General features: G+C 65.1%; 48 protein-coding genes and 1 pseudogene (1 of these 49 running past the window's edge). 20 read left to right on the top strand and 29 right to left on the bottom strand.

What is annotated here, in order from left to right; genetic code table 11:
- The 4 genes in view from wecB to G315_RS0103130 are tightly spaced (at most 5 nt apart) and all read left to right on the top strand, a layout consistent with a single transcriptional unit that may run on beyond the window.
- Positions 1–485, top strand: the 3' portion of a protein-coding gene (gene wecB, locus G315_RS0103145; RefSeq protein ID WP_019611922.1) for a non-hydrolyzing UDP-N-acetylglucosamine 2-epimerase. Its footprint begins 670 nt before the window's first position; the window shows 485 of its 1,155 coding nt (coding positions 671–1,155); its start codon lies beyond the left edge, outside the window; the stop codon is at positions 483–485.
- Positions 486–490: 5 nt separating this feature from the next.
- The gene (locus G315_RS0103140) at positions 491–1,456 is read left to right on the top strand and encodes a polysaccharide deacetylase family protein (protein WP_019611921.1); all 966 of its coding nucleotides are present in this window, start codon (positions 491–493) and stop codon (positions 1,454–1,456) included.
- Positions 1,453–2,448: a polysaccharide deacetylase family protein gene (locus G315_RS0103135; RefSeq protein ID WP_019611920.1), complete on the top strand. Its 996-nt coding sequence runs from the start codon at positions 1,453–1,455 to the stop codon at positions 2,446–2,448. The genes G315_RS0103140 and G315_RS0103135 overlap by 4 nt, the downstream gene beginning before the upstream one ends.
- Before the next feature lie 2 nt (positions 2,449–2,450).
- On the top strand, positions 2,451–3,608 hold the full coding sequence (locus G315_RS0103130) for a GNAT family N-acetyltransferase (RefSeq protein WP_019611919.1): 1,158 nt from the start codon (positions 2,451–2,453) through the stop codon (positions 3,606–3,608).
- Here the strand turns inward: G315_RS0103130 and G315_RS0103125 are convergent.
- From G315_RS0103125 to G315_RS0103110, 4 genes are read right to left on the bottom strand one after another with little or no spacing between them, the layout of a single operon-like run.
- Positions 3,571–4,218, bottom strand: a complete 648-nt coding sequence (locus tag G315_RS0103125) for a GNAT family N-acetyltransferase (RefSeq protein ID WP_026182050.1) — start codon at positions 4,216–4,218, stop codon at positions 3,571–3,573. The two genes, G315_RS0103130 and G315_RS0103125, sit on opposite strands and share 38 nt — an antisense overlap.
- Before the next feature lie 37 nt (positions 4,219–4,255).
- Positions 4,256–5,224 (bottom strand): GNAT family N-acetyltransferase, encoded by a 969-nt coding sequence (locus G315_RS0103120; RefSeq protein WP_019611918.1) that lies wholly within the window; start codon positions 5,222–5,224, stop codon positions 4,256–4,258.
- Positions 5,221–6,456, bottom strand: a complete 1,236-nt coding sequence (locus G315_RS0103115; protein ID WP_019611917.1) for a pyridoxal-dependent decarboxylase, exosortase A system-associated — start codon at positions 6,454–6,456, stop codon at positions 5,221–5,223. Before G315_RS0103115 ends, G315_RS0103120 begins: the two co-directional genes overlap by 4 nt.
- Positions 6,453–8,066 (bottom strand): acyl-CoA ligase (AMP-forming), exosortase A system-associated, encoded by a 1,614-nt coding sequence (locus G315_RS0103110; protein ID WP_019611916.1) that lies wholly within the window; start codon positions 8,064–8,066, stop codon positions 6,453–6,455. Before G315_RS0103110 ends, G315_RS0103115 begins: the two co-directional genes overlap by 4 nt.
- A gap of 204 nt (positions 8,067–8,270) precedes the next feature.
- Between G315_RS0103110 and G315_RS0103105 the strand changes: the two genes are divergently transcribed.
- Both G315_RS0103105 and G315_RS0103100 read left to right on the top strand, forming a co-directional pair.
- Positions 8,271–9,704, top strand: a complete 1,434-nt coding sequence (locus G315_RS0103105; protein WP_019611915.1) for a putative O-glycosylation ligase, exosortase A system-associated — start codon at positions 8,271–8,273, stop codon at positions 9,702–9,704.
- 22 nt (positions 9,705–9,726) lie between these two features.
- Positions 9,727–11,553, top strand: coding sequence for a hypothetical protein (locus G315_RS0103100; protein WP_026338815.1), 1,827 nt, complete (start codon positions 9,727–9,729; stop codon positions 11,551–11,553).
- Between the two features lie 14 nt (positions 11,554–11,567).
- Here the strand turns inward: G315_RS0103100 and G315_RS0103095 are convergent, their stop codons facing one another.
- Positions 11,568–12,578 (bottom strand): glycosyltransferase family 2 protein, encoded by a 1,011-nt coding sequence (locus G315_RS0103095; RefSeq protein ID WP_026338814.1) that lies wholly within the window; start codon positions 12,576–12,578, stop codon positions 11,568–11,570.
- Positions 12,579–12,685: 107 nt separating this feature from the next.
- Between G315_RS0103095 and G315_RS0103090 the strand changes: the two genes are divergently transcribed.
- Positions 12,686–13,579 (top strand): polysaccharide pyruvyl transferase family protein, encoded by an 894-nt coding sequence (locus tag G315_RS0103090; RefSeq protein WP_018144807.1) that lies wholly within the window; start codon positions 12,686–12,688, stop codon positions 13,577–13,579.
- Positions 13,580–13,738: 159 nt separating this feature from the next.
- Positions 13,739–14,959: a hypothetical protein gene (locus G315_RS14525; RefSeq protein ID WP_155985170.1), complete on the top strand. Its 1,221-nt coding sequence runs from the start codon at positions 13,739–13,741 to the stop codon at positions 14,957–14,959.
- Between the two features lie 290 nt (positions 14,960–15,249).
- Here G315_RS14525 and G315_RS0103080 read toward each other — a convergent pair whose 3' ends face one another.
- From G315_RS0103080 to G315_RS0103065, 4 genes are all read right to left on the bottom strand, one after another.
- Entirely contained in the window at positions 15,250–16,815 is a 1,566-nt protein-coding gene (locus tag G315_RS0103080; RefSeq protein WP_018144809.1) for an asparagine synthetase B family protein, read from the bottom strand.
- 511 nt (positions 16,816–17,326) lie between these two features.
- Positions 17,327–18,148 (bottom strand): FkbM family methyltransferase, encoded by an 822-nt coding sequence (locus G315_RS14005; RefSeq protein WP_196801693.1) that lies wholly within the window; start codon positions 18,146–18,148, stop codon positions 17,327–17,329.
- A 228-nt stretch (positions 18,149–18,376) separates the two neighbouring features.
- Complete coding sequence (locus G315_RS0103070; RefSeq protein ID WP_231367504.1) at positions 18,377–19,276, bottom strand: hypothetical protein; 900 nt, start codon at positions 19,274–19,276, stop codon at positions 18,377–18,379.
- 73 nt (positions 19,277–19,349) lie between these two features.
- Positions 19,350–21,152 carry an ABC transporter ATP-binding protein gene (locus G315_RS0103065; protein ID WP_019611912.1) on the bottom strand — a complete coding sequence of 601 codons (1,803 nt, stop codon included), beginning with the start codon at positions 21,150–21,152 and terminating at the stop codon, positions 19,350–19,352.
- 262 nt (positions 21,153–21,414) lie between these two features.
- Here G315_RS0103065 and G315_RS0103060 point away from each other — a divergent pair, with 262 nt between their 5' ends.
- Entirely contained in the window at positions 21,415–23,022 is a 1,608-nt protein-coding gene (locus tag G315_RS0103060; RefSeq protein ID WP_019611911.1) for an amino acid adenylation domain-containing protein, read from the top strand.
- Positions 23,023–23,065: 43 nt separating this feature from the next.
- On the opposite strand, the gene G315_RS0103055 is transcribed toward G315_RS0103060, so the two are convergent.
- The 5 genes from G315_RS0103055 to G315_RS0103035 all read right to left on the bottom strand — a co-directional run bounded on the left by G315_RS0103055 (position 23,066) and on the right by G315_RS0103035 (position 26,932).
- Entirely contained in the window at positions 23,066–23,890 is an 825-nt protein-coding gene (locus G315_RS0103055; protein WP_019611910.1) for a GNAT family N-acetyltransferase, read from the bottom strand.
- Between the two features lie 80 nt (positions 23,891–23,970).
- On the bottom strand, positions 23,971–24,990 hold the full coding sequence (locus G315_RS0103050) for a glycosyltransferase (protein ID WP_019611909.1): 1,020 nt from the start codon (positions 24,988–24,990) through the stop codon (positions 23,971–23,973).
- On the bottom strand, positions 24,990–25,871 hold the full coding sequence (locus G315_RS0103045) for a hydrolase 1, exosortase A system-associated (protein ID WP_018144816.1): 882 nt from the start codon (positions 25,869–25,871) through the stop codon (positions 24,990–24,992). Before G315_RS0103045 ends, G315_RS0103050 begins: the two co-directional genes overlap by 1 nt.
- Positions 25,868–26,671, bottom strand: coding sequence for a hydrolase 2, exosortase A system-associated (locus tag G315_RS0103040; RefSeq protein WP_019611908.1), 804 nt, complete (start codon positions 26,669–26,671; stop codon positions 25,868–25,870). The genes G315_RS0103045 and G315_RS0103040 overlap by 4 nt, the downstream gene beginning before the upstream one ends.
- A gap of 9 nt (positions 26,672–26,680) precedes the next feature.
- A complete protein-coding gene (locus tag G315_RS0103035; protein ID WP_018144818.1) occupies positions 26,681–26,932 on the bottom strand; it encodes a phosphopantetheine-binding protein in 252 nt (83 codons plus the stop codon).
- 331 nt (positions 26,933–27,263) lie between these two features.
- On the opposite strand from G315_RS0103035, the gene G315_RS0103025 reads away from it, so the two are divergent.
- From G315_RS0103025 to G315_RS0103015, 3 genes are all read left to right on the top strand, one after another.
- Positions 27,264–29,093 (top strand): asparagine synthase-related protein, encoded by a 1,830-nt coding sequence (locus G315_RS0103025; protein ID WP_038031985.1) that lies wholly within the window; start codon positions 27,264–27,266, stop codon positions 29,091–29,093.
- A 274-nt stretch (positions 29,094–29,367) separates the two neighbouring features.
- On the top strand, positions 29,368–29,661 hold the full coding sequence (locus G315_RS14000; RefSeq protein ID WP_081612094.1) for a type II toxin-antitoxin system RelE/ParE family toxin: 294 nt from the start codon (positions 29,368–29,370) through the stop codon (positions 29,659–29,661).
- 9 nt (positions 29,662–29,670) lie between these two features.
- Positions 29,671–29,988, top strand: a complete 318-nt coding sequence (locus G315_RS0103015; RefSeq protein ID WP_019611906.1) for a HigA family addiction module antitoxin — start codon at positions 29,671–29,673, stop codon at positions 29,986–29,988.
- Between the two features lie 230 nt (positions 29,989–30,218).
- Here G315_RS0103015 and G315_RS0103010 read toward each other — a convergent pair whose 3' ends face one another.
- The 14 genes and pseudogenes from G315_RS0103010 to G315_RS0102945 all read right to left on the bottom strand — a co-directional run bounded on the left by G315_RS0103010 (position 30,219) and on the right by G315_RS0102945 (position 47,799).
- Positions 30,219–31,592: a phenylacetate--CoA ligase family protein gene (locus G315_RS0103010; RefSeq protein ID WP_019611905.1), complete on the bottom strand. Its 1,374-nt coding sequence runs from the start codon at positions 31,590–31,592 to the stop codon at positions 30,219–30,221.
- Between the two features lie 2 nt (positions 31,593–31,594).
- Positions 31,595–32,854, bottom strand: a complete 1,260-nt coding sequence (locus G315_RS0103005; protein ID WP_026338813.1) for a glycosyltransferase — start codon at positions 32,852–32,854, stop codon at positions 31,595–31,597.
- Complete coding sequence (locus G315_RS0103000) at positions 32,844–34,061, bottom strand: TIGR04063 family PEP-CTERM/XrtA system glycosyltransferase (protein ID WP_019611903.1); 1,218 nt, start codon at positions 34,059–34,061, stop codon at positions 32,844–32,846. The genes G315_RS0103005 and G315_RS0103000 overlap by 11 nt, the downstream gene beginning before the upstream one ends.
- A 13-nt stretch (positions 34,062–34,074) precedes the next feature.
- Complete coding sequence (locus G315_RS0102995; protein ID WP_019611902.1) at positions 34,075–35,970, bottom strand: XrtA/PEP-CTERM system amidotransferase; 1,896 nt, start codon at positions 35,968–35,970, stop codon at positions 34,075–34,077.
- A 249-nt stretch (positions 35,971–36,219) separates the two neighbouring features.
- Positions 36,220–37,344, bottom strand: coding sequence for a TIGR03088 family PEP-CTERM/XrtA system glycosyltransferase (locus tag G315_RS0102990; RefSeq protein ID WP_019611901.1), 1,125 nt, complete (start codon positions 37,342–37,344; stop codon positions 36,220–36,222).
- Between the two features lie 47 nt (positions 37,345–37,391).
- Entirely contained in the window at positions 37,392–38,942 is a 1,551-nt protein-coding gene (xrtA, locus tag G315_RS0102985; protein ID WP_019611900.1) for an exosortase A, read from the bottom strand.
- Positions 38,932–40,182, bottom strand: coding sequence for a TIGR03087 family PEP-CTERM/XrtA system glycosyltransferase (locus tag G315_RS0102980; RefSeq protein ID WP_019611899.1), 1,251 nt, complete (start codon positions 40,180–40,182; stop codon positions 38,932–38,934). The genes xrtA and G315_RS0102980 overlap by 11 nt, the downstream gene beginning before the upstream one ends.
- A gap of 45 nt (positions 40,183–40,227) precedes the next feature.
- A pseudogene (locus G315_RS13705) lies at positions 40,228–40,601 on the bottom strand (GxxExxY protein).
- Positions 40,602–40,713: 112 nt separating this feature from the next.
- Positions 40,714–41,781 carry a FemAB family XrtA/PEP-CTERM system-associated protein gene (locus tag G315_RS0102970; protein WP_018144831.1) on the bottom strand — a complete coding sequence of 356 codons (1,068 nt, stop codon included), beginning with the start codon at positions 41,779–41,781 and terminating at the stop codon, positions 40,714–40,716.
- On the bottom strand, positions 41,765–42,670 hold the full coding sequence (locus G315_RS0102965; RefSeq protein ID WP_018144832.1) for an XrtA system polysaccharide deacetylase: 906 nt from the start codon (positions 42,668–42,670) through the stop codon (positions 41,765–41,767). The genes G315_RS0102970 and G315_RS0102965 overlap by 17 nt, the downstream gene beginning before the upstream one ends.
- A 15-nt stretch (positions 42,671–42,685) precedes the next feature.
- Positions 42,686–43,765 carry an XrtA/PEP-CTERM system-associated ATPase gene (locus G315_RS0102960; RefSeq protein WP_018144833.1) on the bottom strand — a complete coding sequence of 360 codons (1,080 nt, stop codon included), beginning with the start codon at positions 43,763–43,765 and terminating at the stop codon, positions 42,686–42,688.
- 3 nt (positions 43,766–43,768) lie between these two features.
- Complete coding sequence (locus G315_RS0102955) at positions 43,769–45,244, bottom strand: TIGR03016 family PEP-CTERM system-associated outer membrane protein (RefSeq protein WP_018144834.1); 1,476 nt, start codon at positions 45,242–45,244, stop codon at positions 43,769–43,771.
- 22 nt (positions 45,245–45,266) lie between these two features.
- Positions 45,267–46,163, bottom strand: coding sequence for an XrtA-associated tyrosine autokinase (locus G315_RS0102950; RefSeq protein ID WP_018144835.1), 897 nt, complete (start codon positions 46,161–46,163; stop codon positions 45,267–45,269).
- 115 nt (positions 46,164–46,278) lie between these two features.
- Complete coding sequence (locus tag G315_RS0102945; RefSeq protein WP_018144836.1) at positions 46,279–47,799, bottom strand: XrtA system polysaccharide chain length determinant; 1,521 nt, start codon at positions 47,797–47,799, stop codon at positions 46,279–46,281.
- 367 nt (positions 47,800–48,166) lie between these two features.
- On the opposite strand from G315_RS0102945, the gene G315_RS0102940 reads away from it, so the two are divergent.
- The 7 genes from G315_RS0102940 (at position 48,167) to G315_RS0102910 (ending at position 56,129) form a co-directional block, all read left to right on the top strand.
- Positions 48,167–48,739: a PilZ domain-containing protein gene (locus G315_RS0102940; RefSeq protein ID WP_018144837.1), complete on the top strand. Its 573-nt coding sequence runs from the start codon at positions 48,167–48,169 to the stop codon at positions 48,737–48,739.
- A gap of 128 nt (positions 48,740–48,867) precedes the next feature.
- Positions 48,868–49,584 (top strand): acyl-homoserine-lactone synthase, encoded by a 717-nt coding sequence (locus G315_RS0102935; RefSeq protein ID WP_018144838.1) that lies wholly within the window; start codon positions 48,868–48,870, stop codon positions 49,582–49,584.
- Positions 49,585–49,586: 2 nt separating this feature from the next.
- Entirely contained in the window at positions 49,587–50,462 is an 876-nt protein-coding gene (locus G315_RS0102930) for a PEP-CTERM/exosortase system-associated acyltransferase (protein WP_019611898.1), read from the top strand.
- A complete protein-coding gene (locus G315_RS0102925; RefSeq protein WP_019611897.1) occupies positions 50,459–51,361 on the top strand; it encodes a ThiF family adenylyltransferase in 903 nt (300 codons plus the stop codon). Before G315_RS0102930 ends, G315_RS0102925 begins: the two co-directional genes overlap by 4 nt.
- A 4-nt stretch (positions 51,362–51,365) precedes the next feature.
- A complete protein-coding gene (locus G315_RS0102920; RefSeq protein ID WP_026338812.1) occupies positions 51,366–52,181 on the top strand; it encodes an outer membrane lipoprotein-sorting protein in 816 nt (271 codons plus the stop codon).
- Positions 52,159–53,871 (top strand): LysM peptidoglycan-binding domain-containing protein, encoded by a 1,713-nt coding sequence (locus G315_RS0102915; RefSeq protein WP_019611895.1) that lies wholly within the window; start codon positions 52,159–52,161, stop codon positions 53,869–53,871. Before G315_RS0102920 ends, G315_RS0102915 begins: the two co-directional genes overlap by 23 nt.
- Entirely contained in the window at positions 53,871–56,129 is a 2,259-nt protein-coding gene (locus G315_RS0102910) for an RND family transporter (RefSeq protein ID WP_018144843.1), read from the top strand. The genes G315_RS0102915 and G315_RS0102910 overlap by 1 nt, the downstream gene beginning before the upstream one ends.
- Before the next feature lie 356 nt (positions 56,130–56,485).
- Here the strand turns inward: G315_RS0102910 and G315_RS14615 are convergent, their stop codons facing one another.
- Positions 56,486–56,710: a hypothetical protein gene (locus G315_RS14615; protein WP_196801696.1), complete on the bottom strand. Its 225-nt coding sequence runs from the start codon at positions 56,708–56,710 to the stop codon at positions 56,486–56,488.
- Here G315_RS14615 and G315_RS0102905 point away from each other — a divergent pair.
- Positions 56,613–57,575 (top strand): PEP-CTERM sorting domain-containing protein, encoded by a 963-nt coding sequence (locus G315_RS0102905; RefSeq protein WP_026182054.1) that lies wholly within the window; start codon positions 56,613–56,615, stop codon positions 57,573–57,575. The two genes, G315_RS14615 and G315_RS0102905, sit on opposite strands and share 98 nt — an antisense overlap.
- Positions 57,576–57,671 lie beyond the last annotated feature (96 nt).

Below are 57,671 nucleotides of genomic sequence, written 5' to 3'. Positions count from 1 at the left end.
ACCCGGCGACCCTGGAACGCCTCATCGCCACCCTCGCGACCATCGCCCGTGAACTGCCCCTGGTCTTCCCGCTGCACCCCCGCACCCGCGACCGGCTGCAGGCCTCCGGGCTGGACCACCACCTGAGCGGGGCGCCCATCGCGGTCCTGCCGCCGGCCGGCTATCTGGAAATGCTGGGCCTGATGAAGGACGCGCGAGTCGTGCTCACCGACTCCGGCGGCATGCAGGAAGAAACCACGGCGCTGGGCGTACCCTGCATCACCCTGCGGGAGAATACCGAACGGCCCATCACCATCGACGAGGGCACCAATGTCCTGGTCGGACACGACCCAAAGCGTCTGCAGGCCGCCTTCCGCGACGTCATGGACCATGGCGGCAAACAGGGCCGCGCCCCGCAATACTGGGATGGCCGCGCCGGCGAGCGCATTGCCTCCGTCATCGCCCAGTGGCTGGGGCACGAGCCGCGCGCCCGCGCCACGGGCTGACCCGCATGCTGCTGCGCTCGCTGCTGTCCCTGATGTCGCCCGGCGGCTCCCGCGCGCGCCTGTCCATCCTGATCTATCACCGCGTCCTGCCGGCACCCGACCCGCTGTTGCCCGGCGACCCTTACGCCGATGATTTCCGCTGGCAGATGCGCCTGCTGGCCCGCTCCATGAACCCCTTGCCGCTGGACGAAGCCGTAGACCGCCTGCAGGCCGGCACCCTGCCCGCCCGCGCGGTCAGCGTGACCTTCGACGACGGCTACGCCGACAACGCCGAGGTCGCCCTGCCGATCCTGCGCGAGGCGGGCGTGCCGGCCACGTTCTTCATCGCTACCGGGTATCTCGACGGCGGGCGCATGTTCAACGATACCCTGATCGAGACCGTACGCCGCCTGCCAGCAGGACCCATCGATCTGACGCCGGAGGGTCTGGGACAGCGGCAGCTGGACACCATCGCCGACCGGCGGGAGTTGATCCGCGAACTGATCGGCCAGTTCAAGTACCAGCCCGCCGAGCAGCGCACGGCCGGCACCGAGGCACTTGCCCGGCGCTTCGGACTGAAACTTCCTGACGACCTGATGATGACTCGCGCGCAGGTCCGCGAACTGGCGGCGGCGGGCATGGGGATCGGCGGGCACACGGCCACCCACCCGATCCTCACCGAGGTGGACGCCACCACCGCGCGCGCCGAGATCCAGCGCGGCAAGGCCGATCTGGAGACCCTGCTGGACCGCCCGCTGCGCCTGTTCGCCTACCCGAACGGCCGCCCGGACCGCGACTACGCCGCCGAGCACGTGCAGATCGCGCGCGAGTGCGGCTTCGATGCCGCCGTCTCCACCGCCGCCGGCGCCGCGCGCGCGGCTTCCGATCCGTTCCAGCTCCCGCGCTTTACCCCCTGGGACCGCACGCCCCTGCGCTTCGGCCTGCGCCTGGCCCGCAACCTCGCCGAACCCCTGGAACGCCGCGCCGCATGACCACCCGTGTCCACATCACGGTCGACACCGAGTTCAGCATCGGCGGGGCCTTTGCCGACCCGCAGGGCCGGCGGCCGATCGGCCCGCCGTCCGTCTACTGCGAGCGCCATGGTCGCTCGGAAGGGCTGGGCTATCTTCTGGAGACCCTGGAGCAGTACGGCATTCGTGGCACCTTCTTTGTCGAGACCCTGAACACCTGCTATTTCGGAGACGAGCTCATGGGGGGCATCGCGCGCGAGATCGCCGCGCGGGGGCATGACGTGCAACTCCACCTGCACCCCTGCTGGACGTACTTCGAACAGCCGAACTGGTCTCAACAGCTGCAGACGAATCCGCCGAACGATGACATCACCCGCCGCAGCGAGGACGAGCAGGTTCGGCTGATCCGGATGGGCCAGGACACCTTCACCCGCTGGGGCCTGCCCGCGCCCACGGTCCTGCGTACCGGCGGGCTCAAGGTCGGGCTTGGCGTCTACGCGGCGATGCGCCGCTGCGGCATGGGGATCGCCTCGAACATCGGCCTGGCGATCTACCGCCCGCGCGAGCCCGAGCTGCACTTGTTCGCCGGGCATCACGATATCGACGGCATACGCGAATTCCCGGTCACCACCTACACGGACTTTTGCCTGCGGGGCGAGCGCCACTACAAGACCCTCACGATCACGGGATGCTCCTGGCCGGAGACCCGGACCGTCCTGAAAAAGGCCCGCGAACAGGGCGTATCGGATGTCGTGGTCCTCACCCACCCATTCGAGTTCGTGAAGCACCGAGGCGACGCCGCCCGGTCGCCGACCCTTGATCGCGTCAATCGTCACCGCCTGAAGCGACTGTGCAAATTCGTCGCGGAACAGCCCGGTCTGGAGGCGGCCTGCATGAGCACACTCGGAAACGAGCCGGCGGCCCCGCATGAAGACACCCTCGATGTCCCCGCCTACCGGGCTCTGGGGCGCATCCTCGTCAACCGCCTCAACCACGCCTCGGTCGGGGTGTGAGCATGGCCCGCTCCCCCAGCGCCGCCGCGACCCAGCAGACCGATCGTGCCCGCGCAGCGAACTGGGTCCTGCGCCAGGCCTCGCCGGGCGAGACCTTCACGCCCCCGGCGCCGGGCACGATGATGGAGCATGACCCGGAGTGGCTGCTCGCCATACGGCACCCCGGCCACGGCAGCGTGCTGCTGGCCGAGCGGGACTCCCGCCAGTTACCCATCTATGTCCACGACGGGGCCCTCAGCTTCGTCCTCGGTGGCATGGCCCTGAGGCGCATCGAGATCCGCCGCCATGTACTCACCGGCAACCTGCCCGACTGGTCGCAGGATGACCTGACGGCCGTCCTCGGCGAGCTGAAAGGCCACCTGGACCGGCGCGGCGTGGTGTTCCTGATCGGCGTGGTCGAAGGCGAACCCCTCTGGCAGGCGCTGCAATCGGCCGAGCTCCGCCGTCACTACCACGTACTGCAAAGCGGCGAGACGGACACGCGGCGTCTTGCGGACCTGTCAGGCACCTTCGATGCGTATCTCGGCTCGTTGCCACGCAAGGCCCGCCAGGACATCCGCCGCAGTGAACGTCGATTCAGCGAACACTTCGGTCAACGCGCACGCCTGGATGTCTTCTCCCGACCGGAAGAGATCACGGCGTTCCTTGATACCGTCGAGCCCGTATCGGCCCGCACCTACCAGAGCCGTCTGCTTGGACTGGGGGTAAAACGGGGGCACTGGATTGAGCGCATGTTGCAGGCCGCCGCCGAACGCGGCTACGCGCGATGTTACGGCTTGTTTGTGGACCAGAAGCTGGTCGCCTGGAGAGTCGGCTTTGTCTTTCAGGGCACCTATTTCAGCCACCACATCGGCTACGACCCGGACTGGTCCGAATGGCATCCGGGCATTGTCTTGCAAGCACGGACCCTCCAGGACCTCTGTTCGCTGTCACCAACCGTCCAGCGTGTCGACATGCTGCATGGGGACAACGCGGCGAAACGCAAACTCTCGAACCAGTCGCGCCGCGAAGGCAAGTTCTACCTGTTCCCCCGAAACGTGCGGGGGACCCTCCTCTACATCTCGCTGGGCAGCTTCAACAGGCTCTCTGACACCCTCTCTGCCCTCGCCGCACGCCTGAAATTCAAGGACCGGATCCGGAGGGTTCTGCGGCGGGTTTGAGGCGCGTGACGCCGAACCCCCGCCGGCGGGTACCGGGGGTGGCGACAAGGCGTCCGGACGTGGTCGCGACAATGATCCCCGCCGGCCGCCAGCCTGCGCGCCGGAATGCCCGGCGAGAGGCAATATTGGTGGAGCGGACATGACAGTACGCGCGCCCGTAGCCTTCCCGAAACAGCGTCTCGCAGGCATGCCGCACCAGTGCCTGGGCGTGCCCCCGCCCGCGCTCGGATTCCGGCGTGTACAGGAAGGAGACAAAGAACGCCTCGGCCGGCAGGGAGAACCGCAACGGAATCGGCGTGGAGACATCGAATGCGCCGAACTGCACATTCAGCTGCGACACGATCCGTCCGCCCGTCTCCAGCGCATGGATGCGCCCGCCCTCGCGCAACAGGCGCCGGGGTGAGCGGCCGGTGTGTCCCGCGATCGACCGGGCCTGATCCTCGGGCAGACCGTCGAACCCCGCCACATCACGAAACTGGTGGTAGCCGACGTCCGGTGCCCCCCCGTGCGGACTCCCGTCCGTGGCGTCCGCGCGCAGTTCGTAGAGCCAGTGGACCTGGAGACCGGTCAGTCGCTTGAGCAGCCACAGGGCGGATGCCTCGAACATCATCGGTGACAGGCGCAGTCGGCGCACGAGCGAGCGCCCCTCAGCCTGCTGCCGCCGCCCGGGCACGGCGCTTGGCCCGGCCCTTGAGCTGCAAGCGGCTCAGGACATCACTGGCCAGACGCGAAAGCTCCGTGACTGCCAGATACGAATACACCAGGGCACGGTTACGCCAGGACGGGCGCAACAGGTACACGTCGGCGCAATAGCGGGAGTCCTTCCCGAACAGGGACTTGTGCGCGCCTTCCCCCGGGCTGAAATCGAACAGGGCGAAGCGCTCCTCGTGGAACAGCGCCTCCAGCACCAGCCACTGCAGGACCGTGCCGGGCGACAGGTCGGCATGCTCCTGCAAGTAGCCGAGGAATGCGTAGCGCAGAATCCCGTCGTCGATCGGGCAGTACAGATAGGCAATGGGCTGCCCCTGCAGAAACAGCAGGTACCCGCGCACCCGCCCCTCACGGGCTCGTTCCACCAGTTGCTCGACGAACGCCTTGCCTCCGGGCAGACCGGCATCCAGCAAGCGCTCCTGATAGGTCCGGGCGGACACCTCGCGGGCGAGTTGATGAAACTCCTGGATCCCCTCCGGCGTGTCGTATTGGCGCCAGTCGACCGCGCCGCCGGAGGCCTCCGCCAGCTTGCGCACCTTGCGGCGCATGCTCGCGCGCGTCTTCGCGCTGAACCGTCCCTGATACGCGTCCCACCCGGTGGTCAGATCAATGAAGTGGCGCTGGTATTGCCGGGGCACGAAGCGCAATCGCCCCCGAAACCGCGAGACGCGCGGCAGGGGCGCCTCCACCGGCATGGAGCGGATCAGGCAGTCCTCGTCCGGCGCGGCCGTCAGGATCTCTTCGGCATGCTCGGCACGAATCCGGGTAAACGGAAGCTGCAGCACCTGCATCGTGCGCATCGGCTCCGCCAGGGTGCGATACCCGAAGCGGAAAGGCAGATACACCGTCTGCCGCGCCAGCGGCAGGGCCGGGCTTTCCGGGGGCGCGGCAATGGCGCCGTTCACACCAGGATCTCCACGGGTTCCGGATGGCTGAGGAAGCGCGTAGGGCTCGCGGTGTAGCCGTAAGCGCCCGACTGGAAGACCACGATCAGGTCACCCACGTCGGCGCGTGCCAGTTCCATCTGCTGGGCCAGCACGTCCAGCGGCGTGCACAGAGGGCCCACCACATTCACGACCTCGCGCTCGGTGCCGTGCACGCGATTGCCCACCACCACCGGATAGTTCTTGCGGATCACCTGGCCGAAATTTCCGGAAGCGGCCAGGTGGTGATGCAAGCCGCCATTGGTGACCAGGAACACCTGACCGCGCGACTCCTTGCGATCCAGAATCTCGGCCACGTAAATGCCCGCTTCGCCCACCAGGTAACGCCCCAGTTCGAGAATGATCTCTGCATCCGGGAGCGCATCCCGCACCGCAGGCAGACGGCCTTCCAGGTGCTCCGCGACCGGCCCGAGATCCAGCGGTTGATCGCCCGGGAAATAGGGGATACCGAAGCCGCCGCCGATGTTCAGCATCTCGACCGGCCCCGGGGCGGACTCGGCCAGACGCAGGGCAAGCTCGAACGTCTGCCCCTGCGCCTCGACCAAGGTCTCCGGTCGCAGGTTCTGCGAGCCTGAGAAGATATGGAAACCGCGAAAATGCAGCCCGAGTTCGCCAATGCGGGCCAGCAGGCCGGGGACCCGTTCGGCATCGATCCCGAAGGCCTTGGGTCCGCCACTCATGCGCATGCCGGAGCTCTTCAGCTCGAAATCGGGGTTCACCCGGACCGCGACCCGGGCCTGATACCCGGTACGCGCAGCAATCGCGCCGACCCGCTCCAGTTCGGTGGGAGATTCCAGGTTGATGGTAATCCCGGCCGCGACGGCGGCCTCCAGCTCCGGCACCGACTTGCCCGGTCCGGCGAAGCTGATATCAGCCGGGCCGGTCACGGTATCGAGAGCCACCTGCATCTCGCGCTGCGAGGCCACGTCGAGCCCGTCCACCTGCCCGGCCATGTGTTGTACGACCGCCGGCATCGGGTTGGCCTTGATCGCGTAATGCAGCGAGAGGCCATCCGGCAGGCTGCGACGCAGCAGCGCGACCCGGCGGGTCATTGCGTCCCGGTCATAGGCATAAAAGGGGGTCTGTCCGATGCGTGCGGCCAGATCCACGAGCGACTGCCCTCCAAGCTGGAGGCAGTCGTCCACCACGCTGAACTGGTCCATCGGGCTGTGGTCGGGGCGGGTATCGTTCACGCCGGCACCCCTTCCCGGAACAGGTCGCCAAACTCGCTGGCAAGCGCCTTGCGGTCGATCTTTCCGTTGGCGTTGCGCGGCAGCGGCTCGGTACACAAACCGACATGCGCCGGCAGCATGAAACCCGGCAAATGGGGGCGCAGCGCGTCGATCAGGTCATCCGCCCGCAGCCCCGGGGCCTGCGGCAGGGCCACCAGCACGATCGCTTGCCCCAGGCCCGGGTGTTCCACCCCCAGCGCGGCGGCCTCCGCCACCAGCCCTGTGGCATAGACCGCTTCTTCCACCTCGTTGGGGCTCACGCGGTACCCGGAAGTCTTGATCATCTCGTCACGGCGCCCAACGAAATAGAGGAACCCATCCGCATCCATGCGTACCGTATCGCCGGACCACACCGCCATCTCGGTCAGTGGCACACCGGGCGGTTGGCCCGGCGCAGGGCGGAAACGCTCCGCCGTGCGTTCCGGATCGTTCCAGTACCCCATGGCAACCAGCGCACCCCGGTGAACCAGCTCGCCCGGCTCGCCGGGGGCGCAGGGGCTGCCGTCCTCGCGCACCACCTGGATCTCCGCATTGGGGATCGCCCGGCCCATGGAGCCGGCACGCTTGTCCAGCTCGGCCGGCGGGAGATAGGTGGAACGAAATGCCTCGGTCAATCCGTACATCAGGTAGCAATCGGTGCGCGGAAGTTGTTCGCGCAGGGCCGCGAGTGTCTCCTTCGGCATCGCACCGCCAGAGTTGGTGATATAGCGCAGGGAGGCGCGTGCCGCTTCCGGCCATTCCAGGCGGGCGAGCTGGATCCACAGAGGCGGGACGGCCGCAAGGCCGGTGATGCTGTCGCGCTCCACGGCCCGGATTACGTCGCGCGGCAGCAGGTAATTCAGCAACACGGCCTCGGCCCCGATCCGGAAGGCGGTGGTCAGCTGGCTCAGGCCATAGTCAAAACTGAAGGGGAGCACCGCGAGGATGCGGTCATCCGGCCGGTTGTCCAGATAGGTCGACACGCTCTGTGCGCCCGCGACCATATTGCGGTGCGAAAGCACAACCCCCTTGGGGCGTCCGGTACTCCCGGAGGTGTAGAGGATCGCGGCCATGTCGGTATCGATCACCCGGTGCCCGCTCAATCCATCGCGATCCGGCGCGGCGTCCCAGGCGTCCACTCGCACATGCCCGCCCCCGGCATCGCCCGAGTCCTGACCCGAGTCCTGGCTCGGCTCCTGCCCCACCACCAGCACCGTGTGCAGGTCGGGGCACCCGGCGAGGCCGGCACGCAGTGCCGCCAGGCGGTCCGCGGAAGTCACCAGGATGCGCACATTGCAGTCGCGCAGGATGTGCGCCACCTGTTCCGCCTTGAGTAGCGGGTTGACCGGAACGAAGACACCGCCGGCGCGAGCCGCACCGAACAGGGCGTGAACCGTCTCCGGCCGCTTTTCGAGGTAGACCGCGACGCGTTCCTGACGCTCCAGGCCGCAATCCAGCAGGCGCGAGGCCGCGCGCTCGATACTGGCCGCCAGCGTCGCATAGTCCTCGACGCCATCCCGATGGCGCAGGGCCGGTACGGCCGCCGAGCGCTCGGCTTGCATCAATACGGAATCGTGCAGGAGAAAGGACATTCGGCGCCAAGGGTGTCGGGGACTGACGGGTCGATCATACCCCACGCACTTCGCACCGCTGGCTGCGGCCTGGCCACAGCGTTAGTAGTCCGTTCGTCGGCCCGGCCTTACATGCGTCTCGCCGCGTGTAACATTCGAAAAGACGCGCCATGAGCCATCCCTTTTCCGTCCGTCCCGGCCACAGCGGCGCGAGGTTCGAACTGCATGCGTGATTACCTGCTCGCCCTGATCGTCGTCGTGCTCGTTCCCCTGATCGTGCGCTACGCGTGGATCGGCATCCTGGCCTGGTTCTGGGTCGGGCTCTTTGCGCCCCAGTGGCATGCGTGGACCTTCATGCGCGGGGCCCCCCTCGCCACCTACCTGGGCGGGGCGACCCTGGTCGCACTGTTCCTGGCAAAGGATCGCAAGCCGTTTCCGTTCACCCGCGAGACGGTGATGCTGTTCGCGCTGGCGGCGTATTTCGCGATGACCAGCCACTTCGCGGTGAATTCCAGTGGCGCCTGGGACTTCTGGATCCACTTCATGAAGATCCTGCTGATCACCTTCATCACGCCCCTGCTGATCTACGGCGAGCGCCGCATTGTCTGGCTGCTGCTGGTGATCACCGCCTCGCTCGCCTTCTACGGATTCAAGGGCGGCATCTTCGCCCTCCAGACGGGCGGGGCCCACATGGTCCTTGGGCCCGTTGGCTCCTACCTTTCCGGCAATACCTACATCGGCCTGGCCATGCTCATGGTGCTGCCACTCATCCTGGCAAGCGCGCGCATGTTCCATCACCAGTGGGTCGACCTCGGATTCGACCTGCTCCGTCGATTCTCGCGCCCCATTAGCTGGTTCCTCTACGGCGTCTTCTGGCTCACCGCCATCGCGATCCTCGCCACCCACTCGCGCGGGGCGTTCGTGGGCCTGCTCGCGATCGTGCCCCTGCTCTTCTGGCACATGCAGAAGAAGTGGCTGATGGTCGGCGTCGGCTTTTTCCTGATAGCGGTGGTGGGCGTGACCGCACCGGAGCCGCTGGTCGAGCGCTGGCAGACGATCGAGACCTACGAGGAAGACACCTCCGCCATGCAACGCATCCAGTCCTGGGGCGTGGCCTGGAACATGGCGATGGAACGCCCCCTCACCGGCATGGGGTTTCGGAACTCAGCTCTCGGTTATGACTGGTGGATGGGCTATGCCAATTTCGAGGGCAGCTGGCGCCACGTACTGTCTCCCCACAGCGTGTATTTCGGGATCCTGGGACAACACGGGTTCGGAGGCCTGGCCGTATTCCTGCTGCTAATGGCCTTCACCTTTCACACTCTCAACCGGGTCCGGCGAACGGCGCGCCAACGGACAGGAGAGATCTGGCTGTCGGAGTACGCCTGGGCCCTGCAGATTGGGCTCGTAGGCTATCTGATATCCGGCATCTTCCTGGATGTCGCCTACTTCAACCTGCTGTATGCCTTTATCGCCCTGGCCGTCATCATGCGCAGGGAACTGGAACAGGCCCCACAAGCGGCCACGGCCCCGGCATCCGATCCGCCCACGGAGCCAGGCCTCGCCTCCGGCCCCGATCCCGACCCCGAACCAGTCCGCGCAGACAAGGACACGGTGATGTCCGGCACCCTGATGGGGCCGTCGTCGCCCAGGGTTTAAGTCGATTGTGATTACCGACCTGATGGGGGCCACACCAATCATCCCTTCCTCCGCGCCTGCGGCTTCCGAGTTGGGCCGGTGTCTAGAGACGCTCGCCACTGCACTACGTACTCACATCCGGCCCGGCTCTGGCTTGCACGATCCAGTTGATGAAGCCCCTACACCCGCAGATCACTACGGCCAAACTGGTGCCGCCCTCGCGCTTGCAATCCAGGATGGCCCCGACTCGCGAATGTGGCGGTACCCCCTGGAGGCGTGGGAGGCCCTGCCCGCGCGAAAGACCGGGCACGCCCCGTTCAACCGCTTCCTGCTGAACCTGCTCGCGGAACACCTCGAGCGATCCGGGGCACCGGCAAGCGAAGTGGCGCACAGCAGGGCATTGGCTCAAGGCTGCAAGTTGACGCGCCGCTACCCATCCAACAATTGGACCTTGCTGGCCCGGCTGTGCGAACTGCAGGAGGCCAACGGCAAGGCCGAACCCCGGGCGCATGCGCGCCTGCGCGGACTCCTTGACCGCTGGACAACCCCTTCCGGCGCCTTCGTTGATTACCCGGCCCGCCCCGGCACACCGGCACGCGGGGCCACACCCGCGGCCTATCATCACAAAGCGTTGTTCGTGGCGGTCATGGCCGCGGAGCTTGGCGAACCGGAAGCATGGCAGCCCACCATCGAGCGCCTGCTGCGATGGAGCCTCTACGTGTGGGACGGCCACGGCCATGCTGGCGGCCTCGGCCGGAGCAGCCATGCGCTCTTTGGAGATGCCTGTCTGGTAGCGAGCCTGCTACTGCTCGGGGCCGCAACTGACGCACACCAGGACACCGCATCCGGACGGATGTTGAGCGGCCTTCTTGGGCGCTGGTCCGACCAGATTCGACCCGATGGCTTCCTGGCACTGAACCCCGCCGATACCGCCAGTTCGGGCACAGGCTGGGACCCCTACATGCATCTGTCGGTCTACAACGCCTGGGCCGCGGCCATAGTCGCATCGGCGCGCTGTCGCACGAACCGCCCTGATCGCGAGCATGCCGTCTACCTCGATGCGCTCGAGGCCGCACAGCCAGCCCACACGGGGACCGAGCTTCTCCGGGCTGGAACACTGTCTGCTACCGTTGCCCTGGTCGCTACCCACGGGCAGCCTCCACAGGCCTTCAGCCGCGACGCCGTGGAGCTGCGCTATGCCGGTGGCGTGCCATTGCACGTGACCTGGCAGGGGAACGTGCTTTGTCCCGCGCCTGCCCGAATACCCGTAAAAGCCCTGCTGGACGCTCCCGCCCTGGCGGGCTGGACGCCCGTGTTCCTGATTGACGACCGCCTGTTCGGACTCACTGACTTCGAACAGTGCGAAAACGAGGCTTCGGAAGAACGCTTGCGAGTAACGCTCTCGGGACACCCGCGCCCTTTGCTTCGCCTTGCCGACACAAGCCCCCCGGCGCGAACCCTGGCCGCACTCGACTGGCGGTTGCTGGATGGCGCGTTAGGCCGGCGCGCCGCCCTGCGGAGAGCGCCATACCGGGACGTCGTCGGCACTGTCACCCTGATCATTTCCCTGAAGAGGCCTTGCATCGTGCAGCGCCTGAACCTCGAATACGGCGGTCGGCAGACGCTCACCCTCCTGAACCCGGGCGGACACGCTGTCACCGACACGCGACGGGTGCATCGCCGGTTCAGACAAGCCGTGAACGGAGCCCAGCGCGACTGCTCATCGGGCGACTGGCACGAGACGCCCTTGCCCTCCGCCATTGCCGGTGGCATGGGGTTTTGCCAGAGCCCCGCAAGCATCCTGAAAGGCACTTACATGTCCGAACTGACACTCGAATGGCCCAGTCGGCACCGGGACGCGCCATGCTAGCCGCCCAACATCGCTTACGCCGTTGGCCGCCCACCCTTTTGTCCAAGGCGTCCGAGGGCAAGGCGCAGAATGTTCGGCAAGAACAGGCCAGCCCCAAGCGGATCTCGACGCAGCGTCGCCCTCACCAAAGACCAGTCCAGGGGTTTACGGTGCCTCAGCTGGTGCAAGACGGCCGCGACGAAAGAACGCCGCGAGTCCGCCAGCTGCCCCCGCACAAATGCCCGCTGCTTCCCATCCAGCCGAATCTCTTCAAGAACCATGCGCGCGAGCGCGATGTAGTTGGATGTCAGGCGAAGATAGCCTTCCGTCTTCCAGCCCGACTTGTCGAAGATATTCACGCCCTCGCCTTCGTCGGCATAAATACGGGGCGAAAATGCCACGCGTCCGATCGATTGCCCCAGGGTCAGTTTGAACAACCGGTCCTCACCCTGAAAAAGACTCTCGCGGAAACGGACATCGGGAAACCGGTCAAGTCGGTACGCCATGGTCGTGGGACCAATGATATTGGTTCGCCGAACCAAAAGGTCAAAGAAATCCCCAACGTATTCGTACAAGTCGTGTTCCGGATCCACCACGCGGTGCTCCTCGGGACAGATATTGTCGTTCCGAGTATCCGACCACTGGAAGCGCGATGTCGGGATTCCGGTTCGTCGACTGTTTCCCACAAAGATGTCGAATCCTTGGTCAAGGGCTCGCACAGCATCTTCCAGAAACGGCCCTATCCATTCGTCATCGGAATCCAGAAAGGCGACATAGCGGGTGCCTGGAGCGACATGCTCGAGGCCCCTATTTCGGGCAGCCGCTGGCCCCGCATTCTCCTGGTGAATAACCTCGACCGGACAATCCTCCAGGAAATCGCCGATCTCCTCCTCGGCTGGAAGTGGCGACCCGTCATCGACCACCAGGACCTCTATGTCAACTCCCGCGGCGTTGTCCAGAACCGAACGCACGCACTGGCGCAGAAGTCCCCGCTTGCGCTGGAAATACGGTATGACCACTGCAATCTTCGAAGGGCTCACGGACAATTTGATATCTCCACGACGGGGACCGAAAAGCTGCCTTTTGACACCTACATCCCTCTAATACAACCCCAACATCCGGGGCGCTCCCCTGGATTGTGCTGGAGCTCGAGATGTATCTCTATAGCTATCGTAAACGACCCAACTTTGGCGACGCTCTCAACGACTACCTTTGGCCACGTTTCATCCGAACGCCACTGGAGGCTGAGCCAGGCTCCAACGAGGTGTTTGTAGGCATAGGGACGTTGCTCAATGAGCGCCTGCCCGCCTCGGGCGTTCTCCACATTTTCGGCAGCGGCCTCGGCTATGGAACGGTCCCAGCAGAAGCCGTCGCGCGCTGGACGGTGCACTTCGTACGGGGCCCCTTGACCGCCGCCTCTCTGAACCTGGACCCGAAACTCGCCATCTCTGACCCCGGCATCCTCCTCCACCGCACCGAAGACCTCAACCCGAAAAAAGATATCGACTGCGCCTTCATGCCGCATCACGCCCTTTTCTCCGAACGAATGCGCCAGCTTTGCGAGCAGGCCGGCGTTCATTTCATTCATCCGGAAGCCCCTTGCGACAGCGTAATCGATCAGATCGGCCGGTCCCGCAAGCTCATCTGCTCCGCCATGCACGGCGCGATCACCGCCGAAGCACTCCGTGTTCCGTGGCTCCCCGTGATTACAAACCGACAAATGCTACTGAGCAAGTGGCACGACTGGTCAGCGAGCATGCAGACTGAAGTCCACTTTCAGAAGCTTCCGACGATATGGTCTCACGCCAACCGGTATCCCCATGGTTGGGTCCTTGCGAAACTCAAGGGAAACACCTTTTCCCGAAAAATGAAACAACTCTCACGGAAAGGTAATTTCCAATTGGGGCCCGATCGCATTCTTCTGGATCGCATCCAGCGCATAGAGAACAAGATCCACGACTTCAACTCACAGATATGCAGCGAAGTCGACGGCGCCGAACAACCCCCGAAAGGCGCCTCTAAATTAAAGGCGGATTGCGCTAAATAACCCCCCCTCAAACAAAGACGCCATTCCAAACCAAGAAACACCAGATGCTCGTACGATAGAAACTACAATACACGCGACCGACCCCGACACGCTGCGCAAGCACAAACAAAAAAGGGCGGTTTCGATTGAAATTCAACACCACCCATGGGGACGACCGCCATGACCATCTACGTCGAACGAACGGAGCAACGGGAAGAAGATGGCTGGGCCATTTTCGAAACAGCAGTTCGCCATCCACAACTGCCGAACAGCCTTTACTTCCGTACGTTCAGCCGTTATTCCGGCCACATATCCGAAGAATCCGACGCGCCCGCGCTAGCCCTCCTGATGCCCGCCATGGCTTTAGGTGAAGACATACACCTCTCCACAACCGTGTCCGAGAAACTTCTCCGGAACCTTAACGGCCCAATTCAGACCATCCTCCTCGCCATTGCCCCCTACCTAACACGGGTGAAGGTGAAGGCGACCCCCGCGCCACGCACTCCTCACCATGGGGACGGGCTGGTTGCGACGGGATTTTCTTCCGGCGTCGACTCCTTCTGCACCCTAACGCAATACCATCGTGCGAACGCGCCGCAGGGCTTTGCGCTATCCTTTCTGACCTACAACAACGTAGGATCGCAAACCAAATCCAACACAAAAGAGTTCCTCGAACGATATAACCGCCTAAAACCAAAGGCCTCCCAAGAGGGGCTCGAACTTGTTCCAATTGACTCGAACATGGAAGAATTTTTCAAAGTATCTGATGAACTCGACTTCGTTCAGACACATTCCGTACGAAACAGTGCGACAGGACTCCTTTTCCAACAGCGAACGTGCCGATTTCTATACTCGTCAGCCTACCCGTACGACGCTACATTCGTTGGAGAAACGCGTCTGATCGCGCGCGCAGATCCCGTTTTACTACCCCTTCTCGGAACCGAATCCATCGAAGTACTTCCGGTTGGTGGCGAACTCACGCGGGTGGAGAAAACGGTGGCCCTCGTAGAGAACCACACGGCTCGGACAGGCTTGGACGTATGCCTAATTAATGAAAGGGGGGAGAACTGCTCGCGCTGTGAAAAATGCATGAGGACACTCCTTTGCCTTGAAATCACAGGAAATCTCGAAAAATTCAGCGAATCGTTCGATCTTAAAGTTTATGAGAAGGAGCGAATTCGATACATCGCGAGAACCATTCGAGGACAAAGGACTTACGATAAGGAGCTACGAGATGCGATGAAACGGTACCGGTTTCGAGCCCCGCTAAAAGCGCACCTCATCGCAAGCTCCAGGGTTATCGAGATGCGATACAAGATACGGCAAACAAGGCGGCTGGCTCAGCATACAATCGGTGCCATTCGGCGAAGATTGGGTAACCAAGCGTCAGCCAACAGCTAACCGAGCTTCACCGGGGAAGTCGTAGAGTATTTTAAACATCTAAAATCAGACAGATTATTTTTCCCGCGTCTAATTGCACACCATACGTGAAAGTGTTTTTATGTCGCGCAGGAGTGAAAAAACATAGTTCCGGAAAATTGAACGCAGGGTGAGATTGGCAATTTACGGTTACGTTGGTCCGTTGAAAACGCAACCCCCTCCCCCGGCAGAGCAGCAGGGCCTATGGACGCCGAGCTTGTCCCAGGGAACGCTACCCTGTAGGAGATCATCAACAAATCTCTGAGTTCGGCTCAGAGACCATGGATTCCTCCCGCTGCCCGTTCCATTTCTAGTCTTCTTAACAATGGCTGAAGATACCAAAGCTTCCCTGGATGCCGGGCAACAGAAGAACGTGCCAGCATTGCCGCGAAGCGCCCAGTCCTCACTAGACGGGAACGCATCAGCCCAGGGTTTCTGGCCAGATACAGTAGTGTCTCGCGCGCCGCCTTGCGGTAATACCGATCGAGATCACGCTGTCTTGGTGGCGTCGTGCTTCGAGATTCATAAGGTACGTGCGCGTATTCCGGGTAGCTGCGGCGAATTGTCTCGTCATGCAATCCCTGGCGCGCGTAGGCAGGGTTCAGCCCCATCAGAAAGTCGAACAAATCATGGTCGAGAAACGGGCAAAATACCGTTTCGACATTTCGCAAGAGACCAAAGGGAATGAGCCCGATGCATCGACGAGTGCGATTCCAGAAGACGAACGAGAGCAGTGGATTCGGTGCACTGCAGTGTTGAGCCAGCTCCTCGGCCAAGCGGTCGATTGCCACCGAGCGCGAAATCCGTTTTTGAAAGTCGGCCTGAGAACATGACTGAATAAACTCCTCATTTCCTGATTCGCCCAACAGCTGCTCAGCTAACCGTGATGTCTGGCCAGAAACGAGTAGCTGCTGCTTCTGCTCCGTAAGCGTATGTCCTGCCGACAGCACGTCACCTCCAATGCCGTCGTAAATACACTTCGTCTCACGATGCGAAAAATAGCTGGCCAGGGCTTCAAGCCAAGTGTGCCCACTCGCGCAGAATTCGGTCCGCTCAATATCCTGCAGGGTTGCATCGAGATAAGACGGTGGATAGTCCACCTCGTCATGCGGCTGACCAGCGGCCCGTGCGAGATCGCGTGCAATGATCCGGTCCTCGTCATCGATCGGCGGGTACCCCTGAACCGTCACGGCTCTCCCCGGAGCATGGCCCTGAGCCAGTAACTCTAGAAAGATATGGCGTGAATCCCTGCCCCCGCTGAGTGCCAGATCAAATCCGCCATCGGGAGGAACCCTGCGGCTGATTGCTTGCGCGAACAGGCCGGCATACTGGTCGACGGCCTCGTCAAAATTTCCCACCTTGGGCGCTACGTTGGATGCCCCGGAAAAACGCGGTTCCACGGAAATCTTTCCCTTTGCCCAGATAAGCCGTACGCCCGGGGGCAAAACCCTCACGTACTCGAAGGGGGTATCGTTCGCTAGGAAGATTCCCAGCCTCTGAAAAACCGCCAACGCCCCGAAGTCGAGTGTTTTGGGGAAGGTGCCTGCCAGCACATGCCGAATCGACGGCGAAATCCGTATCTCGTTCCCCCATGTGCTGTAGAACAATGGATACATCCCGTACCGATCGTTTTCTACGATCAGCCTTCTCCCGTCCCAGTCCCAACGGCCGAAGACTCCGTCCATTTCTCTACCGAGACCGCGGTCGAGCTCATGACCCAGACGCACGTGCTCTTCCCCCTCAATGCAAACACCCGACGCGGTGCTTCGAGCGACGAAATATGGCTCGGGCCTGGGTTTGCTCTTGCAAAGCCGAAAGTCCAAAGGCTCCTGCTTCATAGAAATCACCTCACGGGCAAGAAAGGCCCACGTCGCCTTTGCTTCCGCTCGCCCAAACACGAGCCACAACCGAATGAAGCAGCTGACTCCACGATTGCTCGAACGTCTGCATAGAAGAGGCAGCCCGCCCATGGAAACGTTTTAACCAAGCGGGGCAAAGAGCTTCCATCCGCTTGCAGCTTCGCAGAGACGCCTTCACATCGATACCCCGATCCGTGAAGAACCACCAACCGAAAGAAGAGTCGAGACGAACAATCGAGCTATGGCACACCGTAAGGATCCACACTAATCAAGTCCTCCTCATACGTGCGCGACTTTAGTTCGAGAGCCTGGCACGGAACGCCGCGAATCCGCCACGCTGCAACCCTTTACCCGCTAGAGCAGGGAGAGGCTCTATTCGCAGCGGATCCACTCTGCCGTGACCCCGAACGTGACCCCGAAGCCCGAACGAGCCCCTAAACCGAACCACACATGGATCTAGGTACATCATCATGTTCCAAAGGACCGCCAACTACTTCTCCGCATGAACATCCCGATGCGCGCCACTACCAATGTCCGTGAACTGCTTGAATCCGATATTTTCCAACTTCCGTCTTAGTTCAGGAACAGACACCCACCTCTCATCCACCTCATACACGATATCGGATATGCGAGGACAAAGTTGCGTCGATTGAGCAATCGATGAAATCACTGAAGGCTCATGCCCTTCAACGTCGATCTTTACAAATATTGGGAGCATCTCGCCACTCACGTACTGCTCCAAATCAGAGAACTCGTGCAGCTCGACGACCTCCCCCTTCTGCCCGTCACTCCAGCGCTCTAAGCTACTCGCGCCGCTATGGTTGGGATTGGATGATACCCTCGCATTACCACGACGATTACTGATAGCCCAAGGCAGCGCCACCACGTGAGCCGACACGCCATTCAAGATAATGTTCTTCTTTAGGGTTTCAAAAGTATCCTTTATCGGCTCTAACGAGATCGCCTTACGACACTGAGGGTTCCGAGCCGCAAGAATACTATAAAGCCCTTGGTTGGCACCGATGTCAATGAAGAAAAACGGTGAGTCCTGTTCAGACAGAAGGTCCGCGAGGCCGGTACCATAGGCACCGTTCACATAAAACCGAAACGTCAGGTCGCGCCAATTTGGAACAAAGTCTACGCCGTATGGGCTACCCACCTTTTTGACACCGACCCAGTCACACCAACGCTGACGCCAACTCGATCGGACTTCAGTACGCAGCATTCGAAAACGCCAACGAACAGAATGGATGACACCCATCAGTCCGTATTTACGATGCGTGGATAGGCTGCGGGTCCAGATGTTTTTCATTTTGGAATGCATCGTCATTAACCAGCGCGGATGTTAGGCGTTGAAGGCGTTAAAAAGACCAGAGCCGCTACGCAATGCAGAAATGGACTTGCCCCACGGGTTGGATCACGCATTCATAGAAATCGAGTTAAATTCACATAAGGTATGCAAAGCAGCACCCCACAAGGATCCGGTATGGTCTTGGTGCCCCCCCCTGTGGGGTCAATCTTCGGGCCATTTCCATGCGGGTCAGTCCCGGAGAAACCGAGTAAGCCCCAAACGGCCACATACCTCGAGCAAGTCGTAGTTGTGCAGCAAATTCCGACTCAAGTCGCGGCGGACGTCCATTGGACCTTGTGGTTCGTACAGCTTGTTGCCGATACGGGTGCAATGGCCCTCATGCAGCGATTTGGCACGAATGGGTTTAACCTTCCCCCCGCACCGTTCGTTCCAAGCCAGGATACCGCCCCCGTGATCCCAGCTGTAGGCTCGCCGTGCGACGCGTTCCCTTTCGTCGTCGGGGCCGTTGGGATGATCGTCTATCCACTTCCACCAGCCGCAGCCATTGGCGAATTGATCAGCGCTGGCACCTCGGGTGGTACACCCGATCAGCTCCCAGAAACGCCCCCTTTTGCCGCTCGGGATCCGGCGAAACCAGCGGTTTCGGACGTCCACGGCCGCAGTGGCTCCATCTGGCAACTGGCGGAAACGCTGGGCCAACTCTCGGAAGAGCGGCTCACGGACCAAGAGATCGGAGTGCCAAAAGGCTAGCCGAGGGGCAAACAGGTAGACGAGTTCCATCGGGAACGCCATGTGGAGCATGGGGAAGTCGAGGCCGGCGTTAAAATCCACGAGAATCGCGCCCTCCACTAGGGGAGGCTCCCCCACGCGTGGATCAAAACCTACCACAGGGGTCCAACCGACTGATCGGACCATCCTTTGCTGGACCAAACACCATTCGTCGGCCACATTCCAGCAAAGCCATGGGTAGTCCACCCCTTCCAAGGCTTTTGCCCATGGTCCTTCAGCCAGCGCTTGCGCGGCCCGCAACTCATCTGCACAAATGGCACGCCAAACGCCTTTCCCCGCTGCATATCGGCGGCCTTCGGGATCGTCCTGGTACAACGTTTCCGTGCTCAGCACTCCCATGGACTGCTAACCCCTTTGACTCGCCATTGATCGCTTACTCCATCCAAGCGTAAGTCGGAAATTCACCTGCGACTCACTCAACCCCGGCCGCAAGCTGGTGAAAGAGCGTTCCGGCGCTCGACAGTTCTTCATAAGAACCGTCCTCCGAAATGCGGCCCTTATGTAACACGTAGATCCGGTCACAGGGCTTCACGGTGGTAAGCCGATGCGCCACCAAGATGATCGTCTTGGCTCCGGAGAGATTGTGGATTGCTTCCATCACCGCCCGCTCAGTGGCGTTATCCAACGCGCTGGTAGCTTCATCAAATAGGAGCACATCGGGGTCGCGATAAAGGGCGCGAGCGATACCAATGCGTTGCCTTTGCCCGCCGGAGAGGCGAGTGCCACGTTCGCCGATGACGGTTGCGTAACCGTTCGGGAGCTCCTGGATGACGAATTCGTGCAGGTTAGCCAGGCAAGCAACTCGCTCCACAGCTTGCTGGTCAATCTTGTCTTCCGGAACACCCAGGGCGATATTAGCTGCCACACTTTGGTCAGCGAGAAAGATGTGCTGCGGGACGTAGCCCAGGGCTGCCTGCCAGCGACGGATGTTGGCTCGTGTCAGGGGTTCGCCATCGATCAGGATAGTGCCCTGCTCGGGTTCCAACAGACCCAGCAACACGTCGACCAGGGTGCTCTTTCCGGCACCGGACGAGCCCACGAATCCGACCGTGGTTCTGGCGCGAATCTCCAGAGAGATGTCTTTCAGAGCAGGGTGCTCGTGTTCGGGATACCGATAGGTGAGACCTTGCACCTTGATGGACCGAGTCGGAGCCAGCGGAGCGAGTCGATCGTTGCGCGAAAGGGGAGGCGTACTGTCAGAGAACTGGCCAAGGTCCCGAAGAACGCTGTCGACCGCGGCCGCATTGAAACGCAACGAAGCGACCTGCTGGAAGATCTTCTGAAACGCCGGGATCAACTGGCGTCCGGCCAGCGCGTACAGGCCGATCAGGGGCAAGGCCTGAGCCAGCCCACCGTCCCCCGCCATCAGATAGAGCACCAGGACGAGAACCCCGCCGAATGCAATCGCCTCGATCGCGTATTGCGGGAGGCTCTGCAGCAGGACCGCATTCGCCTGGTGACTCGCAAACCGCTTGGATGGTTTCCGGTACCGCTCCAGGTAATCACGCTCCCGCCCCAAAAGACGGATCTCCTTGGCACCGGCAAAGGCCTCGGCCGCGGCCGTGAAACGCTCGCGATTGGCCTCCACGCGGTCCAGGCCGATGCGGTTCAGCCACGTCCGCGACGCCACATAAATAACCGCATAGATGCCACCGAGGCCAGCCGCTGCGATCAAAGCCAGCCAGGGCTGCACCACAACCAGAAGTGCAATGATGAAGGCCGCGAGTAACAGCTGGCTCACGAGCTTCAGCGCGGGCATCAGCGCGCCATTGATCGCCTGGGTGGTTTCCTGCAGTACCGTTTTCGCCAGATCACCGGAGTTTCGATTAAGGAAGAACGTGAACGGACGGCTGAGGTAGTCCCCCATCAGGCGCCGGGAGAGCTCGTACTGCTGCATGTGGGTGAACCGCGTAATGGCCCACTGGTTGAATGCCTGAAGCGCGGTACCAGTCATGAACAGAACAAAGGCCGCAAGACCCAGGAAGTACAGGAAGCGACCGGTCGACTCGAAGCCAAGCCATTCGTAGGCGAAGCGCAGCATCTCGTTGTCATGGACCATGCCCGGATCGGACAGTACCGCCAGAAACGGCATGACCGAGGCGATGCCGGCGGTCTGCATGAACGCCGTGGCGATCATCAGGATCAGCAGCAAGACGACCTTGCCGCGATCGCGGGGGTCGAGCAGGGCATTCAGCTTGTACAGGGTTTGCAGCATGGTTTCGCCGAACCGGGATCCTTCGCACGAGGGGCCGTGTCGCGGCCCCGTAGACAACCGCCATCAGGCGGCCGTTAGCCAGGCCTGGTGGCCGGCTTCTCGTTTGGATTGTACGAGATGGGGCGTTCGCGGATGCTGCGCTGAAGGCACCGTGGACGTGCCTGGGCACGACTGGCCAGATGAACCGCCGGTCCGGGCCGACCCAAAAACCCCCGGGAGCCGCAGCAGTAAAGGGTTCCCGAGGAGAGCGAGGACTGCATCCATGCCAAACGCCAGGATAACGAAGGGTTTACTGACCGGCTTCCTGCGCTCCGTCGAACGCTTCCCGGAACGCCCCGCCCTGGAGGTCGAGGGTCGTGCCCTGAGCTACGAGGAGCTGTTCGCGGCCGGCGCGGATATTGCGGACACGCTGCAGCAGAGCCCGACCGGGCCCGGCCGGGTCGGCGTACTGGCCCAGCGCTCGCTCGCGATGTACCGGGGGATTCTGGGCACCCTGATGGCCGGCCACACCCTGGTTCCCCTGAACCCCGGGTTCCCCACGGAACGTACGGTGGCCATGGCCGAACAGGCCGATCTGTCGGCGCTGCTGGTGGATACCCAGGGTCTTGAACGGCTCGATGAACTGCTGCAGGCATTCTCCCGGCCGCTCCTGATCCTGTTACCCGATACGCAGCGGCTTGAGGACCTGCAAACGCGCTGGCCCCGACACGACGTCCGGGTGGCCGGCGATTCCCCTCGGCCCGCGGATTGGGCGCCAGCGACCGTATCCCCGGATGACCTGGCCTGCCTGTTCTTCACCTCCGGCAGCACGGGCGTCCCCAAGGGTGTGGGGGTTCTGCAGCGCAACGCAGCCCGTTTCGTGGAGATGTCGCAGGAGCGCTACCGCGAGTTCGGCATTAGCGAGACGGACCGCTTTTCGCAGTTCTACGACATCACCTTCGATTCCTCGATGTTCGACCTGTACGTGTCGTGGGCCTTTGGCGCCTGCCTGTGCTGCCCCTCCGCCAAGGAGTGGTTCAACCCCAACCGCTACATCGCGGACAAGACCCTCACGGTAATCGACATCACCCCCTCGGCCGGGCACGGGATGAATCGCCGCAACGGCTGGGCGCCGGGACGGTTCCCGGATCTGCGCCTGTGCCGCTTTGGCGGGGAGGCCCTGTCAGCGGAGCTGGCCGAGGCGATGGCGTCCGCCGCCCCCAATGCCATTGTCGACAATGCCTACGGGCCCACCGAATGCACGGTGGATGCCTGCTACTACCGCTGGGACGGGGAGCGCTCGCCGGCGGAATGCGAGCACGGCATGGTCCCGATCGGCTATCCGGGCAACCAGGTCGGACTGCGCGTGGCGAACGAGACCCTGCAGCAGGTGCCGGTCGGGGCCGAGGGCGAACTGCTGATCAGCGGTCCGCAGGTGACACCCGGGTACTGGAAAGACCCCGAGCGCACGGCGAAGGCCTTTGTGCACCTGGACGATGGGCGCGTGCACTACCGCACCGGAGATCTGGTGCGCCGCCCGGCCCCGGGCGAACCGATCATCTTTCTCGGCCGCCTGGATCACCAGATCAAGATTGGCGGGGTGCGGATCGAGCTCGGCGAGGTCGAGGCCGCACTGCGCGAGGCCGCCGGCACGGACCAGGCCGTGGCCGTCGGATGGCCACGAACGGAAAGCGGCGCCTCGGGGATCGTGGCCTTCGTGGTCGCGGAAGATATGGACGAATCGGCCATCCGCGACCGGCTCCGCCAGCGACTGCCCACGGTGATGGTGCCCCGGGCCATCCACTCGCTGGACAACCTGCCGCTCAACGCCAATGGCAAGGCCGACCGAAAGGCACTGATCTCGACCCTGGAAGAGACGGCGACCCCGTAACCACGAGGCTGCGCCGAGCCTCTGGCCAACGTCTGTTTCCAGGCTACGCCGGCGCGACCACTCCAGGCACAGCCAGGTACGTATGCCGGAGATGCAACACCTCGAACCCCTTGCGGAGGTGATTTTGATAGGACGGGTCCGGCCTGTCCGGTGTCCCCACGGCGGTATCCGTGATCACCGACGTACACCCGTGCAGCGACGCGTCCCTGAGGCAAGCGGAGATGAGCGCCCCATGCAGGCCACGCCCACGGTAGTCCGGGCGGGTTGCTTCCCACCCGGCCCAGGCCACCCCGTCCCCGAGATACAACAGGCCGGTTGCCACCACCGTTCCATCGTCGAGCGCCAGCCACTGACGCCATTTGGGTGATCGCGGCAGTTCCGCCAGAAGGGCCTTTGCCTCCTGCGGCACGGAGAACGCATCGACCGCCAGCGCGGCGCCGGCATCTTCGTCTTCTGGCCGCCAGGGGCGGATCTCGAGATCGCTCTTCCCCTCGGGGACGTCGCTGCTGGCCCGCATCAGGACCGCAGATGCCGCCCCCCGGCGAATCCTGCGATCGCGTAGCCATTGGAGAACAGACTCCGGGCGGGCATGAGGGCTGAGCTCGATTGCCCAGGGAAGGTCATGCTCGGCGTACAGGGCCGCTAGTTCATCAATATGGGCCTCGGTTGCCGGGCCTGAGACGCCCAGTCTCAGCACCCGGTTAAAGACCAGCATCTTCTTCAGGCCCGGGGCGATCAGGGCAACATGCGTCCCGCTGCGGACCGCTCGAAAGCCCGGGATGCCCGCACTTTCGGCCAGCTGCATCATGCTCTCGTAGGCCTCGGCCTCGACCAACTCGGCCTGGGCGGAAGATGGATCTTCAGTCATGGCACCTCCTCCTGTCTCCGGCTTGGGTCTTGCCGAGGACCCTTAATCAGCCCGGACGATGCCGGGCCCGGCCCAATGCCTCACCGCGCCTTGCGTCTCCCTGCCACACTCTTCCCGGCACTCAGGACCAGGTAGGCCCAGGTGGACACGGACCAGGGGTCCCGAAGCGTCGACTGCAGGAACGACCGTGCCGCCAGCCTCGGGTCCCCCTCCCAGTAATGGTGATAGCCGAAACTGAAGCAGGTCTCGGCAAGGCGCCTGCGAATCGCGCCGCGTGACGTCTGCTCTCCGCCCGGGCCAACCCGACCCCAGCGGCCGAGCGCCTTGCGGACGACCTCGAATTCATAGTTCGTGTCGGGGTACTTGGTGATGCAGCCCTCGCCATGAAGCCGGTAGAGAGCCGTCACGAGGTTCAGCTGGTGGATCTCGGTCAAGCGCGACGCCCGCAACCAGTAATCGTAGTCCTGCCCTCTTTTGAGATCAGGGTCGAACTGTCCGACACGTTCCACCAGGTCGCGTCGCATCATCACCGTGATGGTGTGAGGCAGCGAGCCGAAGAGCAGACGGTTGTAAAGCCACCCGGACCCACGATCCACAAGCGGTTCGCCGTCAGGGTTCATCGGGTACGCGCTCTTGGCCGCGTCGGGTTTCAGGAACGTGCCGGACGGATCGGGCTTCCATGTGGCCCAGGCGGTAAAGGTCATCCCGATCCCGGGATGCTGGTCCATGTAGTCCACCTGAGCCGCGACCTTTCCCGGCAGCCAGACATCGTCGGAATCGATAAAGGCGATGTAGTCACCGCCCGCCCTCGCGACGCCGGCATTGCGGGCCACGGCCGCCCCCTGGTTCTGCTGGGTCAGCAGTGTCAGGCGGTCACCATATCCGCGCAGGATGTCGAGCGTCCCGTCGGTCGAGCCGTCGTCTACCACGATCAGCTCGATGCTCGGGTAGTCCTGATCCAGAACACTGTCGACGGACTCGGCAATATATGCGGCCGTGTTGTAGGCCGGCATGATCACCGAGACCAGGGGCTTGCGGTCACGACCCTCCGGCGCGGCCGGGGCCCTGCTGCTCGTCCGGGCTTGCTCCACGGACGACATCACTCCCGCCCTCGTTCCGGCAATGTCTGTAGCCAGTCATGCGTCCACAGCGCCACCTGGTCGCGCCACACGCGGCGAGAAAAGGTGTGGTTGGCACCGGGCAGTTCGCGCAAGGTCACGCGCGGCTCCTGCAACAAACCACTCCATGCCGGCGCGTTCGTCGCCACGTCGCGAAACTCGGCCGCGGTCAGGTCATCGCCGCTCAGGATCACCAGGACGGGCCCCTGGAAGCGCCGCCAGCCCTCGGCCATCCGGTCCGGCAGGGGGCCTTTGTCGATGCGATCCGGGCTTGTGTTGTCGGGCTCGCCGGAAGCCCCACCGGAACCAACCGCAGTGCCGACCATGCGCCCCAGGGAGCGCAGGGACACCCACGGGTTGAAACGCCCCTTGAGGGCCCCGGACCAGAAATCGCGCGAGAACAGGCGCTGGAGGTAGTAGGTCTTCAGGTAGGCCCGCGCCAGCCCTTCCTCGGTGCGGGCCCAGGGGTTGACCAGCACCAGGCCTGTCACACGGGGGTCGCGCCAGGCATAGAACAACGCCGCAGAGGCCGCGCCACACAGACCCCATAGGGTCACCTCGCACATCCCCGGCACCTCGCCCGCAAAGGTATCGACGGCCGCATGCAGGTCGTCGTGCACGTCGTGGAACGTCCGCTGGGCACCGGAAGAATCGCCCATGCCGCGGAAGTCGAAGCGGAAAACGGGTATCCCCTGCGCCGCGAGGTGTCGGGCCAGGAGCAGGAACTGGCGGTGGCTGCCTACCCGGTACTGTGGGCCGCCCACGGCGATCAGCACGCCACGCCGGGCGCCCTCCGCGCCGGGATGCAGGATCCCCAGGAGTTCGTCCTCCCCCACGTGGAAGACGACGGCGCGCTCGCTCATGGGAGAGCCTCCAGGCGTTGCATGGTCGCCTCCAGCAATTGCGGCACCTCGACGATGTCCTGGGTGGACCAGAAGGCATCGCCAGCAACGACCGTCGCGGTGACCGCGGCGCCCTCCTCGCGCCAGCGCTCGATCAGGCGTTCGCTCGCCGGCGGCAGCGGTGCGGTGTCCTGCGCGGCCACCTCGAACCATTCGATCGCCTCCGCATGCGGCCGCTGCAGACGGGCCGCCGTTAGGCGCGCGGCCAGCCCGGGCGCCAGGGTATACCCGGCGACTTCCAACGGCTCTCCCGCATCCAGCTGTGCCCGCAGCTGGGCGGTACCTTCCTTCTGCCCACCCATCAGCCCGGCGGCCATGCGCAGGCGCAGGAACTGGGTCAGGTGCTGTTCTCCATTCGGGACCGGGGCCCAGAAGATCGTGGCCGTCGCCGGTTGCGCACGTGTAGCCAGGAAGTCACCCGCGAGCAGGCAACCCGCCCGCAACCCCCAGACCATGAACGGCGCCGGGCAGCGCGTCTCGAGGTATTCGCTGCAGCGTGCGAGGTCGTCCAGCCAGAGATCCCAGTCCGCGTCGCCAAAGTCACCGCCGCTGTCGCCGCACCCGTAGAGGTCCGGGATCAGCACCGCATAACCTGCCTGCGCCAGGCGGCGCGCTTGCAGGTTCACCATGCGGCGAGCCTTGTTGAGCTCCTCGGCCAGGGGCGGGACAAACAGCACAGCACCCCGGATGGAGGGACCATCCGGCAGATGGAGCACATGGAATACCGGCCCGGCCTTGCCCTCCAGGAACCCGGCTTCCATGCCGCGCGCCTAGCTGTCGAGCTTGGAGTCGATGAAATCGACCAGAGTGCCGAGCGTCTCGAAGGTCTCGGCGCTGACATCGTCATCATCGATCACGATGTCGAAATGGCTCTCGATCGAGGTGATCAGCGAAACGACCGCCATCGAGTCCAGCTCCGGTACGCCACCCAACAGCGTGGTGTTGCGGTCGAATTGCTGAGCGCGTCCGTTCAGACTCAGGGCACTGTCCAGCAGGTTCTTGGTGTGATTGAGGGTCGACATATGACGGGTTCCTGAAGGTCGGGTATCCCTGCCCGGCCGGGATGCGGGATTGTCCGGCAGGTTACCGCATCTGCACGGGCTGTCCAGATCGCCGCCGGCAGACCGCGCCCCCTGCGTGATCGGCACGTTAAGCCCCTGGGCCTCGGACCACCTCGCACACCCGGACCCGCACGTAGAATGAGCTCCAGCACGGCATGGATTCGTGCTCGCGAGCAGTGCGCGCGGCCTCGCCCCGCGCATCCCGCGCCTTGTCAGCAAGCAACAACGACTCGAGCGCGAACGCATACATCAATCAACATTTCCCTGGCCCGACCAGGCAACAGGCGGACGGATGGCGGGACTTTGTGGATGGTTCGCGGTGAATGCCGCATCACCGGCCGGCACCCTTGAGGCCCAGGGGCAGGCGCTCCCGGGGCTCTCTGGGGCGCCGGACGCCCAATGCACGAACCGCTTGGGCGGCTGCCGGGTCCGGGGCGGCTGGATCGCGCAGGATGCCGACGTCATTGCCGCCATCACTGGCCATCCGCAATGGCGGGACCCTGCCCTGGCCCGACGGGCGCGAGAGCACGACCCGGCGCAAGCCCTGCTGGAGGCCTGGCGGCAGCACGGCACCGGCCTCTTCGAGCAGGTTGGCGGCGACTATGCACTGGCCATCGTGGATTCCGGGCACGGTCGCCTGGTGGCCGGCATCGACCGCCTGGGCCAGACACCGCTTCACTTTGCGCACCTGGATGGCGGCGTGGCCTTCGGCACCAGTGCCGGATGCGTGGCCGCACACCCGGCGGTTGCCACCGAGGTGACCCGCGAGGGGCTCTACCACTACTGTTTCTTTCACATGCTTCCGGCCCCGGTCAGCCTGTTCTCCGGGCTGGAGAAACTGCCGGGCGCCCACCGCCTGACCCACAACGGCGACCGGGCCGAGGTGTCCCGCTACTGGCGCCCGCGCTTCGAGGAAGACAGCGCGGCCACGCCCGAGGCCCTGGAACATGCCCTGCACGAACACGCGCAAGCAGCGGTGGAACGACGTGCGGACACCCCCCGCCCCGGCGCCTTTCTGAGCGGCGGCCTGGACAGTTCGACGGTGGCCGGGATGCTCGCCGGCATGCACCCCGGGGCCGACAGCTTCAGCATCGGCTTTGATGCGCCCGGATACGACGAGATGGAGTACGCGCGCATCGCCTCGCGGCACTTCGGGACCCAGGCGCACGAGTACTACGTGACGCCGGAGGACGTCGTCGACGCCGTGCCCCGGATCGCCGGCAGCTACGACGAGCCCTTCGGTAATTCGTCGGCCCTGCCAGCCTATTTCTGCGCCCGCATGGCGGCCGACGCCGGGATCACCCGGCTACTGGCCGGGGATGGCGGCGACGAGCTGTTCGCGGGGAATGCGCGCTACGCCAAGCAGGGCGTATTCGAACACTGGGGCCGGATCCCCGCGCCGCTACGCCACCACCTGCTGGATCCGCTGTTCACCCGCCTGCCGCGCGGCCTGCCGCTGGCCGGCAAGGCCCGCAGCTACGTGGAACAGGCGCGTATCCCGCTGCCGGATCGACTGCAGACCTACAACTACCTGCACCGCCTGGCGCCGGAGACGATGTTCGCACCCGAGTTCCTCGCGGCCGTGGACCGCGAGGCCCCCTGGGAGCTGATGCGCGGGATCTACGCGCAGCCCCAATCGGCGTCGTCCCTCAACCGCATGATGTACCTGGACTGGCAGCAAACCCTGGCCGACAACGACCTGCGCAAGGTGACCGGGATGTGCCAGCTGGCCGGCGTCGATGTCGCCTTCCCGATGCTGGACGACGATCTGGTCGAGTTCTCCTGCCGCGTACCATCGGACCTGAAGCTGCGCAACGGCCGGCTGCGCCACTTCTACAAGGAGGCGTTTACCGGTTTCCTGCCCGACGCCATCATCGACAAGAAAAAACACGGCTTCGGCCTGCCGTTCGGCGTCTGGATGCAGGAGCACGCGCCGCTGCGGGAGCTGGCATACGACAGCCTGCTGCGCCTTAAGGGCCGCAATTTCCTCCGCGACGACTTCATCGACGAACTGATCCGCCTGCACCGCGAGGGCCACGCGGCCTATTACGGCGATTTCGTCTGGATCCTGATGATGCTCGACCTCTGGCTCGAGTCCCACCCCGCCGCCCGCCTGGCATGAACCACGAAGAGCACGAAGACACGACGCAAGGGCGGGTCACAGGAAGGCGGGAAACGCGCGAACGCTCTGGACGAAATGGCCCGCGATCGACCGCTTGGGGCTCCCGACTGCAACGGTTTCCATATCCCCGTCATCCGGGCCGCAGCACACCACCATCGTCATCCCGGCCGCAGCGAAGCGGAGACCCGGGATCTCCAGGCCGTGACACCCACGCCGCCCTTCGTCCCGCCCTTTTCAGGCTGGAATAGCATGGAACCCGTGATACCGTGTTTCCATGATTGCATGCTTCAAGGATCGAGGCACTGAGGATATCTTCAACGGGCTTTCGTCGAAGGCTGCTCGCAAGGTCTGCCCACAATCTGTACGGCGGGTTGCCGCAAGAAAGCTGGAATTGCTGGATTCGGCCATGAACGTTGAGGAGCTAAGAGTCCCACCGGGTAACCGACTGGAGGCCCTGGCGGGAGAGCGAAAAGGCCAATACAGCATTCGAATCAACGAGCAATGTCGGATCTGCTTCGCCTGGACAGACTCCGGGCCCGACCAGGTCGAAATCACGGATTACCATTGAGGCACAATCATGGTCCGCATCCCTACCCACCGACAGCCGACCCACCCCGGTGAAATGCTGGCGAAAGAATTCCTGGAGCCGATGCATATCTCCCAGCGCCAGTTGGCGGACGCGCTCCATGTTCCGTATCAGCGCATCAACGAGCTAGTGAACCAGAAGCGCGGCATTACGCCAAGCACGTCGCTGCGTCTAGCACGCTTTTTCGGCATGTCGCCCGATTTCTGGTTGAACCTTCAGGTACGCTGGGATTTGTTCAAGGCGGAGCAATCGGAGCAGGCGGACCTGGAACAGATCCGGGAATGCCGTTCGTGTAAGCAAACTGCCTGAGCCGGGTTCCCAGTAGCGGGTAGGATGTGTTGAGCGCAGCGAAACGCATCTCGGCCTCCAACCACGCCCACGCACGAGACACCGGCTTCCCGGTTCACCTCCACGCGCCGCACTGGGGGCTATCATGATCACCCGGCACGTCCCATCGCCACCGTCACGAATCTTCCCGTTTTCCCCGCTTCCTGTGAACTAGCCCTTCTTCGTATCTTCGTGCGCTTCGTGGTGAGTACTCAGGCGTTCGGGGCTGGCTGGTCGGCGTCGGGAACGCGGCAGACAACATGGCGGTGCTTGCCGTTGGGCTCCGGCGGGATGGCATCCACCGCCCGCACATCCACCTGGACCGCCTGCCCCAGCGCGTCGACCAATGCACGGCGCAGGCGCCCCTCGGCGGCCGCCGGCAGTGCCGCGACCAGGCTCAGCAGCACCTCGACGTGGTGTCGGTCGTGCTGGATGACCTTGTAGGCGCGCAGCCCGGGCAGGTCGCGCATCAGGTAGTTGAAGCGGCTGCCGTGGATCCAGGAACCGTCCGTCGCGATCAGGCCGTCGTTGGCACGGCCGTCGATGTCGCGCAGCAGCGGCAGGCCGCGCCCGCAGGGGCAGGGACGCGGGTCCAGGGCACCCCGGTCCCCGGTGCGATAGCGGATGAACGGGAATTCCGGGCCCACCAGGTTAGTGATGACGATGTTTCCGGTCGCGCCGGGCGGCACCGGTCGATCCTCCGCATCCAGGATCTCGACGATCAGGGCCTCGGCCGTGATGTGCATGCCCCCCGCCGGACATTCGCGGGCGATGAACCCGGCGTCGCGCGCGCCGTACTCGTTGGCGACCCCACAGCCCATCGCCTCGCCGATCACCGCGCGCCACTCCGGGCGCAACACCTCGGAGGTCGTGAAGACGACACGAATCCCGAGATCATCCAGCCGCTGCCTCCGCTCGCGCGCCCGCCAGGCCACGCGGGACAATGCCGACGGATACCCGAACAGCATGCGCGGACGCCGCTGGCGGATCTGCTCGATGATGCGGTCGAGCCGCGCCGGATTCAGGTCGCGGGCCGGCACCAGGTACGAACGGAACAGGCGATCGCGCCAGGCACGCATGCCGTTCTGGGCCTCGTTCTCGACGGCGGATCCCCACAGGACCAGTTCGCGGTCGCCCACGTCCACGCCCCACCAGCGGGTTGCCCGCCACTTTGCGGCGATATCCATCCCGATGCGATCCGCGCCCAGCCAGAACCTCAGAGGCTCGCCGGACGACCCGCTGGTGTGCTGCTCTTCGAGGTTCTTCGCGCCCTCCGCGCGCCAGGCCGAGCCCTGTTCGCGGATCAGCGCCTTGTCGACGACCGCGAGGCGCTGAAGGTCCGCGATGCCGGAGAACGCCGCAGGCGACCAGGCCTGTTGCGCAAACCACTCCCGGTAGAACGGCACCTGCCGCGCGACACGTTCCAGAAGCCCCTGCAGCCGCTGCTCCTGCAGGCTCTGCAGGGCCGCCGGCGTCCACCACTGAGTGGCTTCCAGGGCCTTGTGCCACGCCACCGTGGGGTGACCCTTGAGCCGCTCCTGCAGCGGGAACAGGCCGCGCGCCACCCATTGGGTATAAAGCCCCATGTTCAGCCGGACCGCGCGGTCCCGGGGGCCGTCGCGGTATCCGCGGCCGCGATCTGCTCGAAGGCTGCAACCAGCTCCGGGATCCGCGTCTCCCAGGCATTCGCCCGCGCATGCGCCAGGATGGCCTCGCGGTCCCATTCGCGCTCGAGCGCCTCCAGCAGGGCGTCGCGCAGCGCGTCATGGTCACCATACGGGACCACGATCCCGACCTGATCGGAATTCACCACCTCGGCGTTGCCCCCAACCCGGGTGGTCACGATCGGCAGGGCGCAGGCCGACGCCTCGAGGAAGACATTCGCCCAGCCCTCGAACCGGGTGGCCAGGACGAACACGTCGCCGGCCGAATAGACGAAACGCAGGTCTTCCGGCGATACCTGCCCCAGGAACCAGACCCGGTCTTCCAGACCCAGGCTCGTTACCTGCTGGCGCAACTCGGCCTCGTTGTTGCCCTCGGGGGTCGCGCCGCCGGCAATGACCAGGTGCAGGTCGGGTTGCGTGCGCAGCAATTCGGGGAGGGTCGCGATCACCCGGTGAAAGCCCTTGCGCTCGGTCAGCCCCCCCACCGACACGAGGAAACGGCCCTCCTGCGGCAGACCCAGGCGCTGGCGGGCCCCGGCCCGGTCCTCGGGATGGAAACGCGTCAGGTCCGCGCCGTTGCCGACGACCTGCACATGCCCGGGGGCCTGCCCCCAGGCGATCGCATCCTGGCGCAGCGAGTCCGCCACAGAGAACACCCGCGCCGCCGCGCTCATCGCCCGGTTGATCTGGCGCCGATGCAGGGCGCTGCCGGCGAAGCGCGTCAGGCTGCCGCGCAGGGTGATGGTGTAGGGGCAGCGCAACCAGCGCGCCAGCCAGCGCGCGGCCACGCCATCGGGATAGACAAAGTGGGCGTCGATCAGCTCAAACCGGAAATCGCGCCGCAACCGCCGCATCAGCCAGAAACTGCCCAGCGCCAGGAAGAGCCCGTCGGTCCACTTGAGCACGCCCGGAAAACAGAAGAACCGCGGGTGATAGACCACAATGCCGTCCTGCTCCTCGTAGCGCGGCAGCGGCGGGCGCGAGTGCGGCCGGAGACGCCCGAGCAGCCCCTGGAAGGGGAACCACGGGGCCGGCGCCACGACGACCAGGTCCAGGTGTTCGGCCACCCGCCGCATGCGTTCGCGCACGAACAGCCCCAGGTTGGGTTGCGCCGCGCTGGGGTAGACGCGGGTGAACACCACCATGCGCGGACGCCGGCCAGCGTGACGCCGGTCACCGGGCATGGGCGGGCTCCACGACACCCCGCAGACGTTCGTAAATCGCCTGGTATCGGGCAACACTCCTCGCCCAGGTGCGTTCCTGCTCGACAAAGCGGCGCCCCGCGGCGCGTACCGCATCCCATTCGGGCGCGCGGGCCAGGGTGTCGAGCACCGTGTCCGCCAGCGCCCCCGGGTCGTCGGCGGGGAACAGCCAGCCGGTTTCGCCGTGCCGGATCAGTTCCTGGTGTCCGCCGACATCCGAGGCCACCAGCAGTCGCCCCTGGGCCATCGCCTCCAGCGGCTTGAGCGGGGTCACCAGCTCGGTCAGCCGCATCGAGTGCCGTGGGTACACCAGCAGATCCACCAGGTCGTAGTAGCGCTGCACCTGGTCATGCGGCACCCGACCCGCAAAGACGACCTGCTCGGCGATGCCCAGGCGCCGGGCCTGCTGCTGCAGGCGTTCCGCCTGCGGCCCGCCACCCACCAGCAGGATGCGGACATCCGGGGCCTGCGCCCGGATGCGCGGAAAGGCCTCCAGCAGCAGGTCCAGCCCCTCGTAGGCATAGAACGAGCCGATAAATCCCAGCACCCGGGCATTGGCCAGCCCGAGCTGCGCCTTAAGCTCGGCGTCCGGCGCCCCGCCCAGGCGGAAGGCCTCGGCATCCACCGCATTCGGGATCACGGTGACGCGGTCCTGCGGGATGCCCCGGGCGACGATGTCCCGCCGCAGGCCTTCGCAGATGGTCGTCACGTGGTCCACCCGGCGGAACACGTACGACTCGAAGCCGCGCGTCATGCGGTAGCGCAGTCCGTGTTCGCGGCTGGTCCCGTGATCCACCGCGGCATCCTCCCAGAAGGCCCGCACCTCGTAGACCACGGGGATGCCGAGACGCCGCCCGACCCGCAGGGCCGGCAGGGCATTGAGAACCGGGGAATGGGCATGCAGCACATCCGGTTGCACCTCCCGGGCCACGGCCTCCAGGCGCCGGGTCAGGGCACGCATCAGCCCCCATTCGCCAAGCCCTGGCAGCGTCCCGGGGCGATAGCGCGTGCGGTAGAAGTGCAGGCCGTCGACATCCTCCTCGTCCGCATCCACCGCACCCTGCTTGGGGCTGGTCAGGTGAAACGTCTCCCAGCCGAGCCGGTGCTGCTCGCGCAGGATGGCGGCCGTGCGGAAGGTATACCCACTGTGCAGCGGGATGGAGTGATCAAGGACATGCAGGATCTTCATTGCCACCCCCGCATCAGGCCGTCGACCGGGCCAGGAAGCCCTCGAACATCAACAGCGACCACAGGGCCGGGCTGTGGTCGCGGGCGCCACTGGTGTGCTGGTCCACGAGGGTCTTGAGATAATCCATGTCGAAGATGCCGGAGTCGGCGATGCGCGGCCCCAGCACCTGCGCCCGCATGCGTTCACGCAGCGGTCCGCGAAACCACTCGGCGACCGGGACGGCGAAGCCCTTCTTGCGCCGATAGAGGATTTCCTCCGGCAGGTAGGGCTCCATGGCCTTTTTCAGCACGTACTTGCCCTCCGCCCCCCGCAGCTTGAGATCCGGGGGCAGGCCCGAGGTCCACTCGACCAGCTGGTGGTCGAGCAGGGGCACCCGGACCTCCAGCGAATGCGCCATGCTCGCGCGGTCGACCTTGGTCAGGATGTCGCCCGGCAGGTAGGTCTTCATGTCCAGGTACTGCACCAGCGACAGCGGGTGCTCGGTGGGAGCGCGCGCCGCATGCCGACGCAGGACCTCCACCGCGCTGTAGCCCTGAAGCGAGCGCCGGAACGCTGGCGAAAACAGGTGCGCGCGCAGATCGTCGCGCAGGATGGATACCCCCTGGAAATAGCCCTCGACCGAGTCCCGCGCCAGGGCCTGGAAGGTGGCGCGGGCGCGGAACGGGCGCGGTGCCCAGTCGGCCTTGGGATACCACCGCGCCAGGGTCCCGAACACGGCCCGCCGAAGCCCCAGTGGCAGCGGCGCGCGCAGGCGTTCCTCCGCCAGGTGATGGCGATAGCGCCGATAGCCGGCCAGGTTCTCGTCGCCGCCGTCCCCGGACAGCGCAACCACGACCTGCCGGCGTGCCTGTTCGCAGACCCGATAGGTCGGCAGCGCGGAACTGTCGGCAAACGGTTCATCGTAGAGCCCGCTCAGGCGGTCCAGCAGCGCAAAGTCGTCGGGATCGACCTCCTGCGTGCGGTGATCCGTGTGGTAGCGCTCGGCGACCATCCGCGCGTAGCGGGATTCGTCGTAGGCCGGATCGGCGAAGCCGATGGAACTGGTGCGCACCGGGTCGTCGGACAGCCCCGCCATCATCGCGACCACCGCGCTGGAGTCCACCCCGCCCGAGAGGAAGGCCCCCAGCGGGACCTCCGCGACCATGCGGACGTCCACTGCCTCGCGCAGGCGCGCCGTGAGTTCCTCGGCGGCGGTCGCTGCATCCGCCACACCACTGTCGCCGAACGGGATGTCCCAGTATTCGCGCGGTTCACTCAGGTTGCCCTGTCCGCGGCGCACGGTCAGCGTGTGGCCGGGCGGCAGCTTGTGCACGCCGCGGAAGATGCTGCGCGGCTCCGGCACGTAACCGAAGGCGAAATAGTCCTCCACTGCGTGCGGGTCCATATGTCGCGGCATCCCCGGATGCGCCATCAGCGCCTTGAGCTCCGAGCCGAAGATCAGGTGCCCGTCCGCCAGCGCACTGTAGTACAGCGGCTTGACCCCCAGGCGGTCGCGGGCGAGGAACAGGGTGTCGCGATTGCGATCCCAGACGGCGAACGCGAACATGCCACGAAAGCGCTGCACACAGGCCTCGCCCCACTCCTCCCAGGCATGCACGATCACCTCGGTATCACAGTGGGAGCGGAACCGGTGCCCCGCCTGCTGCAACTCGGCGGTCAGCTCCGGGAAGTTGTAGATCTCGCCGTTGTAGGTCACAACGACGGTCTCGTCCTCGTTGAACAGCGGCTGCTGCCCGCCGGAGAGGTCGATGATCGACAGGCGACGATGCGCCAGCCCGACGCCCGGCTCCAGGTGCACACCCCCCTCGTCCGGACCGCGGTGAAACTGGGTCTCGTTCATCGCCTCCAGCAGGGACCGATTGATCGGCTGCCGGTCGCGCAGATCGAAGATGCCGGTAATGCCGCACATGTCGGGTTCCTGATCGCTTCCTTGCCGAGGCCAAGTGACGCCGGACGGTGCCCCCGGGGAGGCCCTGATCGGGGCAAGCCCCGCCGCACCATCACGGAAAATCCAGCATAAACGACAACCCCGCCGCGGACCGACCGCGATACGCGCCACAGGGCCCCTGGCGTTAGCGCCGGAACTAACGGCGGCGCCGCCCCGCGTTCTGTGCCGCCAAGGGAGGCGCTGATCCATCCACGCAGTCGCGTCGATGGATCAGCGTCTACCTAATACCCGGTCGTACACTCCCATGTACCCCGCGACCATCGCGTCCATGCTGAACTCCGCCTCGGCCCGCGCACGAGCGGCCACACCTTGCCGTGCGGTCCGTGCCGGGTCGCCGGGATAGGCCATCAGCGCGGCCGCAATCGCGTCCGGATCGCCCGCCGGGACCAGCACCCCGGTCACCCCCGGCTGGACGAGGTCCGGGTTCCCCCCGACATCCGTCGCGACCACCGGGAGCCCGGTGGCCATCGCCTCGAGGATGGTGTTGCAGATGCCTTCGGCCAGCGAGGGAAGGACGAAGAGGTCCAGCGCCCGCAGGCAGTCGGGGATATCCTCCCGGGCACCGGGGAGCCAGGCCTGGCCCGCCACCCCGGACTGCTCCAGCAGCTGGCGGACCTCCCCGCGCAGCGGGCCGTCCCCGATCATCGCCAGACGCAGGCGCGGAAACTCCGTCGGCATCCGTTCGCGCAGTGCGACAAAGGCCCGTGCCAGGTCCAGCGGCGCCTTGACCGCCTGCATGCGCATGACCGAGCCGATCACGAAGGTACCGGGGCCCCGGAAGCCCTCTGGAAACGGGGGCACGAACGCCTCTGACGTTGGTGCGAAACGGCCGGTATCCACACCATTGAAGATGTGCGAAAGACGCGCTGTGGGCACCCCGATCGCATCCCGCAGGTAGCCCTTTTGATGCTGCGAAAGGGCAATGTAGTGTCGGACCAGTGGCCGCATCAGCCGGCGCAATCGGCGGTTGCGGTCGCGCGTGCCGTCCAGGTCGCCGACATCCCAACCGTGTTCGCCATGCACGCGCGCGCGCACGCCGGACAGCGCGGCGGTCACCTGCGCCTCCAGCGTGCCGAAGTTCCGGGTATGGACGATATCCGGTTGCAGGGCGCGCAGCAGTCGCCACAGGCGAACGTGGACCTGCGGGTCCTTGCCTTCGCGCTTGTGCAGGGCATGCAGACTGACATCGTCGCGCCGGATGCGCAGGCGAAAATCGGTGTAGTCCGTCATGCAGATGATGGCGTGCCGGAAGCGGTCCGCGGGCATGTGGTTGATTAGATTGACCAGCCCGTTCTCCATCCCGCCGATGTCCAGGCGATGGATGATATGCGCCACACAGGGTCGCGGGTCACCATCCCGGACGGTCTTGGCGGATGCGCCCGTCACTGTCGCGCGACAGCGGCGAGCTGCTCGAGGAGCTCGGGCAGGACGTCGGCCGCATAGGCCTGTAGCGTCGCCTCCTCTTCCCCGGGCTCGGAGCCATAGGGCACATAGAGCACGACCAGGGCCGCGTCATCGCGGCCACCCACCAGGCGGTTCAGCGCCTCGCGAGCCTTGACCGTATGCGGCAACGTGGTCAGCTGGCCGTCCACCCAATACCAGCGCCAGACCAGCAGTTGCTGCCCGGGCCCGTGCAACAGGAAACGTTCGGGATTGGGGTAACCGTCGACCGTGGCCTGCCCGCGATGGGATTGCGACCAGGACCCCACGCGGTGACGCCCGGCCAGGGTATTGCTCCAGCCCACCATGTTCCCGTAATGGTGCTGTTCGCGGTAGAACAGCACGTGCACGCCCACCGGCGGCCCGCCATATTCCGCCGTGACGAGACCACCCCGGCCATCGCGGGCGCCGCGATAACCCGGCTCCCAGGCATCGGCCTGATCCTCCAGCACCCGCCAGCCGGGCGGGGCCAGCGGGCCCGCGCCCAGACCCGCCACCGGACCGAGATCACGCTGGTTCATCCAACCCGCATACAGCGGGGCCATGCTGGCCAGCACCACCGCCAGCAGGGCCGCCACGGCGAACGGTCCGGCCTGCAACGAGCGTCGCTGTTTCGGCGTGTGCACGCGTGCGGCGGGCGGGTCCATATCTTCGCGCCAGAAGGCCCCGATCCCGAACATCAGCGCAATGACCACCCCGAAGAAGATCCACCCATAGATCAGGTGATCGACCCCGGCCGCATACTCCATGTCGCTCAGATGACCAATCATCACGATCATGTAGGCCCGCAGGCCATTGGCGACGATCGGCACCACGATGGAGACGCCGACAAACACGAACCGCCGCCAGGGGCTGCGATACATGAGATAGGCGTACAGGGTGCCGAGCGCGACCGACGCGATCAGATAGCGCACACCACTGCAGGCCTCGACTACCGACCAGCGGCCCGTGGGCAGATCGAAATACAACCCGTCGCGATAGACCGGGATCCCGGTGAGCTGTACCGCCGTTACGGTGAAGTCCGCGGTGAAATCCATCAGCGGCGGCACCAGGAACTCACCGAACGGGACCGCGAACAGCAGGTACGCCAGAGGGAATTGCAAGCGCCAGGTGATCGCATTGCCCAGCACGAGCCAGAACAGCGCGGGGATCATCAGGACGGCCGCGAACTGACGCACGGACACCACATCCACCAGCTCTCCCGCCACCCAGACCAGCGAAAAGCCCAGCAAGGGCAACAACGCCCACCAGGAAGGACGCGGCTCCAGGGCCAGCACCTCCTCGCGCTTGAGAAACAACAGAAACAGCACGATGGGGACAATCAGGAAACCATGGGCAAAGGTCTCCGAACGGTTCCAGACGGCCACAATGGATTCGAACGTCGGGTAGAACATCCATCCCAGCACGACCAGACCCAGCACCAGCACCGGCCCGGCCAGCCACCAGGACGAGCCGCGCACGGACGCCCGGATGTTGAGCGTTTCAGCGTCCATGGGCAGCCTCCGGGACTGGCTCGGCGCCGGGGACCCCGCCGGGGTGCAGGCGGAGAAACTCGCCCAGGTGCGCGAGATTGCGCGCCCAGTCATAGTCCGCCAGCACCCGGGTGCGCGCCGCGTGCCCGAGCGCCGGATCCGGTGCACGCAGATATCCGGAAACGGCCTGCAGAAACGCGCCCGGTTCGGCCTCGGCACGGATCACCTCGCGCCCAGCCATCGCGGTCAGGCCTTCCAGAGCCTGCGGGCTGGCCACGACCGGGCGCGCCAGGGCCATCGCCTCCAGGACCTTGTTCTGCACCCCACGGGCGATTCGCAGGGGCGCAATGACGACGGTCGCGTGCGCGATCCACGGTCGCACGTCGTCCACGAATCCGGTCACCGTGACACCGGGGCGATCCGCCAGCGCCATCACCTCCGGGGCCGGCCGGCTGCCAACGATGCAGAACTCCACACCGGGATGTTCGAGCCGCAACGCAGGCAGGACGTGGTCGGCGAACCAGATCACGGCATCGACATTGGGCCAGTAATCCATCGCCCCCGAGAACACCACGGTGCGCACCCCCTCCGCATAGGGACCGGGTGCCGCAACCGCATCGGGCGAGAAGAAGTCGGCATCGACACCGTTGTTCAGGGCATGCACCCGGTCCGCCACTTCCGGTGCTTGCTCGCGAAAGGTGTCCGCCTCGGCCGGCGACACGAACAGGCTGGCGTCACTGGCCTGCGCGACCTGTCGCTCGTATGCCAGCAGCCGCCGCCCTTCGCGCCGATATATGGCGCTCATGGGCCAGCGACGCGTCGGCGCATACTGCGTCCACTTGTCGGAATCCACGTCCACGAAGTCGACCACCCGGGTCAGCCCGTCCCCCTCCGGCAGGTACTGGGCCATCGCCGAGGAAAAGGCCAGGGCTCGGGCGACCGGCTGCCTTGCCAGCGTTGCCCGGACCCAGCGCGCCAGTTCCCGGTCGCGATACCACGGCACGCTGAGCGCCTCGCCACTCAGCAAGCCGCTCAGGGCGCGCAACTGGGCACGGCGGCGCGGCAATGGACGGGCACAGACACTGGCGCACAGCCCTTCGAGTTCGGGCAGGTAGGCAGCGTCGGCCGGGTCATCGATGAACGTGCCGAGATGCACGCGATAGTGCTGCGCCAGATAGCGCAGGATGTGGTGCGAACGGATCTTGTCGCCCTTGTTGGGCGGCCACGGAATCCGGTGCACCAGATACAACAGATCATCCATAAGGCTTGTTCACCACGAAGCTCGCGAAGGCACGAAGAAGGGCATTCAAATCAAAGAACCAGGGTTGAGGCCATCGTTGAGGCGCCCGCTGTTGAAATGGATCAACAGGGCTTGCGCGATATTCGAGAGTTTCATGTACCTGAGAGTTTGGGCCACGTGAACCCGTTGCAGGGCATCCACACTTTTCAATTCCATCATCAGTCTGTCCTCGACCAGGATGTCGATACGGTATCCACAATCCAGCGTCTGCCCTTGTAAGTGACGGGTATCGGAACCTGAGACACACAGGACAGGCCCGATTCCAGCATTTCGTGCACCCGGTATTTCTCGCAAACCGATTCCAACCGTCCCGGCCCAAGCTCACGATGTACCTCGATCGCCAATCCGATGGCCTTTCTCGATAGCGGGTCGAATTCGATTTCTCCCCCGGACAATCTTTTCTGGATGCACTTCGTGTCTTCGTGCCCTTCGTGGTCAATCCGCCCTTGACCTGCTCGGCGTTCTCTGTGGCCTCTGTGGTGAAAAGGCCCTTCAGCCGAGGGAGCGGGAGATCTTGGGGCCCAGCCAGTTGGCCACGGGCAGGGGCAGGCGCTGCCAGGCGGCGATGAAGTAGCGGTACTTCGGGTTGAGGGGATTGACGTCCGGCATCTCTCGAGCGCGTACCAGGTCGTATTCGTAGTACAGCGGCTGCGGCTCGAAGCCCCAGTTCTTCTTGAAGCTGAAGGACCCGGTATCGCGCTTGCTGCGGCCGAAATCGAACACCCGGTAGCCCGCCTCGCAGGCACGGCGCATCAATTCCCAATAGAGGAAGTCGTAGCCCGCCACTTCGCGGGCCCGCGGGGTTCCCGCGCCGTAGTAGGGCAGCACCTCGTTGCGGAACCAGAAGCTGACCACGCTGGCGATCGCTTCGCCCTCATGCGTCACCGTCAGCACGTCGCAATCATCACCGAACACGTCGAGCAATTTGCGGAAGTAATTCGGGCCGAAGACCGGGGTCCCCATGCGCCGGACATTGGCCGCGTAAATCGGGTAGAAGCGGTCGATGTCATGTTCGACCTCGCTGACCAGGCCCGCCTTGATGCCCTTGCGCACCATGCGCCGCTGTTTGCGCGGGATCGCATTCATGTTCGCGTCGACATCCGGATCCAGAAGGCGGCGGAAGGTGAAGTAGAGCTCGCTCTTGGTCGGCCAGTCCGGGTGCCTCGGTTCGCGCTGGCGATACTCGAGATAATCAACATTCAGGCTGCGGGCGAGCTCCTGTGCTCGGGCATCCAGCGCCGCAGCCGCGCCGTCGGTGACTGCGGCCACACCACCGTAGACACAGAACGGCAGCGATGACAGCGAGTCCCCAAACAGACGGGAACGGATACGGGCCAGCGGCAGCACGCCCTGTATGGCGCCATCCACCTCGGCATAGAGGAAGTGCGTCTCGTGTCCGAACGCCTCGCGCAAAACGGTCGACCAGCCTGCGCGGTGGAAGAAGGTGGCCTGCGGACAGTTCTCCACGAACGCATCCCAGCGCGCATGGTCGGCCGCACACAGCTTCCGGACCTGCAGGGCACCGGTACCGCTGGCACGTTGATCAGGCGGTTCGTACATTGTCTTCCCCTGTCACTCTTGCATGGTCCCCGGGTGCCGTCAGTTCCGCGGCAAACACGCGGTCCATGCGATCCCAGCGAAAGTCCTGCAGAAGACGCTTCAGGCGCGACTCCATGCGGTGCAGGTTCACGTAGTGCCGGAAACGGCTCCGCGCCCCAAGCCCGGACACCCGCGGCTGATCGGGGTCGATCTCCCAGGGATGGAAGTAGAAAACCGCCGGCATCCCGTCCCGTGCCCCGATACGCCGAAGGGCCCCGCGCGACATCACATAGGGCAGCAACCGGAAATAGCCGCCACCGGCCGCCGGCAGGTTGCGCCCGCCCATGCGGAGGGTCGCCGGGGGCAGCTCCAGGACCCCGGCGGGCATCGGGCGATGCGGGTGTCGCGGGGCCTTCGGCATACCGTAGTGATCGTGGTGCACCGGGTAGATACTCGAGCTGTACTCCAGTCCCGCCTCGCGCAGCACCTCCAGCGCCCAGAGATTGCCCTCGCCGATCGAGAAGCTGGGCGCGCGATAACCGCGGACCGGTGCTCCGGAGAGGTCCTCGAGAATGCGCTGGGCGCGCTCGATATCGGCGCGGAAGGCCGCGGGCGTCAGATCCGTGACCCGCTCGTGGCCGTAGCCGTGACTCGCCAGCTCATGGCCGGCGTCGACGATGCGGCGGATCGCATGCGGGTAACGCTCGGCGATCCAGCCGAGGGTGAAGAAGGTCGCCTGCGCGCCGCTCTGATCGAACAGCTCGAGGATGCGATCAAGGTTGCGCTCGATGCGGCATTCGCGGGTGTCCCAGGTATCGCGCGGGATGCGCGGGGCCAGTGCCGAGACCTGGAAGTAATCCTCCACATCGACGGTCAGGGCGTTGGGCCGATCGGGACTTTGCGTCTGCATGTCAGGCCTCGGCAGCTACGACTGCGCGGCACTGGAAACCGGCGCCAGCGACGCCGTTTCGTAGCCCTCGTCGCGCACGATCTTCAGCACCTCCTGGGTCGCCCGGAAGTTGACCAGGAGATTGCGCTCGATCCGCTGCAGGCGTTCCTCCAGTGCCTCGATATCCTGTTCGATCCGCAGCATGGAGACCTGGCTGGCCACCAGGCGATCATCCAGGCCGTCCGACCCCGACCCGGCTTCGGGGCGTACCGAGGCAGACGGCCCCTCATCCAGCAGGACCCCTTCCAGATCTTCCTCGATCTCGTCGATCACCTGCTGCGCCCGCGCGGCATCCAGGTCGGTACATTCCTCCAGGTACCCCATCAGCAGCAGGCGGTCACAGAAGGTGTTTACCTTGCGCGGAATGCCGCTGGTGTAGTCGTGGATGCGCGCCCAGATGTCGTCCTCGAAATGCGGCCGCTCGTTCCAGCCGACCCGGGCGAGCCGGTGCTCGACGTAGGCCCGGGTATCGTCTGCGTCCATCGGCCCCAGGTGGTAGGTCGCAATCACCCGCTGGCGCAGCTGCTGCATGTCCTCGCTCCGCAGCAGGCGCCGGAATTCCGGCTGCCCGAGCAGGAAGCTCTGCAGCAGCGGCCCGTCCTCGCCCTGGAAATTGGAGAGCATGCGCAGCTCCTCAACGGCATCGGGGCCCAGGTTCTGCGCCTCGTCGACCACCAGCAGCGCGCGCTGGCCACGCGCCCGGGTATCGCGCAGGAAGGTCTCCAGACGGCGCAGCTGGCCGGCCTTGTGACTGGGAGCATCGTCCAGCCCGAACGCGAGACAGACCGAACGCAGCAAGTCTTCTGCATCCAGCTGGGTGCTGACCAACTGCGCCGCCACCAGGGGCTTGTCACTCAGGGTCTCGAACAGACTGCGCACCAACGTCGTCTTGCCGGCCCCGACCTCGCCGGTAATAACGATGAAGCCCTCCTCCAGCTGCACGCCGTATTCGAGATACGCCATCGCCCGACTATGGCCCTTGCTGGCATAGAAAAAACGCGGATCGGGGCTCAGGGCAAAGGGGCGGCCGGTGAAGCCGTAGAATTCTTCGTACATGCCTCAGAACTCCTTGGTCAGCGTGCCGATGATCGCGTTCTCGCGATACTCGTTGTCCGCGCTGTTCGACTCCCGACGCTGGTGCCGGACGGCCAGGCTCGCGGTGGTGTCCGGGGCCAGCTGACGGCTGACACTGGCACGCAGGTACCAGAGGTCGTCCTCGCGATCGCTGTCGGTAAAATCGGTCTGGGTGACGCCAGCGCTCACCAGGGACGTCGTACGCGGGCCATACCGCCATTGCCAGAAGGCATTGGCCCCGCGCTGGATCCGGTTGTCCTCGAACAGGCCGACATTGGTCTGGGTCTCGGATTCACGCTCGGTCTGCACCAGGTTGATCCCGAATACGCTGCGACCGGTGTCATAGCTCCAGCCCGCACGCCAGCTCCGCGTAAAGTAGTAGCCCTCGACGAACGCCTCGTCGCCCAGCTGCGGATTGAGGGCGAACAGGAAGATCTCCTCCAGGGTGTAGTTCTCCAGCAACTCGTCGATGGTCATGAACTGCGCATCCTCCGCCAACTGGGCAAAGGGGCCCTCACGCCGCTGCCGGGTCGAGCTCACCCCCTCGTCGTAGCTGAGGCGGTAGGTCGAGCGGCGACTGCGATGATTCACGGACAGCGCGCGGTTCTTGCCGAAATAGCGCTCGCCGTAACGCGCCTCGATGTTGGTGACCCGGGTCGGGGCCCAGCCTGCGCCGACCTGCCAGAAACTGCCGTCATCGTCTTCGCGGGTCGTCGCGTAATCATTGAAGTCCTCGCCCACCACGCCGAACAGACGCAGGGACCGCCCGAAACGATAGCCGAGCGTCCCGCTGACCTGCCCGAACTCGCCCTCCAGGCCATTGTCGAAGCGCTCCTCCTCGTAGAACCCGGCGACCTGCCAGAACGGGCGGTTGAAGGCAGCTCCGCTGTTGAGGACGTACTCGCCCCGGTGGAAGTCGCTGTCCTGGCGGTTGCTCTGGTGGTACAGGGTCGCGCCATAGGTGTAGCGGACCTCCTGCGTGGCGAAACTGCCGTAACGGGTCCGCAGCATCGGCGAGACGCTGTAGGCGGTGGTCTCCTGCAGGTTTCCGCGCGGGGTACTGCTACCGATGCCTACCGGGTCAAGGAGCGACGCCACCTGCTCGGTACGCGAGGCCCCGGCATTGACAAAGAAGGTGTCGTCCACCAGCTCCCAGTTGCTGCGCCCGCGCAGGGCGTGCGTCGTGCGCCCCTGGCGCGAGTCGTCGAGATAAAAGCGCGAGTTCAGGCGGTAATCGATACGGGTATCGCTGCGTGCGCCTTCCCCGCGCAGCGTAAATCCGGGGCTGACGGTACCGATCAGGTCCGCTTCCTCCTGGCCTCGCGGGGCCAGACGGGCGTTGTCGGTGACCTCGGCCGACACCGTGACCCGCGGGGTCAATGTCCACTCGACAGCCAGCGCACTTGCGGGCGATGCCAGCGCGACCACGGCCATGCCGACCAGCCACCAGCGGGCCGGCAACGGCCGCCCCGTGCGCTGGAAGCTAGCGGGCCGAGGTGTCGGCGACATGATCACGCTCGATGCCATAGTAGCTACCCCCGTAATATTGACCGCCGATGCCGATACCGGGCGTCGCGCGGTTGAGGGAGGTGAGCACGACGCCGCAGGAATCCAGCTGATGCATGGCTCGCTCCACCGTGCTCGCCGGGGTGCGATCGGCCTCCACTACCATCACGACCTGCCCCATGTGCGTCGCCAGGACGCCCGGCTCGCTGGTGGCCAGCAGGGGCGGGGAGTCGAACAGGATGATGCGATCCTCGTACCGGTCATGCAGATCATCGACCAGATCCCGCATCACGTCGCTCGCCAGGATCTCGGTCGAGCGTCCGTGGGGGCGGCCTGCCGGCAAAACGGTCAGGTTTTCCACGTTGGTTCGCAGCAGGACATCGGGGATCTGGATGTCGGGTTCGCTGAGGACATCCATGAGCCCGAGATCAGCGTGAAACCCAAGGGTGCGGGGGATAGCCGGTCGTGATACATCGGCATCCACCAGCAGCACGGTGCGCTCCAGCTCCATCGCCATGCTCAGGGCCAGATTTACGCTGGTGAAGGTCTTGCCTTCCCCTGGCAGGGAGCTAGTGATCATGATCAGCCGGCCCTTGGGCACACGCATCGCGGCATGACGCCCGAATGCATTGTTCAGCAGGGGGCGTTTCATCATGCGGAACTCTTCCGCCACACTGGAACGCTGATCCCCCGGAACGATGAGTCCCTGCTTGCGCAGCCAGGCAAAATCGATGCTGACTTCCTGCGACACCGGCTCTCGCCAGCGTTCGGGCTCGCGCGTGGCGGCTTCGGGGGCGGCCGCCTGTTCGGCCGTTGTTTCAGGGACCGGCTGACGCGCCCGGTTCTTGTCCAGTGCCTTCTCGATAATGCTCATTATGCTGTCAGCCCCTTGCCGGCAACCGACTCCGTCGAGTCGGCCGGTTCCCTGAAAGATAGTCGGCACGCCACCGAATTGCCGGGGCATCCCATCCCGCACCTGCGCGGTTCCGTCATCGCAACAGCCCCAGGAGATCGTCCAGAAGGGCTTCCGATCCGGTCGCGTAAAGTCCCATAACCACGGCATATACCAGCACCAGCGCCCCCAATGCGGCGGTGAACACCATCAGCTCGGACAACCGGCGATGGCGGCTCATCGGCGTACGCACCCGCGAGACACTGCCCAGAACCGGGCGGCCGGTGACCGCCGCCAGCTGGTGGCTGCTACTGATCGTTCGGCGCAGCTGCGACAGCAGGAACGCAAAGCCGGTGCCCGCACCCAGACCGACCAGGAGTACGGCCGTGGCCAGCATGGGTCGATCCGGCGAGGCCGGGGCTGTGGGCTGACGCGGCGGCTCGAGCACACGGAAGTCGACCGCGTCGGTCTGGCTTTCGACGGCCCCCGACATCACCGCCTGCTCGCGGCGATCCTGCAACTGGCGATAGGAGTTGCGCATGACGTCGTAATTGCGGGTCAGGGAGGTCAGCTCGGACTCCACCGCCGGTGCGCGATCCACGTCGCCCTCCAGCCGCGCAACCCGGTCCTCGAATTCGGCGATCCGGGTCGTCAGTGACGCGATCTCGCTTTCGGTTTCGCTGATGGCATTTTGCAGTACCTCGTTACCGCTGCCCGGGCGCTGGATCGCCTGCGGGTTCTGCGTCTCTTGTTCACGACGCGCCTCCAGCTCCTCCAGAATGCGCCGTGACGAGACCAAATCCGGGTGCTCGTCGGTGTAGTGCAGACGCATCGAATCGATGCTTTGCTGCAGGTCGCTGATACGCCGATCCAGCTCCGCGTTCTCGTAACTCCCCGGTCCGCTTCCGGCTCGCCGCACGAGGGTTTGCAACCGGCTCTGCGCCTCCCGCTTTTGCAAGCGTGCTTGCTGCAGCTGGTCACGGGTGCGCTCGAGACGCGAGTAAAAGTTGCCGTCGCCGCTGAGGAAGCGCGCATTGTCGCGCTTGAACTGCTCGATCTTGGCCTCCTTCTCCTGCAGCTGCTGCTCGTAGTTCTCGAGCTGGCGTTCGATGAACGCCTGCGAGGTGGTGAGATCGAGGCGCGAGTCGCCCATGCCGCGAGCCATGAACAGATCGACCGTCTCGCGAACCACGCGATAGGCCACCTCGGGGTTTCCGTGACGGAAACTCACGCTGTAGATGTTGTCGCGCTCGCCGACGTCCAGCGTCAGCCGTGCGCGCAGCAACGCGATCTGGGCATCCAGGTTGGAGTTGCCGGTCAGAACGTCGAGGTCGCTCTCGCGGGCGATCTCCTCGAGGTTGTCACGACTGAACAGGGTACGGGTGATCATGAGCAGGCGCTGCTCGGTGTTCGGCCGCACCGTCATCCCGCGCAGCAGCGGATCCAGCACCGACTGGGTATTCACATAGACCCGGGCATCTGCCTGATAGGTATCGGGCAGGTTGTGGGCGTAGGCCCAGCCGCCCAGACAGACCAGCCATGCAATGGGCAGGATCCACCAGCGCTTGCGCCAAGTGGAGCGAACATGCTGCCAGAGCTCTTGAACGATCTTTTCCATACAACCCAGCTTCCCGCCGACCGCACCGGCGCCTAGTAGCGCTCGCGGGCCGATCTGCTAACAAATACCTGTCCCCCCGGACGCGCCTGCCTTGCGCCGGGACCCCCCGGGCTCGACACCGGCGTGCCGGCGAGGCCGGGTTGGGAGAAATCCCAGGTTCATTGAAGTGGGTTTGCCAGGGACTGTCCACAGATGTCGGGATTGTTTACAGCTGGCGAACTGACGGGCAAATCACGGCGCAGGCGACTCGCGCGAGGATGAGCGAATCCCTGTCATTTCTGTGTACTGGTACAGAGTTTGCTGCTGCACACACAGGGTAGAGTTTCACATCCGCAGCGGCCCCTGCACCGACCATCAAGGATCGCTGATGAGTCACGAAAAGTTGGCACTGGAGCTCGCGGACTTCTGGTTCCCCGCAATCGTGAACGAGACATGGGCAGAACGTCTCCGCATCCTCGACGAGATCCATGGCCAGCTATACCAGGACCTGGAAACCGCCGGGGAGTACGAACAGGTCTCCGCCAGCTTCGTCGCGGCGTTGATCAACCGGCTGGGGTCGCCCCCGATCACCGAACCGGCACAGGCACAGATCTACGCCGGATCGGCGGAGGAGCAGCACTGGGGCGCAGCCATCGCGTGGCAATTCGGCGAGGGACAAGAGGCCGACGAGGCCACTAGCGAGCAGAGGGAACGACGGCGCTGGCCGCGCGAGGCGGTCAACCTGCGCACGGAAATGTGGATCCAGGGACGGCCGGCTCACTGCCGTCTGATGGACATCTCGCGCTCCGGCGCGCGCGTCATGCCGCTGCGCTACCAGCCACGGCCACCGCCCGGGACCGCCATCCGGGTAATCGTGCCGAATGACGGCGCCCGCGACGGCGTCGTTGTGTTTTCCAGTCCACGGGGGGTCGGGCTGCAGTTCGCGAATGCCGCCGCCTGAAGCGAGCGGCTACTAATCTCCAACCCACGGGAGCAGACAGATGAATCACTGGACGACCATTCAGGCAGAAATCGCAAAAGCGTCCCCGCAACCGCTCGTCGCGTCCGATTTCGGACGCGCCCGATCAGATGGATAGCCCCGGCCGGATCCGCACCTACCTCGCCCGGTCGGAGGCCGCCCGACGCATTCATTACCGGCTGCGTTACGAGGTGTACTGCCGCGAAACCGGGTTCGAACCCGCCGAGCAGCACCCGGAGGGCATTGAGCGCGACGCCTACGACGAACATGCCGAACACTTCCTGATCAGCCACGAGGGTCGCCCGCCGGAAACGCGCTGGGTCGGCGCGATGCGCCTGATCCTCCCGGGCAAGCGCCCACTGCCGACCACGACAAACTGCCGACTGTTCCCGGAGGTGGAGGCCGACGCCGATGTTCCGGCAGTGGAAGTTTCGCGACTGATCGTACGCGGGGCCTCGCCCGAGGTGCTTTATCACCTGTGTCAGGCCTCGCAGGAATACGCACGACGGCATGGATACCTGCGCATGTTCTTTCTGGTGCGCCCGGCGCTCGCGCGACTGCTGCGATGCCATGGCTTGCCCGTCGAGGTCTGTGGCTCGCCGCACCGGCATCGGGGCACACGCATACCCTGCCTGACGCACACGGACGAAGCGGGCGAGGCCCTGAAGGCCTGGCGGCAGCGATTGCAGCTTCCGGCACTTTCGGAAGTTCCGCACTACACTGCATGGGAGAGTCCCGGACCGGAATGCACGCCGCGCCATGCGGAAGCTCCCGAGCCATGGGGTCCGCCCTCGGATACGGCGGGGCTCGTAGCAGGAGGAAACTAGTCGTGGAAAGCGACTCGGTAGTCAGTGCGTTCAATCGGTACTTCGACCTCTCCACGCGCACCGGGCAAAGCCTGGAGGAGATCCAGCATCTTCGCTATCAGGTGTACTGCAAGGAGTTCGGCTTCGAGCGTGAAGAAGACTGCCCGGGGCACAAGGAGATCGACGAGTACGACACCCAGGCCTGGCACTGCCTGCTGGAACACAAGCCCAGCGCCATGGCGGCCGGGTGTGTGCGAGTGGTCCATGTCGACGCCCATGATTCGATCACGCAATTGCCGATGGAACGCCATTGCAGCGAGAGTTTTTTCGACAGCGCCTGGCGCCCCGACCGGCTGGACCGCGACAACATCTGCGAGGTATCCCGCCTCGCCGTCCACGGCATGTTTCGGCGGCGCCATGGCGAGACCGCCACACCGTTCGGCGACATCGAGGCACTGGAAATCTCGCCCGACCAGGTTCGCGTATTCCCGATCCTGGCGGTCAGCCTGTTCGTGGCCGCGACCCTGCTCTGCGTGCACCACCGCAAGCAGCATGCCTTTGCCATGATGGAGCCAGCACTCGCCCGCATCCTGCGCCACACCGGACTCGAGTTCACTCAAATTGGCGAGATCGTGCACTATCACGGCAAGCGCGCAGCGTTCTATATCGACTCCGGGGAGGCGTACGAAAGCATCCGGCAATCCAGTGCCCTGAGCGAGCTGTGCCGGCACGTGGAATCGACCCTGCTGCACCGACCGCATCCACTGCCCGCCACCACGCCGATGAAGGCCGCCCGGCCCCGCGTCGCCCCCATGCGCCCGGCAGGCCTGCCGGGCGGTCGGGCGTGGCACCCGCGACCGACGAGGCCTGAAAATGGATACCACGGGTTGAGGAATTGAGCTCCGCCTTCGACTACCAGACGGCATTCGCCCGCACCGTCGGCTGGGTGACCACCAGCGAACTGCAGCGGATGCGTGGGGCGCGGATTGCAATCGCGGGCCTGGGCGGTGTTGGCGGTGCCCATCTGCTGACACTCGTACGCCTCGGGATCGGCCACTTCCGCATCGCCGATCCGGATATCTTCGAACTGCACAACATGAACCGCCAGGTTGGGGCGGCCCTGTCGCGCCTGGACCGGCCCAAGGTCGAGGTGCTGGAAGAGATGGCCCGGGACATCAACCCGGAGCTCGAGATCGACGCGTTCCCGCAGGGCATCAGTCCGGACAACCTCGGTGCGTTCCTCGCCGGCGTGGATGTCTATGTCGATGGCCTCGACTTCTTCGCCTTCGACATCCGGCGCCAGGTGTTCGCGGCCTGCGCCGAGCGCGGCATCCCGGCCGTCACGGTGGCGCCCCTCGGTATGGGGGCGGCGCTCCTGAACTTCCGTCCCGGCGGGATGAGCTTCGATGCCTACTTCGACCTGCACGACGGCCTGGACGACGAGGAGTTGGCGCTTCGTTTCATGATTGGGCTGGCCCCCGCCATGCTGCAGATGGCCTACCTGGCCGACCCGACAGCCGTCGACCTGGCCGCGCGGCGCGGGCCCTCCACGCCCATGGCCTGCGACCTGTGCGCCGGGGTCATGGGAACCGAGGTGCTCAAGCTCTTGCTGGGCCGCGGGACGGTCACGTGGGCCCCGCGGGGCGTGCATTTCGATGCCTACCGCCAGCGCCTGGCGCGGACGTGGCGCCCGGGCGGCAACCGCAACCCGCTGCATCGCCTGCTGATCCGCATGGCCCGCAAGCGACTGCACGCCCAGCGCGCCCAACAGCGGGCCGCAAACCCGGGGGTACAATGACGCCATGATGACCCGGATCGCCATGTTCGCCGGCACGGCCCTGCTGCTGTCGGCCGCCGTCCTCCCCACCGCGGCCCTGGCCGAGGAATCCGCGGCACGCGATCTGGCGCGCGCGGTGCACGAACGCCCGGACGGCGACGACGCCGTCACCCGCGGGATCATGACCCTCACCGGCGGCGGCCGCCGCGAGCGGGTACGCGAAAGCTACGAATACCGCCTGGAAGGCGACGAGCCCGGCGCCAGCCGCAACCTCATCCGCTTCACCTCGCCGCGCAACATCGCCGACACCGCCATCCTGATCCACAACCACCCCGGGGGTGACGTCGATCAGTGGTTGTATCTCCCCGCCATCCAGCGCGAGCGCCGCATCAGCAGCGAGAACCGGGGCGGCAGCTTCGTGCAGTCGGAACTCTATTTCGAGGATCTGGAAGACCGCGAACCACACAAGGACCACCATCGCATCCTGGGCGAGGAAACCTACGAAGGGGCGCCCGTCACTATCCTCGAAAGCATCCCCGTGGACTCCGGCAACTCCGTCTACAGCAAGCGCGTCAGCTGGATCCACAAGGAGACCATGCTGCCGCTGCGAATTGACCTGTACGAAGGGGGGGACGAACCGTCCAAACGCCTGGAGGTCCAGCGGATCGAGGACATCCAGGGCTACTGGACGGTCACCCGCAGCGCCATGACCGATCTCGCCAGCGACCGCACCACCATCCTCGAGGTCGAGGACGTGACCTACAACAGCGGGCTGCCGAGCGAGTTGTTCACCATCCGCGGCCTGTCGGACCCGAGCCTTGCGCGCCCCTATCGCCCATAACGCCGACGGCCTCCGGGCCGGGGGGCACCCCGCCCTGGCCCTCGCCGCGTTGCTGGTGCTGGGCCCCCTGCCCCTGGCGGCCGCCTCTCCGGGACCGTATACGGTTCAGCCGGGCGACACCCTCTGGGACTTGGCCGAGCACCTGCGTCCGGACGAACACGCCTCCATCCAGGAGACGGTCCAGCTTCTATTCGAGCACAATCCGCACGCCTTCACCGGCGACGAACGCACCCTGCAGGTGGGCGCCGTCCTGTCGAGCCCGGATACCCCTGGCGGCCAGGCCAGGGCCGCCGACCCAGCGCACGCCGCACCTCCGCGAGCCCCCCAACACACCGACTCGGCATCGGCGGACAGCGTTGCAGCCACCCCCGACGGCGAAACACGGCGCGAGTTTGTATTTGGCGAACGGCCGGACGAGGACACAGATGCGGAAACCGAAACCGGCACCTCCGCCTGGGACCTGCGCGTCGACGAGGCGATGGTCGAACTCGGGGTCCTGGGCACCTCCGGGCGCCCCGTGGATTACGTGCAGCACGGGCGCGCCGTGGTCAGCGCCCGGCGCAACCTGAACGAGGACTGGGACCTGCGCCTGGGCGCCCGCATGGACGTCCAGGCACAACAGGGTGGCGACTATCCGCGCACGACGCGGGCCCGCGCCGACTACGACGAGAACTTCCTGCGTTACCGCGGCGACCGCACGCGCATCACGGTCGGCACCCAGCGCATCCTGTGGGGACGGGTGGACGAGATTCCACCCACCGACCGGCTCAGCACCAAGGATCTGACCCGCTTCGGGCTGGACCCCTACGGCGAACGCCGACGCGCGAATCCCGCCATCCGCGCGGAATTCTTCGAGGGGCCCTGGCACGCCGACCTGGTGTTCCTGCCCATCTTCCGGCCGGCGGAGCTGCCCGATCGCGACAGCCTCTGGCACCCGGTGGACCGCAACCGCGGCCGCCTGCTGGGGCTACCGCAGGACCCGGCACTGGCGCCCCTGATCGAACAGGCCACGCTCGACGACGATGTCTCCGGAAACGGCGGCGCCGGGGTGCGGCTGGGACGCTCCGGGCGGGGCGCCGACTTTGCCGTGACAATCCAGCGCGCCCGGCACTCGCAGCCCTACTACCGCTTCGATGGCGATACCCGCCAGGCCATCCTGACCGGCCAGCCCGCCGGGGACCCGACGCTGGAGGCCGTGCACCCGCGCACCTGGGTGGTCGGCGGCGACACCGCCTTTGCCACCGGCGCCTGGACCTGGCGGGCCGAGGCCGCCTGGCTCAGCGATGTGCCGGTCACCCGCGCGGACGATCTGCGCCAGACCACGGTGGAAGGCGTCGACTGGGTGATCGGTGCCGAGGGCTTCCCCGGGGACGGGGATTTCCGCATGACCACGCAACTGGCCGGCCAGCACCTGCTGAATGCCGGGGACATGCTGGATGCCCGGGAGAGCTACTTCCTGACCGGGGAACTGGAAAGCCCGTTCGGCGGCCACAACTGGCGCGCCCGCATGCGGTACTCGGTCGGCCTGAACCGGCGCGACATCTACCTGAACCCGGAACTCGCGTGGATTGCCCGCGAGCCCATGGAGTTCTATATCGGCCTGCACTGGCTGGACGGTGCCGAGGGTACCGCCGGGGGCTTCTATCGCGATAACCGCATGCTGGTAACGGGCTGGCGGGGTCAGTTCTGATGCGCTGGCTCCGAGGGCACCCCCTGCTCGCGCTGGGCATCCTGGCCCTTCTGATCCTCCTGCCCGGCCCCGTCCTGCTGCAGGTCAATCTGGACAACGCCCCAGAATCCTATTTCCCCGAGGACGCCCCGGCCGTCACCTTCGATCGTGAACTGCGCGAACGCTTCCCCCAGGATCAGGTGCTGGTCGGCCTGTTCACCGGAAGCGATCTGTTCGAGACGGACTTCCTGGAGCGCATCGATGCGCTGGCACAGGACATGGAGGCCGACCCGACCGTCGAACGGGTGCTGTCGGTCACCACCCTGGATCACATCCGGGCGACGGCGGACGGCTTCACGGTGGATCGTCTGGTCGACGGCCGGGCGCTGGACGAACGCACCCCGGAACAATGGCGCGAACGGGTGCTGCGCGATCGCTTCGCCCCCGGCCTGGTGGCCGGCACCGGAGGCGAGGCCCTCGCCGTGATCGTGCGCCCGCACGCCCTCGACAACAGCCTGCAACGCCTGCAACTGGAACGCCTGCTGCGCGACCGGATCGGCGCACATGACCTGGAAGACGAGCTGGCGGCCATTGCCGGACACATTGCCCTGGATGTCGCCCAGCTCCGGGCGATGGTCAAGGACCTCGCCTTCCTGGTTCCGGGCACCATGACCGTGAGCCTCCTGCTCCTGTGGTGGCTGTTCCGGCGCCCGCTGGTGGTCGTGCTGTCCGCGGCCACCATCAGCGCGGTGACCGGCCCCGCGATCGCCCTGCTGATCCTGCTGGACCGCCCGTTCACGCTGATCTCCGCGATCCTGCCGCCGTTGCTGACGGCGCTCACGGTGGCGATGCTGATGCACTTCTTCAACGCCATGCTGCACGCCGCGCAACGCGGCCATCAGGGGCGCGCGCGCGTGGAAGCGGCGCTTGCCGCCGTGGCCCGGCCCACGTGGTTCATGGCGCTGACCACCGCGGCGGGGCTTGCCTCGCTGCAAGTCAGCAGCATCCGGCCGATCGAGACCTTTGGCCTGATCGGGGCCTTTGGCGTCCTCCTCGCCGCGGCGATTGTGCTGCTGCTGCTGCCGGCGATCATGGGACGCTGGGACCGCGGCGACTGGCTCACGCCCAAGCGCGGATTGCTCCTGCTCGACCGCGTGACCGCGCTGGCGGCACACCTGGCAATCCGCCGGGCTGGCTGGGTGCTGCTGGCCACGGCCATCCTCCTGGCCCTGGCGATCCCGCAGATCCGACACGTCGAGGTCGAGACCGATCTGTACGCCTTCTTTGACGACAACCACTCGATTACCCAGGCCACCCGCGCGGTGGAGAGCGAACTCTCCGGGGTGATGGCACTGGAGGTGGTGTTCGACGGCCCGGACTGGGACAGCCTCCAGGATCCGGGCCGACTGCAGGCGATCCAGCGCGTACAGCACTGGCTGGACCAGCGACCGGAGGTCGACTACAGCCTGTCCCTGCCGGACCTGGTCGCGGAGATGCACTGGGCCTTCAACGAGGAAGATCCGGACTACCGCCGGATCCCCGACGACCCCAACCTGGTCGCCCAGTACCTGTTCATCTACGACGGCCGCGATCTGTTCGATGCCGTGGACCGCGACTTCGAACGCAGCCGCATCCTGCTCAACCTGAACGCCCACGGCGCCCGGTCCATCAACGCGCTGATGGACGATCTGCGGGGGTATCTGGAGGCCAACCCACCGGCCGATCTCGAGTGGGACATGGCCGGCATGGCAAGGCTGTTTGCGGATCAGGAACGCCTGCTGATTCAAGGCCAGCTCCACAGCCTGTATGCCGTGGCAGCGATGATCACGCTGCTGATGCTGCTGATGTGGCGCTCCGTTCCCCTGACCCTCCTCAGCATGATCCCCAACCTGGCTCCGGTGGCGATGATCTTCGCCCTGATGGGCCTGCTGGGCATCTGGCTGGACATGGCCACGGCCATGATTGCCAGTGTCGCCATCGGGATCGCAGTGGACGACACCATCCACATCCTGCACAACTATCGCCAGCGCCGCGGGCGTGGCAGCCCGGTTGCCTGGGCCCTCGCCCGGAGCTTCCGCCGCAGCGGTCGCGCGATTACCGCCACCACCATCGTGCTGGTGGCTCAGTTCCTGCTGCTGGCGCTGTCCGACTTCCAGCCCACGGCCGCCTTTGGCTGGCTGACCGCCTTCGGGCTGATCGCGGCCCTGCTGTTCGACCTGCTGGTACTCCCCGCCATGCTGGTCGTCGCGCATCGACTGTCGCGGGCGCGTACCGCCTAGACCCGTCGCGCCCGCCAGACCCGACCGGTCTTTCGGTGTTCGCGTACCCCGCACATCACGCCCCCTCGCAAACGGCCCGTCGCCCCGGTCCTTTGCCGGTCCCAAGGGCCTCCCGTGGCCCGTTGTCGATAGGCTTTACAAGTAGCCATTTCCGGCAGGTCACTGATTTTATGGAACTTGTTGCCCATGGACCCCTGCCCATCGGCCTGAAGCCCCGAACCCACGCCAGCCTTCGTCGACCCCCTTTACAGTTCCGCCCCGAGATCGCGGGCAAACCACCCGCACACGGCGGCGAATGCAAAACCCCCCGCCAAGCCCCTTAAATATCTATCGCAAAAACAATGGGTTATGAGCTATCAATTCTCAAGCCCAAGATTGGCACGGCATCTGCTTTGTAATAACTGCGACAGCAACAGACTCGGCCACCAGGCCAAACCCCGGCGATGGTTGAATCGTTTTAAATTGAGCATCAGGAGAAATACCTTGAACGCGAAAAAAGTACTTCTTGCTTCGCTCTGCGTCGGCATTTTCGCCGCAGGTGCGAGTACCGCGACGGCAGCGGAGGTGATCGACTTCGACATGAACCTCGACGCCACCGCAAACTACAGCGGATCGGTCGAAAACGTCCGCCGGATCCAGTTCGACCTGAACACTCAGACCTTCCAGTACATTCAGGACCCGAACAACCCGGTTCAGGTCGGCGATGTGTTCTATGACCGCGGGTACGGCGATGCCACGTCCTACCGAACCGTCACCAACGCGGCCGCACCCCAGTCCGGCGACATCCTTGGTAACGACTACTCCATGGGGCTCCTCTGGGACGAACTCCGCGGCGTGGTGACCGGCACCGATACAGTCGGCGGCAATTACGTCGTCAACGCCAACTACACCGCGGTAGGCACCGACAACTTCCAGCTGTTCATGTCCGGCGTGACGCCCGGTTTCGGTCAGGACTATGAAGCGGCGGCGGCACACTACAGCGCCGGCGAACAGGTCATGGAGATGGCCCTGAAGTCCGGCAACAGCATCCTGGAATTCGACAGCCAGGGCGGGGCCTTCATCGAGGGGACCTTCACCTTCGAATTCGAGGTGGTGAACGTGCTGCCGGGCTTCTGGTTTACCAGCGACGGCATCGACTTCGCCGACCTGCTGGAAGACGAAGAAGGCAATCCGACCTTCATCGTCTCCGCCTTCGCCAGCGCCGGCACCATCCAGGAACCGCCGCCGGAGACCTTCTTCGGTGACGATGCCAACAACGTGTACGGCGACACCCGCGAAGGCCAGTCCCTGTTCAGCGAAACCCAGTCCACCCACGATGGCAGCCTGCGCTTCGCAGTGCCGGAACCGGGCACCCTGGCGCTGATGGGCCTGTCCCTGCTGATCCTGGCCGGCTTCATCGGGGTCGGTGGCATCCGCCGCCGCTCCGCCTACCGCCAGGCCGCATAACCGACGCTAGAACGCTTTCTAGTCTTGATGGCCCTCCCCCCGGGGCATCGAGTTGAGGGCTCCCTTCGGGGAGCCCTTTTTTTGTTCCGCGATCCG

The sequence above is a fragment of the Thioalkalivibrio sp. AKL7 genome, from assembly GCF_000381705.1.
GTDB lineage: Bacteria > Pseudomonadota > Gammaproteobacteria > Ectothiorhodospirales > Ectothiorhodospiraceae > Thioalkalivibrio > Thioalkalivibrio versutus.
Note: the sequence above shows the minus strand (reverse complement) of the source record. Positions and strands in the feature narration are given on the sequence as shown.

Coding starts and splice junctions, on each gene's coding strand:
- G315_RS0103140 (WP_019611921.1), top strand. CDS start 491: ATGCTGCTGCGCTCGCTGCTGTCCCTGATGTCGCCCGGCGGCTCCCGC.
- G315_RS0103135 (WP_019611920.1), top strand. CDS start 1,453: ATGACCACCCGTGTCCACATCACGGTCGACACCGAGTTCAGCATCGGC.
- G315_RS0103130 (WP_019611919.1), top strand. CDS start 2,451: ATGGCCCGCTCCCCCAGCGCCGCCGCGACCCAGCAGACCGATCGTGCC.
- G315_RS0103125 (WP_026182050.1), bottom strand. CDS start 4,218: ATGATGTTCGAGGCATCCGCCCTGTGGCTGCTCAAGCGACTGACCGGT.
- G315_RS0103110 (WP_019611916.1), bottom strand. CDS start 8,066: ATGTCCTTTCTCCTGCACGATTCCGTATTGATGCAAGCCGAGCGCTCG.
- G315_RS0103105 (WP_019611915.1), top strand. CDS start 8,271: ATGCGTGATTACCTGCTCGCCCTGATCGTCGTCGTGCTCGTTCCCCTG.
- G315_RS0103100 (WP_026338815.1), top strand. CDS start 9,727: ATGGGGGCCACACCAATCATCCCTTCCTCCGCGCCTGCGGCTTCCGAG.
- G315_RS0103090 (WP_018144807.1), top strand. CDS start 12,686: ATGTATCTCTATAGCTATCGTAAACGACCCAACTTTGGCGACGCTCTC.
- G315_RS14525 (WP_155985170.1), top strand. CDS start 13,739: ATGACCATCTACGTCGAACGAACGGAGCAACGGGAAGAAGATGGCTGG.
- G315_RS0103080 (WP_018144809.1), bottom strand. CDS start 16,815: ATGAAGCAGGAGCCTTTGGACTTTCGGCTTTGCAAGAGCAAACCCAGG.
- G315_RS14005 (WP_196801693.1), bottom strand. CDS start 18,148: ATGAAAAACATCTGGACCCGCAGCCTATCCACGCATCGTAAATACGGA.
- G315_RS0103070 (WP_231367504.1), bottom strand. CDS start 19,276: ATGGGAGTGCTGAGCACGGAAACGTTGTACCAGGACGATCCCGAAGGC.
- G315_RS0103065 (WP_019611912.1), bottom strand. CDS start 21,152: ATGCTGCAAACCCTGTACAAGCTGAATGCCCTGCTCGACCCCCGCGAT.
- G315_RS0103060 (WP_019611911.1), top strand. CDS start 21,415: ATGCCAAACGCCAGGATAACGAAGGGTTTACTGACCGGCTTCCTGCGC.
- G315_RS0103055 (WP_019611910.1), bottom strand. CDS start 23,890: ATGACTGAAGATCCATCTTCCGCCCAGGCCGAGTTGGTCGAGGCCGAG.
- G315_RS0103050 (WP_019611909.1), bottom strand. CDS start 24,990: ATGTCGTCCGTGGAGCAAGCCCGGACGAGCAGCAGGGCCCCGGCCGCG.
- G315_RS0103045 (WP_018144816.1), bottom strand. CDS start 25,871: ATGAGCGAGCGCGCCGTCGTCTTCCACGTGGGGGAGGACGAACTCCTG.
- G315_RS0103040 (WP_019611908.1), bottom strand. CDS start 26,671: ATGGAAGCCGGGTTCCTGGAGGGCAAGGCCGGGCCGGTATTCCATGTG.
- G315_RS0103035 (WP_018144818.1), bottom strand. CDS start 26,932: ATGTCGACCCTCAATCACACCAAGAACCTGCTGGACAGTGCCCTGAGT.
- G315_RS0103025 (WP_038031985.1), top strand. CDS start 27,264: ATGGCGGGACTTTGTGGATGGTTCGCGGTGAATGCCGCATCACCGGCC.
- G315_RS14000 (WP_081612094.1), top strand. CDS start 29,368: ATGATTGCATGCTTCAAGGATCGAGGCACTGAGGATATCTTCAACGGG.
- G315_RS0103015 (WP_019611906.1), top strand. CDS start 29,671: ATGGTCCGCATCCCTACCCACCGACAGCCGACCCACCCCGGTGAAATG.
- G315_RS0103010 (WP_019611905.1), bottom strand. CDS start 31,592: ATGGGGCTTTATACCCAATGGGTGGCGCGCGGCCTGTTCCCGCTGCAG.
- G315_RS0103005 (WP_026338813.1), bottom strand. CDS start 32,854: ATGCCCGGTGACCGGCGTCACGCTGGCCGGCGTCCGCGCATGGTGGTG.
- G315_RS0103000 (WP_019611903.1), bottom strand. CDS start 34,061: ATGAAGATCCTGCATGTCCTTGATCACTCCATCCCGCTGCACAGTGGG.
- G315_RS0102995 (WP_019611902.1), bottom strand. CDS start 35,970: ATGTGCGGCATTACCGGCATCTTCGATCTGCGCGACCGGCAGCCGATC.
- xrtA (WP_019611900.1), bottom strand. CDS start 38,942: ATGGACGCTGAAACGCTCAACATCCGGGCGTCCGTGCGCGGCTCGTCC.
- G315_RS0102980 (WP_019611899.1), bottom strand. CDS start 40,182: ATGGATGATCTGTTGTATCTGGTGCACCGGATTCCGTGGCCGCCCAAC.
- G315_RS0102970 (WP_018144831.1), bottom strand. CDS start 41,781: ATGTACGAACCGCCTGATCAACGTGCCAGCGGTACCGGTGCCCTGCAG.
- G315_RS0102965 (WP_018144832.1), bottom strand. CDS start 42,670: ATGCAGACGCAAAGTCCCGATCGGCCCAACGCCCTGACCGTCGATGTG.
- G315_RS0102960 (WP_018144833.1), bottom strand. CDS start 43,765: ATGTACGAAGAATTCTACGGCTTCACCGGCCGCCCCTTTGCCCTGAGC.
- G315_RS0102950 (WP_018144835.1), bottom strand. CDS start 46,163: ATGAGCATTATCGAGAAGGCACTGGACAAGAACCGGGCGCGTCAGCCG.
- G315_RS0102945 (WP_018144836.1), bottom strand. CDS start 47,799: ATGGAAAAGATCGTTCAAGAGCTCTGGCAGCATGTTCGCTCCACTTGG.
- G315_RS0102940 (WP_018144837.1), top strand. CDS start 48,167: ATGAGTCACGAAAAGTTGGCACTGGAGCTCGCGGACTTCTGGTTCCCC.
- G315_RS0102935 (WP_018144838.1), top strand. CDS start 48,868: ATGGATAGCCCCGGCCGGATCCGCACCTACCTCGCCCGGTCGGAGGCC.
- G315_RS0102920 (WP_026338812.1), top strand. CDS start 51,366: ATGATGACCCGGATCGCCATGTTCGCCGGCACGGCCCTGCTGCTGTCG.
- G315_RS0102910 (WP_018144843.1), top strand. CDS start 53,871: ATGCGCTGGCTCCGAGGGCACCCCCTGCTCGCGCTGGGCATCCTGGCC.
- G315_RS14615 (WP_196801696.1), bottom strand. CDS start 56,710: ATGTCGAAGTCGATCACCTCCGCTGCCGTCGCGGTACTCGCACCTGCG.